Below are 42,288 nucleotides of genomic sequence, written 5' to 3' on the forward strand. Positions count from 1 at the left end.
TGAGTCGGTCCTCGCTCTCTCCGGTCCTCTTCGCCGGCGGCGCCGACGGCCGGAGCCTGCGCTCCGGGCTCACCGGCAATCATCCGTTCTCCACGAACTCCGCGTGCAGTTTGCCGCTGGCGTGCAGCTCGCGGAGGATGTGGATGACGTCGGCGGTGGGGACGCGAAGCTGGTTGAGGGCTTTGAGCAGCGATTCGAGCTGCGGCCGGGGAACGGGCTCCGGTTCGCCGAGCGGGCGGAAGCCGCCGGGACCGCCGCCCCCCGCCCCGCCGAACCCGCCGCCGGGCGGGCCGACGTCCACGGTGAGCGTTTTGTGGGAGATCGCCACGGGGCTCAGTTCGACCTCCCCCGTCACCACGATCGTGCCGGTGCGGGCGTTGACGACCACCCGCGGGCGGCTGTCCGGCCGCTCCAGCGAGACGGCCAGCAACAGCGCCGCGAATCGCACCGGGTCCGGCCGGTAGGCGGGGGGAATGCGAACCGTGATCGCCGAGGGTCCGGCGGCGAGGGCGATCTCGGCGCCGGTCTCGAAGGCGAACTCCCGGTTCACTGCCCGAGCGACCTCCGTGGCGGCGCCGAACCCGGCGTGGGAGGCGTCCAGTTGCAGGGTGACGTACGGCCCGGCGGCGTCGGCCCCGACGAAGGAGACGTCGAAGTCCTCCTCTAAAATCAGCCCGTTTGGCAGCGCCCCGACCAGCGGGGCGAGCGGGTCCTGAATCACGATCGGCCCGGCGGCGACGCCCACCGCCACGTCCGCCCCGACCTCGGCAATCCGCAGCGGGGCCGCCAGCAACCGGCCGCCGGCCAGGCTGGAGGCCCCCATCGGGCTGGAGACGAAGCAGTTCAGCCGCTGCCCCCGCCGGGCGCCGGTCGCGGGCACGGTGGCCTCGATCAGGACCACGGCGACGTTGGCGGCGTCCTTCAACTCGATCGGGTCCAGCACCGGCGCGTCGTGCAACCGCAGGGCGGCGGCGAGGGCCCGCATCGCCGGCAGGTTCTTCCCGCCGTCGCCGGTGCCGTCCAGGCCGACGACCAGCCCCAGCCCGGTCAGCCGCACTTCCTTCTGGCCCTCCAGCGTGCAGACGTGCTCCAACCGCACGCCGGCCGTCGCCGGGGCGGCGAGGGCCAGCAGCAGGGCGGCGATCGGGAGGACGCGGTGCAACGCGGGGGGTTATTGAATGAGAGAAGGGTTGGACCGAAGCGAAGGTCAGAACGGCCAGAGCATGTCGAACGCCCGCACGCCCCAGGGGCGGGCGGCGCTGCTGTAAATCTTGCCCTTGGACCGTTTCTCGATCTTGAGGGCGGCGATGTCCTCGCTGTGGGCGGTCAGATCGCGGTTCACCTTCTGGGCGGCGATCGTGCCGGTGAGGGTGTACTCCCACACGTCCCGGTTGTTCCGAATCTGTTTGCGGGCCTCCAGCACGACGTTGCCGTTGGGCAGCACGTCCACGATCTCCGCGGCGATGCGGTAGCGGACCGCCTCGGTGTCCACGCCGCTGCCGTTGGACTGCATCCGCACGCCGGCGCTGAGGTCCATCCCGGGATCGCCGGTGGCGCTGAGGACCAGTCGGCCGGTCGGGTCCAGCCGGACGAATTCGTCGATGCTGGCGTCGATCGAGGAGTTGCGGCGGCGGTCGAACCGGCTCTGCACCGCGACCTCGCTCTTTTCGTCCACCAGCACGGTGATGATGTCGTGCACCGCCAACGTGCGGGCCTCCGGCAGAGAGATGTGCGTCAGGGAAAGCGCCTGCATCGACTGCGGCGCCCTTCGGCCGCCCGGCCGCACGCCGACGGTCACCGGCGTCGCCGGGGCGACCGCCGCCGGCCGGGCCGGCGGCGCCGCCGCGGCGGGCGGTGTCGCGGAAGATGCGGCGGGCGGGTCGGTCAGTCGCGGGTCGATCGCCACCGGCGGCGGCGCCGGCACGATCTGCGGCGCCGGGGCGAGCTGCGTCGACTGCGGAAACGCGGTCGGCACGACGGCGGGCGGCCGCGGGTCGATCGCAGTCGGCGCGCGGAAGCGCTCCCCCCGCCCCAGGGCCTCTTGACCGAAAGGGGCCTGAGCGAAGGCCGACGGGCCGAGAGCCATGGCGCCCCACAACGGGGCGACCGCGAGCAGCAGCGCCGCGGCGGCGGGGGAGCGGCCGGCGGAGCGACGACCGGCGTGCGGGCGGCGGGCGAACGGGCGGCGGGCGCGGTTCATCGCGGGCCTCCGGTCGGGGCGAAGCCGGGGGTCGTGGCGTAGGCGGGACTTTCGGCGGCTTCGCCGACCAGCACCGCCCGCCGGTTGCCGACCACCCGGGCGTAGATACGGGTGCGGTCGCCGTAAGCGGGGCCGTCCGGGTCGGCCATCGGGATCGTCTGGCCCAGCAGACCGTTGCGGGTCGCCTTGAGGTCGCGGGTGACGGTGATCCCGCCGACGCGGCTCTCGACCCGCACCGTCTGGTTCGCCCGCACCAGCGGGGTCTGGCGGAGGTCGTCCGCCTCCACCACGGCGCCGGCGGGCAGATCGCGAACGGCCTCCCCGGTGGGCAACCGCCCGGCGAAGTCCGCCGCGGGCGGCGGGCCGGCGGGGCGAACGCCGCCCGCCAGCATGAGGGACGAGACGGAGGAACCGGCGGCGGAGCCGTCCACGGCGGTCTCCGGCCGCCAGGCGATGTGGTCGGCGGTGATCGGGGCGCCGCGGGGCACCGGTTCGGTCAGCACCGGCACGAGCCGGGGCGGGTTCAGCCGCACCGCGGCCTCGACCGTCACGACGTTCTCCAAGCGGTCCAGCCAGCGGAGCGTGACGGTCTGGGCGACGCCGGGGGTGGGGGCGAGGCCGGTCAGGTCGCAGCCGTCCGGGCGATGCCGGGCGAGGGTGCGGGCGGCCTCCGGCGCGAGGGCGACTTCGACCCGCATCCCCTCCGCCCCGGCCCGGGCGAGGGCCCGGGAGACCGCGGCGGTGACAAATTTCTCCCCGTAGGCCCGATCGCCCGGGCTGGCGGGGCGGCGGTCGGCGGGCTCCTCGACGGCCGTGCGCGCGGCGGACAGGACCACGGCCTTCGCCCCGTCCATCGTCACCTCAAAGCCGCCGGCCCGCGCCCGATCGCGGACCGCCGCGGCGGAGAGCGTCGCCGTGCGGCCTTTGGCGGGGGCGGGGACGAGCGGCACGCTCCGCAGGCGGGCGGCGGCGACGGCGTCCGCCGGGCCGTCCGCGGTCACCGTCGCCACGTCCCCGACGCGTACGACGCTGTCGGCCGACGCGGCGCGGGCCTTCAGCGCGACCGTCACCCCGGCGGGCGAGGAGGCGGCGCCGACGAGGGCACAGGCGACGGCGAGGGCGGTCGTCCGGTTCATGGCGGCTTGGGAAGGAGGTGAGCCCGGAGCGCAAGCTCCGGGGGTGCGTCGTCCGTCGGTCCACGTCGTCCGCCGGCGGCGCCGACGGCCGGAGCTTGCGCCCCGGGCTCACGCGCGGTTTAAGGTCGAAAACTCAATCAGAACCGCCGCAGATTGGCGATCTGTTCGAGCATGCTGTCGGCGGCCTGCACGACCTGGGTGTTCAGTTCGAAGTTTCGCTGCGTCTTGATCAGGCCGACCAGTTCGCGGACCGGTTCGACGTTGGACTGTTCGAGGTAGCTCTGCCGCAGCACGCCGCGGCCCTCCTCGCCGGGGTTCCCCTCCAGGGCCTGCCCGCTTGCGTCGGTGGCGCTGTAGAGGTTCTCCCCGCGATGGATCAGGCCCTGCGGGTTCACGAATCGGGCGAGTTGCAACTGGCCGACCTGCTGGGCCTGTTCCTGCCCCTGCTGTAAGACGCTGACGACTCCGTCCGGGGAGATGGACACCTCCACCGTGTCCGGCGGGAGGGTGATGCCCGGAACCAATCGACGGCCCTTATCGGCGCTGGCGAGGACGAGTTCGCCGTCGGCGTTTCTCGTGAAGGCCCCGTCGCGGGTGTAGAGGGTTTCGTTCTCGTCCTCCACGACGAAGAAGCCGTCGCCGCCGATGGCGACGTCCAATTCGCCGGCGGTCTCGACCATGTTGCCCTGGGTGAAGGTCCGCTGCGTGCTGGCGACCCGGGTGCCGAGACCGACCTCCACGCCCAGCGGCACCGGGTTGCCGTTGGCGTCCGGGGCGCCGGGGAGGCGCATCTGCTCGTAGAACAGGTCCTCGAAGTTGGCCCGCTCCCGCTTGAAGCCGGTGGTGCCGGCGTTGGCGAGGTTGTTGGCGACCACGTCGAGTTCGAACTCGAACGCGTGCATGCCGGTGCCGGCGGACTGGAGGGCTCTCAGAGACATTCGATCGCCTCAGCGGGGGAAAGGCGTAAGGGGCAGGGCGGAAGGCGGAGGGAACAACGTGGGGCGGCGTTGCGTTGGGCGTCGTCACTGACGCCTTACGCCTCACCCCTTCCCCCTCGCTACGACGGCCGGGCGGCGGCCAGCAGGCGGCCGAGGGTGTCGTCCTGGAGCTTGACCAGGTTCACGTTCGTCTCGAACCCGCGGCTGGCGGCGATCATGGACATCGTCTCCTTGACGCTATCCACCCCGCTGCCCTCCACGAAGCCCTGCCGCACGGCGGTCCGGCGCGGGTCGATCGGCCGGGTGGCGGCGGCGGTCAGCAGGCCGTCGCCCCGCTTCACCAGGCTGGTCGGGTCGGTCGGCGAAACCAGCCCCAGCTTGCCCAGCGGGTAGTTCGTGCCGTCGGCGAACGCCGCGGAGACGGTGCCGTCCGGCGTCACGCCGATGCGAGCGGCGTCCGGGGGGATCGTCAGCGGGTCGCCGCCCTCGTCCAGCACCGGCCGGCCGCCGTCCGCGGTGACCAGCGTGCCGTCGGCCGCCCGGGTGAACCGGCCGTCGCGGGTCAGCACCGGGCCGTCTTCGGACTGCACCTGGAAGAAGCCGGGCCCGGCGAGGGCGACGTCCAGATCGCCGCCCGTTTCGTTCAGCGGCCCCTGGGCGAGGTCGATCGCCGTCGCGGCCAGCCCGTTCCCCCCCGTCATCCGGGCGAGGGCGGAGCCGAGGTCGAACGGCCCCGCCCCCGGCAGGTCCGCCAGCGACGGCGGGCCGGAGGAGCCGCCGAAGGAGAGGCGGTTGTCCGCGTGCGGCCGGTAGTGGCCGGCGAGGGCGAGGTCCCGTTTGAAGCCGGCGGTGCCGGCGTTCGCCATGTTGTTGGCGGTGACCTCCAACTGCCGCTGGTTCGCCGCGGCGCCCTGGGCGGATTGGTACAGGCCGTACAGCACGACAGTCGCCGGTCGGGGGGAGCTCAGGGCCCAGATTCGGGGGAGCCGGCGCGACGGGGCGCCGGTGCTTCGGTCCCTATCGGCGGGGGCGCGGCGGACTCTTCGGCGGAATCCGCAGGGTCGGCGTAATCAGCGCCCCGCGACCGGAGGACCGGAGGACCGGAGGACCGGACGAACCGCGGTCCGTCAGACCGTCTTGATCGGCGGCAGCCCCGCGGCCCGGCGCCAGGCGCTCAGTTGGCCCCAGTGGACGGCGTCGTGCGTGGTGAGCGCGTGGGTGAGGAGGTCGCCGTAACGGGGGAAGCGGGCGGCCAGCCGTTCCAGGTCCGGCCCCAGCGGTTCGTCCAGCGCCGCCGCCGGGACTCGCTCCGCCGCGGCGAGCGCTCGGTCGTGGGTCTCCTTCACCGCCGCCCGCAGTTCGTCGCCGGACGGGGGGGTGAAGTCCTCGGCGTAGACCAGCGGTTCGCTGCCGATACCGAAGTTCTCCCGCCAGCCGGGCAGGTCGACCGGCATCGCGTCCACGCCCAGGCCCCGCAACACGGTCAGGGCGAAGTTGCCCACGACCGCCACGTGCCCCAGGATCCAGACCGGCGGGTTCAGCCCGGGCTGAGGGCGGAGAGCGAGTTGCTCCTCGGTCAGGTCGGTTGCCAACGCGATGCCGTAAGCGGTGTGCGTCTCGTAGCAACGCCGGGCGAACCGCAGCGGGTCGGACGGGGAGGAATCAGGCATGGGAGTCGATCTTTAGAGGGGCGGGGAGCCGGCACTCGCGGCCGGCGGTTAAGGGAAATGGCGGTCGGGTCGACGCCGGACCCGGTGCAGAGTACCGGACGCGGCTGCGCGTCCCCCGGTTCGAGGCCCGGCGTGTTTCCTCGGAGGGCTCGCCCGCCGTGGCGCGCATCCCGCGGCCTGCCGCCGGGGGAAATCCCGAGCTGCCGTTGGGCGCTCCCGCGGCTGGACACGGACCAGAGAGTCCGCCGACAGCGTGTTGACACCAATGCGGGCTCCCCTTGGGATGGTTGCGGGCTGAACCCTTCAGGAGGGCTTGACGGTTCACCCCGTTCGCTTTTCCCCTCCCTGCTGGAACCGTTCACAATGTCCCCTTTCCGCCCCTCCCTGCTGGCCGGTCTGATAGCCGCGGCGGCCGCCGGGCTCGTGTGCGTGCCGGGCGCCTTCGACGCCGCCTCCACCGCCGAGGCCGCCAACGCCAACGCCAACGCCCGCCGGCAGTACTACTCCGGGTGGCACTACTCGGCACCGTCGCGGTACCACTACCGCGTCTACTATTACAAGCCGTACCCGACCTACACGAGCTACCGCCGCCGGTACGTGGTCTATTACCCGTCGCGGCCGCGGTACGTGTATTACTACAACCCCTACAGCCACCGTTACCTCGGCCGATTCGACTTGGAGGCCGAGGGCGAGAAGAAGTACTCCAAGCTGGCCGAGAAGGACCAGAAGGAGAACCTCGAGGAGATCCCCGAGGAGGCCTTCCCGGCCCTCGACCAGATGCCGCTGATCCCCGACGCCGAGGACGGCGAGCGGATGGCCCCCCTCCCCGAGGGGCTGCCTGAGGAACCGGACGACGAGGATTAGTCCGGCCCGCCGCCGCTCCCCGTCGATCGTTCCGAGTCAGCGTCCCGGCATTAGGTCGGGGCGCTGTTTTGTTGCGCCCCGCCCCGATGCGGCGGCGGGGCGACGGCCGGCGGGCCGCGTTACGTTGGTCGGCGTTCCTCCCTCACGCTGCGCCCGCCCCCGTGAACGCGTCCCCCCGCTCCCCCGGCCCGCTGACCGCCGGCCTGCTGCTCGCCGTCGTCTCGGCGGCGTCCGCCGCCCCGGCGCCGGCCCCGGCGGTCGCCGAGCGCCCCAATATTCTCTGGATCACCATCGAGGACTGGAGCCCCGACCTGTCCTGCTACGGCACGCCGGGAATCGACACGCCGCACGTCGACGCCCTCGCGGCCCAGGGCGTCCGCTACACCCGGGCGTTCACCACGGCGCCGGTGTGCTCGCCGTCGCGGTCGGCGCTGATGACGGGGTTCCATCAGAATTGGATCGGGGCGGAGCAGCACCGCACGCAGGACAAGAAGCCCCTGCCGCACGGCGTCCGGCCGATCCCGCACCTGCTGGCGGACGCGGGATATTTCACCTGCCTGATGAGCGAAAAGGTGGACGTTAACTTTCTCCCGGACACGCGGGAGGAATTGTTCGAGGGCACGGATTGGAGCCAGCGGGCCGCCGGGCAGCCGTTCTTCGCCCGCATCAGCTACCAGGGCACCCACCGCCCCTGGAGCCGCGATCCGCAACGGCCGATCGACCCGGCGGAGGTCGAGTTGCCCTCTTACTACGCCGATACCCCCTTCGTCCGCCGGGACTGGGCGAACGGGTTGGAACAGATGCAGCTCGTCGACCGGGAGGTCGGGGCGCTGTTGAAACGGCTGGAGGACGAGGGGTTGGCGGAGAACACGCTGGTGTTCTTCACCGCCGACCACGGCCGCTGCCACATCCGCGGCAAGCAGTTTTTATACGACGGGGGCCTGCACGTCCCGCTGATCGTGCGGTGGCCGGGGCGGCTCGAACCGGGGACGGTGAACGACGATTTGGTGACGGCGATCGACCTGTGCGCCACGGCCCTCGACGCGGCCGGCGAGACGCCGCCGGTCCCGCTGCACGGGGCCAGCCTGTTCGGCCCGGAGATCGCCGCTCGAAAATACGTCTTCGCCGCCCGCGACCGGATGGGCGCCACCCACGACGCCATGCGGGCGATCCGCTCCAGGGACTACAAACTCATCCTCAACCTCATGCCGGAGCGGGCCTGGTGCCAGTACAGCTCCTATAAAGAGGGCGCCTATCCGGCCTTGGCGGAGATGAGCGTGCTCTACTTAAAAGGCGAACTCACGCCGGAGCAGGCTGCGTTCTTCGCCCCGAGCAAGCCGGAGGTGGAGCTGTTCGACCTGCGGACCGACCCGCACGAGGTGCGCAACGTCGCCGACGAACCGGCGTACGCCGAGACGAAGGCGGAACTCCTCGCTGAGTTACAACGCTGGCGGACGGAGGTGATCGAGGACCGCGGCGTCTCCGCGGCGTTCCGGGCCCGCGGCCACTTCCCCCCGGAACGGCCGACGCCGACGGTGGGGGAGTGGGTGTTCCAGCACGCCGCGGACTACGACATGCGGACCCACGGCGAGCCGCCGTGGTACCCGACGCGCACGCTGGCGGAGTGGGAAGCGGTCCGGGCCCTGTGGGAGCCGTACGTGTTCCGCGCGCCGGACGAACGCGTCCGCCGCCCGCGGATTCCCCACACCCGAAAGCCGCCGTCGCTGCGGTAGCGGTCTGGCGGCGGGAGCGCGGTTGAATACCAGCCCGATGCGCAAGCATCGGCAGTCGGCGTGCTTGCGGAGTCTGACGACGCACGGCCGGAGCTTGTGCTCCGGGCTGGTACTGCCCCGCGCAGGATTCGCTCTATCCGCCGAACTGGTGCCCCTCCGCGGGGCCGTTTTGGGTGAGGGTGAGCACGTCCGGGCCGTGATCGGTCATGAACAGGGTGTGCTCGAACTGGGCGCTGGGTTTGCGGTCCTTGGTGCGGACGCTCCAGCCGTCGCGGCGGTCCGGTTTGCCGGTGTCGTGGGTGCCGGCGTTGAGCATCGGCTCGATCGTGAAGCACATGCCCGGCTTGAGCACGACGTTCTTGGCGTGCTCCTCCGGGTAGTGCGGAATGCCGGGCTCCTGGTGAAACTCCTCGCCCAGACCGTGGCCCTGGAAATTCCGCACCACGCCGTAGCCGCGATCCCTGGCGAGGCTGAAGATCGCCCGGCCGATGTCGAACACGGTGCCCCACGGCTTGGCGGCGTGAATGCCGGCCCACAGGCTGTCGAAGGTCGCCTGCACGAGGTCGACCGTTTTCGGGTCCACCTCGCCGATGAGGAACGTCTCGCTGCTGTCGCCGTGCCAGCCGTCGACCACGGTGGTGAGGTCCACGTTGACGATGTCCCCCTCCTTGAGCACGTAGTCCGACGGGACGCCGTGGCAGACGACCTCGTTCACGCTGGTGCAGATGCTCGCCGGGTAGTCCCGGCCGCCGTGGGCGTTCTCGTAGCCCAGCGTGGCGGGGCGGTGGCCGTGCTCGCGGGTGTATTCATAGGCGATCTCGTCCAACCGGGCGGTCGTCATGCCGGGCTGAATATGCGGACGGAGGACGTCCATCAACTCCGCGTTGAACCGCCCGGCCTTCGTGAGGGCCTCGTGCTCGGCGGGGCCGTAGATCGGCGCCGGTTTGCGTTTCTGAACCGGCTTGCCGCCCTTCGATCGGCTTTTCGCCCGTCGCTTCGGGAGCGCGGGTCGCGGGGCGAGGGTGCGGAACATGCGGAACGCGGGGGGCGAACGGGACGGACGAGCGAGAGCCCGATCATCCGCGCCGGAGCCCACGCGGGCAACGCCACCTCCGCCGTCGGCCCCTCAGGTGTCCCCGCGCCACTGCCGGCCGCTGTCGCTCATCAGGTTCATCGCGGCGTCCGGGCCCCAGCTGCCGGCGTCGTAATCCTCCGGTTTGTGCTCCGGCTTGGCCCACGCCTTGAGGATCGGATCGAGGAACCGCCACGCCGCTTCCAGTTCGTCGTCCCGGGTGAACAGCGTGCGGTCCCCGCGCATGACGTCGAGCAGCAACCGTTCGTACGCCTCCGGCAGCTTGGTGGGGAAGGCCTCGCTGTAGTCGAAGTCCATGCGGACCGGGTGAATCTGATACTGCATCCCCGGCCGCTTGGAGGAGAAGCTCAGTTCGATCCCCTCGTTCGGCTGCACGCGGAACACGAGCCGGTTCGGCTGGGCGCCGATCAGGTCGCAGACGTCGCCGCTGCACTCGACCGTGCGGAACAGCTGCATCGGCGGCAATTTGAATTGCACGGCGACCTCGGTGAGCTTCTCCGGCAGGCGCTTGCCGGTGCGGAGGTAGAACGGCACCCCGCTCCAGCGCCAGTTGTCCACCCGCACCTTGAGCGCGGCGAAGGTCTCCGTCGTGCTGTTCTCTTTGATACGGTCCTCTTGGAGATACCCCTTCATGCCGTCCGCGGCGACGTACTGCCCGGCGATCGCCCAGTCGCCCAGTTTCTTGCCGCCGGGGCGGAGGGCCTCCATCACCTTGCGTTTTTCGTCGCGGATGTCGTCCGCGGCGAACTTCGCCGGCGGCTCCATCGCCACCAGGGCGAGCAATTGCAGAACGTGGTTTTGAAGCACGTCTCGCAGGGCGCCGGCGGTGTCGTAATACCCGCCGCGGGCGCCCTCGATGCCCTGCGACTCGCTCACCGTGATCTGCACGTGGTCGACGTGCTGCCGGTTGAACAGCGGCTCGAAGATGCCGTTGCCGAACCGGAACATCAACACGTTCTGGACGGTCTCCTTCCCGAGATAATGGTCGATTCGATAAAGCTGCTTTTCCCGCAGCCGGGCCCGCAGGTCGCTGTTTAATTCCTTGGCGCTGGCGAGGTCCGTGCCGAACGGCTTTTCGACAACGACCCGCAGCCAGGGCGGGTGGTCGTCCTGATCGTCTTCGGGGATGAGGCCGCCGCCGGCGAGGGCCTCCACGCAGTCGTGGAACAGGTTCGGGCCGACGGCCAGGTAGGCGATCCGCCGGTCGGTGACGCCGGCGGCCCGCTCGATCGCTTTGATCTCCTCGCCCCAGGCCGGGTACTGCTCCGGCGTGGCGATGTCGAGGCGGCGGTAGAACAACCGGGCGGCGAAGCGGTCCCAGTTCTCCGCGGAGACGGGCGCCGTGCGGGCCTCCTCGTTCACCGCGGCCCGCATTTCGTCGCGGAACTGGGCGTCGGTTTTGTCCCGCCGGGCGACGCCGATGATCGGGGCGCCGTCGGAGAGGTAGCCGTCCTGCCAGAGGTCGTACAGCGCCGGCAGCAGTTTGCGGGCGGTGAGGTCCCCGCTGGCGCCGAAGATGACGAAGGACGCGGCGCCGGCCTCGCCCTCGCTTTTGAGGATGCGGTCGGTGACCGGTTGGACGGTCGGACGGATCTCGGTGGGGGCGGCCATCAGGGCGTGACTTGAGGAGCGGGCGCGACGCCGGCGAGCGAAAGCGACGCATCGGGAAGGCGGCGGCACCTTACCAGCCCGCCGCCCCGCCGTCGGCCGTGCGGCGGGGCCGGCGCGCCGCATCGGGCCCTCTCAGGTCAGCGGCAACAACCAGGCCAGCAGCAGGCTGGTGGCGAAGGAGGTCACGCCAAGGATCGTCAGCAGCGGGGTCCAGCTTTTCAGGGTCTCGGCTTCGGTCAGGCCGCCCATCTTGGCAAAGATCCAGAACCCGCTGTCGGTCATCCAGCTGCCCACCAGGCTGCCGCCGCCGATCGCGGTGCCGAGGTACACCGGGTGGAACGGCAGCGAGGCGGCTTCGGGTCCGGTGACGAAGTCCGCGAGGATCCCGCTGGTCACGATCATCGCCGTGGTGCTCGACCCCTGGGCGCTCTTGAGCAGCACGGCGATGCCGAAGCCGAGGCCCAGCAGGCCGAAGCCCTGGGTGCTGCTTTCGCCGAAGGCGTCCGCGATCGCCTTGCCGACGCCGGCTTCCTTCAGCATCCCGCCGAAGGCGGCCCCGGCGCAGGTGATGAGAATGATCACCCCGCCGCTCATCAGGCTCGTCTCGACGAGTCGGCCGATCGCCTCGCGGCCGGGGCGGCGCTGGCGCCAGAGGAGGAACAGGCTCGCCGCCGCCGAGAGCAGCAGGGCGAGGTTCGGGTCGCCGAACACCCGGGCGTAGCCGACGGGGCCGTCCCGCCGGGCCCGGTACTCGGCGACGGCGGGGTCCTCGTTCGCCGGGTCGTCGGCGAGGGCGTCGGCGGCGTTTTCCGCGGCCCCGGGGTCGAGGTCGCGGGCCACCAGCCCCTCGTCCTTCAACACGCCGATCTGGTTCCGCAGGTAGGTGTCCCCGCTGGTCTTCACGCCGACCAACGCGACCGGCAGCAGGACGGGGACCAGCGCCAGCCAGAGCGGCAGCCGCGGCGCGCCCGGGGCGTCCGCCCCGTGGAGGTGGTCGGCGTCGATCGCGTCCGGGTTGGGGATGTCGGCCGCTTCGCCGCTGACCAGGGTCGTGCCGCTTTCCGGACCGCCGGGGAGGGCGTCGGGAATTTCGGCCTGCGACGGCCCGCCGGGGGTCACGGGCATCTTCCGGTCGACCCACGCCCCGAACAGCAGCCCCACGACCGCCGCCGGCAGGGCGATCAGGGCGCCGATGCCGATCATGATCCCCAGGTCGATGTCGAGGTTTTCCGCCAGCGTCAGCGGCCCCGGCGTCGGCGGGACGAGGGTGTGCGTGATCGCCCCGCCGGCGGCGATGGCGCACAGGCACTTCAGATAATTGCGTCGGGTGCTGGCGTAATAACTGCGGGCCAGCGGGACGAGCAGATAGAAGACCGTGTCGAAGAACACCGGCACGCTCAGCACGTAACCGCTGCCCAGCAGGGCAATTGGGCTGCGTTCCACGCCCAGCAGCCGCACGAAGGACTGCACGATGCGGTCGGCGGCGCCGCTCTCCAGCAGGCAGGCGCCCACGACCGCCGCCAGCGCGATCACCAGCCCCACGTTCTTCGCCGCACCGCCGAACTCCGCGGCCACCCGGGTGACCTTCTCCCCCACCGGCGCCGGAACGAAGTCGTCGCCGGACTGTTGCAGGGGGTTCATCAAACTCACCACCAGCGCCGCGGTCAGCAGGGCCAGGAAGGCGTTGATCTTGAACCCGAGAATCAACACCAGCACGACCGCGACCCCGACGGCGAGGATGACGAACGGGGACATGGGCGCGGCGGGTCTGAGAGCAGGCGAGCGGGGGGCGTCAGCCCCCTGAGGGGCGGGCGCGGGGCGGGAGCCCAGCGAGCGGCGGCCGATCGACTCGAACCGCATGAGCGTCGGCCGATCGGTGCGGGGGGAGAATGACAGCCCGTCGCACGACCCTCAACGCCGTTCGGCACGCCGCCCCCGGCCAAACGGCATGCCGCCCCTACGATCCGCACCCGTGCCTCGCTCCGTCCCCTCAGGGGCCTGACGCCCCCCGCCCGCCGCCCCCGTGCTGTACTACACCGACACCTTCGCCCTGCCCCTGCCCGAGGGCCACCGCTTCCCGATGGCCAAATACACGCGGCTGCGGGAGCGCGTCGCCGCCTGGCTGGAGGAGGACCGCCCGCCGGGCGCGGCCCTCAAGCGGCCCCCCGCGGCGACGGACGAGCAACTGCTCCGGGCCCACACGCCGGACTACCTGCGACGGATAACGACCGGCGACCTGACCCGGCCGGAGGTGAACCGGTTGGGCTTTCCCTGGAGCGAGGCGTTGGTGGAGCGCTCCCGCCGCAGCGTGGGGGCGACGATCGCCGCCTGCACCGACGCCCTCGCCGGCCGGGGCGCCGGTCGACCGTTCGCCGCGAACCTCGCCGGCGGCACGCATCACGCCTTCGCCGACCGGGGGGAGGGCTTCTGCCTGTTCAACGACGCCGTCGTCGCCCTGCGGGACCTGCGGGCCCGCGGCCTGATCGAGCGGGCGGCGATCGTCGATTGCGACGTGCACCAGGGCAACGGCACCGCGGCCCTGTGCGCGGACGACCCGCTCACGTTCACTCTCTCCCTGCACGGCGCCCGCAACTATCCCGGCAAGAAGGAGACGAGCGACCTGGACGTCCCCCTGCCGGACGGGACCGGCGACGACGCCTACCTGTGGGCGCTGGGCAAGGCGCTGGAAGAGCTGGATCGCCGCTTCGCCCCGCAACTGATCGTCTACGTGGCGGGCGCCGACCCGTACGAGCACGACCGCCTCGGCCGGCTGGGCCTGTCGGCCGAGGGCCTGCGGGAACGCGACCGCACGGTCTACCGCTGGGCGAAGGAACGCGGCCTGCCGGTCGCCGCCGTGATGGCGGGCGGCTACGCCCCGGACGTGGAGGCGATCGCCGGCATCCATTTCGCCACCGTTCGGTCCGGCTTTGAAACGCTGTGCGAAGCGACCGGCTCCGCGTGACGACACGGGTCCGCCGGAGGAGCCGACGCGGCATGACGGCGCCGACGTCACAGCGTCGACGTGGCGTCGCCGTTCGGAAACGCCGCGTTCCGGGCGGACGCCCGCGCCGCGGCGACTCAGCGAAGGGCGTGGGGCCGTTCGGTCCGCGTTTGCCGCTTGGGGGGGAGAGGGTTCGTCTCAGCCCCCGAACGATCGCGCCCGCCCGCGGGGGGCGGGTTCCCGCACCCCGCGGGCGGTGTGGAACGTTCGTCGCCCAGGTACGCTTTCAATTCGCGTTCTCCAGACCGTCCAGTCTCGTTATTTGATGACCCGCGACCCCGGACGCTCCCCCGAGGATTCCGAAGCGTCCCGCACACAGGCCGACTCCGGCGACACGGTCGGCGACCTGCCCGGGGACGCCCCCCCCGCGGACCCGAACGCCACTCGGCCGCACGGTGAAACAACGCGGCTCCCCCCTGCCCCGAAGGATTCCGCCGAGCGTGCGCCGTCAGAGAACGTTCCCCCGGACGGCTCGGCCGGGGGCCCGTTGGGGGGCCCGCCCGCCGCGGCGGGGCCGTTCAACGAGGGCCTGCTCGCCTTCGGCCGCTACCGGATCGAGCGGGAACTGGGCCGCGGCGGAATGGGCACGGTCTACCTCGCCCGGGACGTGCGGCTGAACCGGGAGGTTGCCCTGAAGGCGCCCTCCGAGGAGGCCGCGGCGAACCCGCAGTTGGCGCAGCGGTTCCTCACGGAGGCCCGGGCCGCCGCCGCCGTGCGGCACCCGCACCTCTGCCCGGTGTACGACGCCGGCCTGGAGGACGGACGGATGTTCCTCACGATGGCCTATGTGCCGGGCCGCACGCTGCAGGACGCGCTTCAAGGACCGCAGCCGATCGGCGCCGCGGTGCGACTGGTCGGCCGGCTGGCCGACGCGATGGCCCACGCCCACGAGCACGGCGTGATCCACCGGGACCTGAAGCCCGGCAACGTCCTGTTGGACGAGATCGGCGAGCCGGCCGTGACCGACTTCGGCCTCGCCCGCCTCGTCTCCGGCGATGACGGCGGCAGCCGCATTACGAAAACCGGCAGCACACTGGGGACCCCGGCCTACATGAGCCCGGAGCAGATCGTCGGCGATCAGGACGCGATCGGTCCGCAGACGGACATCTATGCGCTCGGGGTGATCCTCTACGGCCTGCTGAGCGGGCGCCCCCCCTTCGAGGGCACGCCCTCCGCGGTGATCGCGAAGGCCTACAGCGAAGACCCCCGCCCCCCCGGCGCGGTGCGGGCCGAGGAGAACCCGGATCTGCCCCCCGTTCCCGAGGCGTTGGAGGCCGTCTGGCGCCGCATGGTGGCCCGGGATCGGTCGGTCCGCTTCCAAAGTATGCGCGAGGTGCAGGCCGCCCTGGCCGGCTTCGCCGAGACCGGCGGGATTGAAACGCGGGTCGGGGGGCGTCCGCCGGAGGACCTTCCCCCCGCTCCGCGCGACGAGCCGGAGCCGGCCGCCTCCGCGCTGCGGGGGCGGAGCGCCGCCGGCGGGCGGTCCCGGGGGCGCCGCCTGTTCTGGGGGTCGGCGGCGGTCGCGGCGCTGGCGCTGGCGGGGGCCGCGACGGTCTGGCTTCCCGGGCTGGCGGGCGGCGCCCCGGCGCCGGGCGACGACGCAGAGGGCGGCGGGCCCGTCTCCCTCGCCGCCGTGTCGGGCCCCGAAGCCGCCGCTCCCGAAGCAGCCGCCGCAGCCGCCGCAGCCGCCGCAGCCGCTGCCGAGCGGGCGGCGTCGAGCGACGCTCCGACCGGACCGGACGAGGGGTGGATCGACCTGTTCGACGGCGAGAGCCTCGACGGCTGGATCGGCGAGGAGGCGGTCTGGGCGGTGGAGGACGGCGTCCTGACGGGCCGTCCGGGCCAGGAGGGCGGGGACCGCGAAAGCTTTCTGCGGCACGAGGGGCTGTTCGGGAGCGCTTTGATCCGCGTGGTGCACCAATCCGAGGCCTGGTACTTCGCCGGCGTCCTCTGTCGGTCGAGGCCCGAGGACGGGGACCGCGGCGTCATGGCCCACACCTTCAACGGTTACCGCACCAGCATGGCCGGGAAGCTCCGGCGGATGGACGGCCGCCCCGGCCCCTCCTCCACCTCCGCGGCGAACGCGATCCGCGCCTACGAGGCCATGGCCGACAACGGCGAGCCGGAGGGGTGGGACGTGCTGGAGATTCGCGCGGTCGGCGACGACGTCTCCTCCTTCCGCAACGGCGTGCCGATCGATCGACAGATCGACCCCACGCTCCCCCGCGTCGGGCACGTCGCGCTGCGCGTCGTCTCGAGGTCCAGCCAACCGACCGCCATGAAAGTGCGGTCGATCCGCCTGCTCCCCCTCGACGAACAGGGCCGGCCGGGCGGGGAGAGAGCCCCCCGATGAGCCCGACGCCCCACGATCCGCCCGGCGGCCCGGGGACTGAACGGGGTCTGCCCGGGGCGGTATGCTTCGGTTCGCGTCGCCTGCCCCGTCGTTCCCGCCGCGTCATGACCCGCCGCCGTCTCGAAGCCGCTGCGCGTCCGGACCGAGCGGCCGGCGCTCTCACCGAACCGGGCGCCCGGGACACGACGGTCGCGAACCCCGGGCCGGTCGCCGGCCCGCCGGGGGACGCCCGGGAAACCATTCCGCTGGAACGGGACGCCACGCTCGCCGGCGACGGCGACCGGCCCGCCGGGGCGCCGCGGTCGCTCCCCGCGGCGACCGACTTCTTCCCGCCCCCGCCCGCCGACGATCCCGACCGCCGTCCGCTGGCGTTCGGCCGCTACCGGATTGAACGCCCCCTCGGCCGGGGCGGAATGGGAGCGGTCTTCCTCGCCTGGGATTGCAAGCTGGAACGCCGCGTGGCCCTGAAGGCGCCCGTCGCCGTCGGGACGCGCCAGGCGACGCGATTCCTCCGCGAAGCCCGCGCCGCCGCCGCCCTGGATCACCCCGCGATCTGCCCGATTTACGACGTCGGGGAAGCGGCCGGCCGGCAGTACCTCACGATGCCCCACCTCGCCGGCGGCAGTCTGCGGGACCTGATCGACGGCCCCCGCCCCGTGCGGGAGGCGACCGAGTTGGTCCTCGAACTGGCCGACGCCATGGCCCACGCCCACGACCGCGGCGTGATTCACCGCGATCTGAAGCCGGCGAACGTGATGCGGAACGACCGCGGCCGCCTGCTGATCACGGACTTCGGCCTCGCCTGCCGCGAGGGCGCCGACGCCCGGGTCACCCGGGAGGGCGAGGCGCTCGGCACCCCGGCCTACATGAGCCCGGAGCAGATGCTCGGGGATCAGGAGCACGTCGGCGCCCGGTCGGACGTCTACGCCCTCGGCGTGATGTTCTACGAACTGCTCACCGGCCGCCTGCCCTTCCAAGGCTCCGCCGTCGAGGTGATCAGCCAGACCCTCATCCGCGAACCGCCCCCGCCCCGGGAGCTGCGGCCCGAGCTGCCCCCGGAGCTGGACGCGATCTGGCGCCGCATGACCGCCCGCGACCCCGCGGCACGCTACGGCTCCATGCACGAGGTGCGGGAGGCGTTGGCGACCCACCTCTCGGGCGCCGCGGCGGCCCGAAGGTCCCGTTCCCCCCGCCGCACGCTTGCGGCGGTCGCGGCGGTCGCTCTTCTGGCCGCGGCGGCGTTCGTGCTCCGTCCCCCGGGCGGGCCCACGCCCGCGGAAACGACGAAGCTGCCCCCCGTCTCCCTGCCCGCCCCCGATCCGCCGGAGGAACCGATCCTCGACGCGGTCGACGCGGTCGACGCGGACGGTTGGATTTCCCTGTTCAACGGCCGCGACCTCGCCGACTGGAAGGGGCACCGGGAGAACTTTGCCGTCGTGGACGGCGTGCTCGTCGGCGCGATCCGCCCGGACGACGCCGGCGAAGCCCCCTGGCGGCGGCTGCGGTTCGCCGCGTCGTTCAGCGATCACGAGCTGCGGCTCGTCGCCCGCACGGCCGGGCCGGGACGGAAGAGCCTCAACGTGCGGCGGTCGCCCACGCGCGAGGCCAAGGCGACCGTTCAACTCGACGGCTCCTACGCGCCGCTCGGCTCGATCGAATACTGGCGCCAGTCCGGCGAGCAGATCCGACGCCACGTGGACGAGCCGACGCTCGCCCGCGCCCGCGCCGCCCGATCCGGGAACGGCGAGCCGGCGGGCTGGGACGTGATGACCATCCGCGTCGTCGGGTCGGACGTCGCCGTCCGCGTCAACGGCGTGCCGGTCGCGGAGGCGACGCTTCCCCAACTGACGCCCGCGGGCGGCGTGACGCTGGAATTCGACCGCTCCCCCAACGGGACGAACCGGATCGAGCTCCGCTCCCTCCGCGTCCGCCCCCTCCGCTCCGACGCCGCCTTCGGGAGCGACGCCGCGGCCGGGGGCGCAGACCCGGGCGACGAGAATTCGGCCCCTTCGATCCTGGCGGGGGATGCCTGACGAAACGGTCTGCCCCGAGGCGTTCGCCGTGCGATCCGGGGCGTCCGCCGCGGTGCGCGGGGCGTTATGCTGGCAGGCGTCTCCGCTCATCTCCGCCCCCGCCCCGTGAGTTTCGCCCACCCGGCGTTGTTGTCCCTGTTGGCGCTCGCGGCGGCGCCGGCGGCGATTCATTGGCTCGTCGGGCGGTGGGCGCCGGTGGAGCCGTGGGCGGCGATGCGTTTCCTCACCGCCGTCACCCCGGCCCGACGGCGGTCGGAACTGCGGGACCGGCTCGTGCTGGCGGTCCGCACGCTGGCGTTGGCGCTGGCGGCGCTCGCGGCGGCGGGGCCGCGGGCGGTCGGCTGGGGGAACGGCGCCGTAGGCCCCGCCGCCGACGATCCGCCGGCGTTGCACGTCGTGGTGCTGGACGACTCCCTCTCCACGGCCCGGCCCCGCGGCGACGGAACGGCCTTCGCCGCACTGCGGCGGGCGGCGTTCGCCCTCGCCGAGGCCGCCGCGCCGGCGGACCGGTTCGTCCTGGCGAGAACGGCGCAGGCCGATCCGTTGACCGGGCCGCCGCGGACGCTGGGGCCGGTCGGGGCGGCGGAGTTTCGCCGGAGCGTCGCCGCCGCGGAATCGCGGCCCGCCGCGGGGGACGCCCCCGCCGCCCTCGCCGCCGCCGCGGCGGCGCTGGACGCCCAGGCCGACCGCTTCCCCGCCGCCGACGTCGCCCTCCTGACGGACCGGGCCGCCGCGGACTGGGACGGTCCGGCGGTCGCGGCGGCGGTCGAACGCCTGCGGGCCGCCGGACGGGGGGCGAACCCGGTGCGGTGGCTCGGCCCGTCCGGCGCCGGGCCGCCGGGCCGGGCGATCGTCCTCCTGGCCGCGAGCGCCGGCGACCCGGACCCGCGGCTGGACGCCCGCCCCCGCGTCGGGGCGCCGGCGGAACTGACCGCGACCGTACGCTCCTTCGGCTCGCGGCCGGCGGGGGCGATCGCCTTCTTCGTCAACGAGCAGTTCGTCGGCCGGGCCCCGCTGCCGGCGACCGCGGCGGAGGACCTCGCCCCGGTCGAGACGACGGCGACGCTGCCGGTGAGATTCGAAGCCGCCGGGCCGGCCCGGGTGGAGGCCCGGCTGGAGGGCGAACCGGGGCCGCCGGCGTTGGCGTCGCGGTTCGCCGTGATCCCGGTGCGGGACCGGCTGCGGGTGGCGGTCGCGGCGGACCCGGCCCTGGGCGCCGCGGGGCCGGCGGGCGACCCGGGGTTCTATTTGGAGCAGGCGCTCGCCGCGGACGCGGAGACGTTTGCGGTGGAGCGCATCCCCTTCGACGCCCTGCCGACGCGGGACCTGACGGGGTTCGACGCCGTCGCCCTCGCCGGCGCCCCGCCGCCGGACGCCGCCGCGGCGGTGCGGGCGTTTCTGGCGGGCGGCGGCGGGGCGTTCGTCGCCCTCCGCCCGACCGACGACCCGGCCGACCTGCGGGCGCTGTTCGCCGGCCCGTTGGGCGGCGTGACCGTCGGACAGACCGTCGGGGCGGACGACCCGACCGACGCCGACGCGACCGGATACACGTTCGAGTTCGAACCGAACGCCGGGGACGGGGCGGGCGCCGAACTGGCGGCCCGGCTCAGCGAGGTGAGCGGGGTGCGGGGCGGGCTGATCGTCGGCTTTCGTCGGCTGGAGCGAGAGTCGACGCCGCCGGCGGGGGCGTGGTCGCTGCGGGTTCTCGCCCGGTTCGCCGACGAGAGCGGGAACCTCGTCGCCCCGGCGGTCCTGACGGCGACCGGTCCGGCGGGCGGGCGGGCGGCGGTGTTGGCGACCTCCGCCGATGCCGCCTGGGGCGGGCCGTGGCCGGTCGCGGGGGCGAGCTTCGTCCCGCTGGTCCGCGGCCTGACGGCCTTCGCGGCGCTCCCCCCGGTCCCGGCGGCCGTGACGACGGGCGCCCCGCTGACGGCGGCCTTCCCCGCCGGGCGCTTCGCCCAGGCGGTCCGCGTACAGCGGCCGGACGGGGAGGAACGACTGGCCGCCGTGGTCGACGGCGTCGCCCGCTTCACCCAAACCGGCGAACCGGGGTTCTATCGAATCGGTCCCGAGTCCGAGGAGGCGCCGGGCGCGGCCGACGCCCCCGGCCGCTGGGTCGCGGTGAACGCCCCGCCGGCGGAGGCCGACCCGCGGCCGGCCCTGCTGCCCGAAACGGCCGCCCCGCAAACGAACACGCCGACGGCGATCGCGGAACCGCAATCGCTGTCGGCGTGGATGTGGGCGGCGGCGCTCGCCGCCCTGCTGCTCGAACCGGCCCTCGCCCGGGGTCGCCGGCCGGCCCGGCCGACGACGACCGCAGCGCCCGCCGCCCGACCGACCGGGTGACGGAACCGGCCGTCGGACTTACTCCTCGTCGGCCGCTTCGTCCTCGGAGCCGTCGTCCTCCGCGGCGTCCTCTTCTTCCGCGTCCTCTTTCGCGGCGTCCGCGTCCTCGGCGTCCTCAGCCGGCGTCTCCTCGGCGGCCTTCTCGTCGGCCTGCTCGGCGGCCTGCTCGGCGGCCGGGGGAGCGTCTTCGGCCTCGGCTTGCGGCGGCTCGGGGGTCTCCTCCTCGGCCATCTGCGGCTCGGCCTCGGCGTCCGCCTTTTCCGCAGCGGCCTTCTCGGCGGCGGCCTTGGCTTCGGCTTCCTGCTTGGCCTTTTCGGCGGCCTTCTGCTCCGCCATCGCCTGCTCCTTGGCGGCCTGCTCCGCCTCGGCTTTCCGCTTGGCTTCGTCTTCGGCCTTCTTGCGGGCCTCGGCCTCCTCCTTGGCCTTCTCGGCGGCCTTTTTCTCCGCCATCGCCTTTTGCTTGGCGGCTTCGGCCGCCTTGGCCCGCTCGGCCTCCTCCCTGGCCTTGGCCTCGGCGGCCATCGCGGCGGCCCGGGCCTGCTCGGCCTGCTCGGCCTCGGCCTGCGCCTTGGCGGCGGCGGCCTCCGCGGCCTGCTCCGTTTCGGCCTGCTCCGCTTCGGCCGTGGCGGCGGTCATCGCGGGGGCGGCGACGGCTTCCGGTTTGACGGAGGGTTCGGCGTCGGCGACGGGGGCTTCCTCCTCGGCCGGGGCGCCCGGCTGGGGGTAGGCGACGCGGCTCCACTTGCCGGCGGCGGCGGAGAAGGCCGCGAAGCCCCGCTCCGACCGCACCGTCAGGTACCGGGAGGCGACGGACAGAGCGGCGTCCGCGTCGGCCTCCTCCAGCGGGAGGAAGCCGCCGGTCCCGGCGGCGGCGCTGTAGGCGTACACGCCGCCGTCCACGCGGATCGCGGCGAGGTCGCCGTGGACCACCGGCCGGGAGGACTTGCCGCGTTCGCCCAGTTCGTGGGAGCCCCACTCGCCGGAGTCCCCGCCGTAGGCGTACACGCGGCCGCCGACTTTCAGCATCATCACGCCGGAGCCCACCGTGGGGTTCACGCGGCCGCGTTCCTCCTCCGGCACGTCGACCGGCAGCGGCGTCAGTTCGCCCCGCGACGGGCTATAGCCCCACACTTTGGAGCCGTCCGGGGAGACCAGCGCCGCCGGGCCCTCCGAGGACTCGACAAACGTGCCCGTCGGCGACGCCGGACGGGCCGGGGCGGCGGGGCGAACGGCCGGCGCCGCGGAGCGCACCGGCTGCGCGGCGACCGGGGCGGAACCGATCGGCCCGGACAGCACGCGGACGGAGCCGGGGACGATCCGCTCGGACGTGCCGGGAGTCCGGTACGCGGGGGCGCCGTACGCCGGGGCGCCGTAGGGCCGGGCGTAGGACCGGATCGGGACGCCGGGCGGGCTTGCAAATTGGGCGGCGGCGGGAAGAGCGCCGCCGGCGAGCAACGCGGCGGCGAGGACGGGGCGAAGCATGAGCGTCGAAGCGAGGCGGGGGACGAAGCGGCGTCGGATTGAGGCGTCGGCAGCGGCACTGCCGCGACCAAGATTGCCCATCCTGCCTAGACCCCCATCCTCCCGTCTATCGGGGAACGCCGTAGCCTGAGCCGGGCGGTTGTGGAAAACGCCCCGGAGACCGGGCTGTAAGGCCGCGATCGTGCGGCGTCGGAGGAGCCGTTGCGGACGGTTGGGGGAACCGAAACGGGCCGAACCGGGTCCGGGGGGCGTCGGTCGGGTACAGGAGGTCCCGGCGGGGTGGTACACTGCAGGATCGTCCGACGGTCGCACCGCCCCGGCCTCGCCCCGACGTTCCCCCGCCCGCCGTCTCGCCCGCCGGTTCCCCCCGCGCGCCGCGATCCGTCGGCCGGCGTCCGCGTTTCTCCCCGCCCCGAGTTTTCCCTTGTCCACCGCCGCCCCCGCCGCGCCCCCCGCCTCGCACGCGGCCGGCGTCGCCGTCGAATCCGGCAAGCCCGCCGCCAAGAAGTCCCTCAACGGGGCCGAGATCCTCGTCGCCGGGCTGGTCAAACAGGGCGTCAAGAACATCTTCGCCTACCCCGGCGGGGCGAGCATGCCCCTGCACCAGGCGTTGCTGGCGGCCCAGGACGAACTTCGCACGATCCTGCCCCGGCACGAGCAGGGCGGCGGGTTCGCGGCCCAGGGCGTGGCCCGGGTGACCGGCGAAGTCGGCGTGTGCATGGCGACCAGCGGCCCGGGGGCGACGAACCTCGTCACCGCTCTGGCCGACGCCAAGTTGGACAGCGTGCCGATGGTCGCGATCACCGGGCAGGTGCCGCAGGCCGTGATCGGCAGCGACGCCTTCCAAGAGACTCCCATGGTGGAGATCTCGCGGGCGATCACCAAGCACGCCTACATGCTGACCGACGTGCGGGACGTGGCCCGCGTCGTCAAAGAAGCCTTCCACATCGCCCGCACCGGCCGGCCCGGCCCGGTGCTGATCGACTTCCCGAAGGACGTGCAGCTGGCCGCCCTCGACGCCGAGGAGGTCGATCACGATCCGGCCCTGGACCTGCCCGGCTACAATCCGGTCGTCAACGAGCCGAAACCGGCCCAGGTCAAACAGATCCTCGCCGCGATCAAACGCAGCAAGAAGCCGGTCATTTACGTCGGCGGCGGCTGCGTGACCAGCGGCTCCAGCGAGGCCCTGACCAGCTTCGCCCTGAAGACCGGCATCCCCGTGACCACCACGGTCATGGGCATCGGCAGCTTCCCCGGGGAGCACGAGCAGAACCTGCACATGCTCGGGATGCACGGGACCGTCCCGGCCAACTACGCCGTCAACGAGGCCGACCTGCTGCTCGCCTTCGGCGTGCGGTTCGACGACCGCGTGACCGGCAAGCTGGAGGAGTTCGCCCGCCACGGCAAGATCGTCCACGTCGACATCGACCCGGCGGAGATTCATAAAAATAAAGAGGCCCACATCCCGGTCCACGCGGACCTGGGCAAAACGCTGGACGCCCTCAACGCCGCCTTCGACCCCGCCGACGCCCCGGACGTGGCCGCCTGGCGGGAGCAGATCGCCGAGTGGAAGCGCGAGCACCCGCTGACCTACGCCGAATCCGGCCCCGGCGGCGACACCGAGGCGATCCTCCAGCAGCACGCTATCAAGACGCTCTACGAGCGGACCAAGAAGCTGAACCCCTACGTCGCCGTCGGCGTGGGCCAGCATCAGATGTGGAGCGCCCAGTTCTTCAAGTTCGCCAAGCCGCGGCACTGGCTCAGCAGCTCCGGCCTGGGCACGATGGGCTTCGGCCTGCCCGCCGCGATGGGCGCCGCCGCCGCGCTGCCGGACGAACTCGTCATCGACATCGACGGCGACGGCAGCTTCCTAATGAACGTCCAGGAGTTGGCGACCCTCACCTGCGAGAAGCTGCCGGTCAAAATCCTGCTGCTCAACAACCAGCACCTCGGCATGGTGGTGCAGTGGGAGGACCGCTTCATGGAGGGCCGTCGGGCCCACACCTACCTCGGCCCGATCGACAACCCGGAGTGGTTCGGCAAGGGCACCGGCGACACCCAGGGCGAGACCTATCCCAACTTCGTGCAGATCGCCCGCGGCTTCGGCGTGGAGGCCGCCCAGGTCCGCAAGAAGAGCGAATTGCCCGCCGCCCTCGACAAAATGCTTGAGGCGAAGGGCCCGTACCTGCTGGACGTGATCTGCCCCTACCAGGAGCACGTGCTCCCGATGATCCCCAGCGGCGCCACCGTGAAGCAGATCATCACCGAGTAGTCTTGAATTCGACCGACGCCGTTTCGGCCTCCCCGAGAGCCGGAGCGGCGTCGTCGTTTGCGCCGTTCTCTTTTTCAATTCGAATCGATGTCTGAAACGTCCGCTCAAAAAATCCGCTGGGGCATTCTCGGCGCCGCCCGCATCGCCGTGAATAAAGTGATCCCGGCGACGAAGCGGGCGGCGAACGCGGAGGTCGTCGCGATCGCCAGCCGCCGGCGGGACGCCGCCGAACGGGCCGCCGCCGACCTCGGCATCGCCCGCGTCCACGGCAGCTACGAGGAGCTCTTGGCGGACGAGAACGTCGACGCGGTCTATATCCCCCTGCCGAACGACGCTCACGTGCCTTGGTCGCTCAAGGCGCTGGAGGCCGGCAAGCACGTGCTCTGCGAGAAACCGCTGGCGTTGTCGGCGGACGAGGCCCAAACCCTCGTCGACGCCGCCGCGGCGTATCCGGAATTGAAGGTGATGGAAGCCTTCATGTACCGCCTCCACCCCCAGTGGGTGCGATTCAAGGAGCTGATCGACGGCGGGGCGATCGGCGAATTGAAGTCGATCCAGTCGTTCTTCAGTTATTACAACCGGAACGCCGACGATATCCGCAACGACCCGGCCAAGGGCGGCGGGGCGTTGATGGACATCGGCTGCTACCAGATTTCCCTCTCCCGCTGGCTGTTCGGGGCGGAGCCGGACCGCGTGCTCGGCCGCATCGAATCCGACCCCGACTATAAGACCGACCGCCGCGCCGACGGCGTCCTGGACTTCGGCCGCGGCACCTCGAGCTTCACCTGTTCGACGCAACTCGTGCCGTACCAGCGGGTCAACGCCTTCGGCACGGAGGGCCGGGTCGAACTCGAGATCCCCTTCAACGCCCCGCCGGACTGCCCCTGCATCCTGCATCTCCAATCCGGCCAGGGCGGCGAGTACGGAGAGCCGACCCGGGAGGACCTGCCCGTCGCCGATCAATACACCCTCCAGGCGGAGGCCTTCGGCCGGGCAATTTTAGAGGACGCGCCCGTCCCCACCCCGCTGACGGACGCCGTCGCCAACCTGCGGGTGATCGAAGCCCTGCGGACCAGCGACGAGACCGGGGCCTGGGCGACACCGTAGCGGCAATAGAGGGCGAATTGACCGCTTGGAGGGTTCGCTGCTAAGGCGGACCGATGTTCGCCCTCGCCCTGCTGCTCGTCGTCGATCCGCCGCCTGCCAGTTTTTGATGGGAAGTCCGGGAGACGGTCACCGTCGGGGACGCCGCCCCGACGGTGACGACTGAATCACTGGAGGCCGCCGTCGCCGCCGACGGGACGTTCTCCACCCGCGTCGTCGATGGCGCCCGGACCCGCACCCTCTCGGGGAAGGTTTGGAGGAGGAGAGACCACTGGTTCTTCCAAGTCGGCTACAGCGAAGTCGTCATTGACGGCTGGGTCGCCGCCCCCGGCGGGCGGGAACCGGTCGAGAACGTCACACAACATGACACGTTTCTCTCGATCGACGCCGTCGGTAAGCCGCTCGTTATCGACGGAATCACCACCTCGTCGCAGCCGGCGGACGGCCCGGGGGAGTGTCGCGTCCGTTCATATGCGAGCACGCTGCTCCCCGCCTTCGGGGCGCCGGCGACTCACGAGGCGGCCGTGGTTCACGGGCTCTTTAACACGGTCGATCCCGCCCCCTGAACTAGCAGGAACCGCCCGCCGGCCGTCACGCCGGCGAATCGCTCCGTCGCCCCGCCCGGCCAGCGGACGGTGACTTCTAATGGAGCGCCCGGCAAGGTGGCGCCGAGGCCGAACGTGAGGCGCTTCTCGTCGCCGCTCAGATAGCCGTCGCCGGCGGTGATCCACTGGGTGCGGGGACCGCTCGGCATCCCGTCAGAGGTCGGGGCCGTCACGGTCACGGCGGCGCCGACGGCGTCGCGGTCGCCCGTCGTGCCGACCAGTCGCAGCGAGACCGTTGTGCCGGTGGTCGTATCGTTTTTCAAAAGAACCGCGTGGCCGTTCAATTGCGTGACGACGCACTCCGCGCGGCCGTCGCCGTTCCAGTCCAGGCGGGCCAGACCGCGGCCGAGGGCGGGCGTGTCGAAAAACGTCCCGGCGGCCGCGGAGGGGACCGGGCCGAACCGGCCGTTACCGACGTTCTGCATGAGCGCCGGCCGCATGAACAGCGGAGAGCCGCGGTGCGTGAAGTCATCGATGTGGCCGTTGACGTAAATTAGATCTTCGTCGCCGTCGGCGTCGTGATCGAGGAATGCCGCCCCGAAGCCGAGCGTTTCGTAACCCGGCTCGAACAGCCCCGCCCGGCGGGTGACGTCTTCATAAAGCAGCGACCCGGCGCCGGAGAGGGATTGATACAGCGTGTTCGACTCCCCCTCGAAGTTCGTCACGAACAGATCCGGGCGGCCGTCGGCGTTGAGGTCGGCGGCGGCGAGGCCCATGCCGGCTTCGCTCTCCCCCGCCCCGCTGGTTGCCACGCCGGCGGTCACGGCGACCTCTCGGAACCGCGGAGCCCCGCCGGGGGCGGGGTTCTCGCGGACGTAGAGGTGATTGGGCCGCTGATCGTTGGCGACGTAAATCTCGTTGCCGGGGCGGCCGTCAAGGTCGGAGACCAGCACGCCCAGTCCCGGGCCGACGGCGAGGCCGGCGACATCAGTAACCTCGGCGAAGCGACCGGTCCCGAGATTGAGCCACAGCCGGTCCGCCGCGGCGGGAAAGCCGTTCGGGCTGCACGTCCGCGGCGGGTCGTCGCCGGTTCGGCAGACCTTCGTATAGACGTCCCGGCCGGTGAGGTAATTCGCCTCGTAAATGTCCGGCAGGCCGTCGCCGTTGAGGTCGGCGATCGCGGCGGAGACGGTCCAGTCCGTGCCGTCCGGGTGCGGGGTGAGACCGGCGGAGGTCGTCACGTCGGTGAAGGTCCCGTCGCCCTCGTTCCGCAGCAGACGGTTCGCTCCGACGTGGCAGACGAACAGGTCCGGGAAGCCGTCGCCGTCGTAATCGCCCGCCGCGGCGCCCTGCCCGTAGCCGGTGAGGACCAACCCGGCGGCGTCGGTGACGTCCTCGAACCGCTCGCCGTCCACGTTGCGGAACAGCCGGCCGCGGCGGTCAGCGGGGGCGGCGGGGTTCGGCTCGCTGCTCGGCGGGACGTTTCCGCCGTTCCATTCGCAGCCCTGGGGGAAGAATAGATCGGGCCGGCCGTCGAGGTCGTAGTCGAACGCCACGACCCCGCCGCCGGTCCATTCGAACATCCGCCGCCCGCCGGCGATCCGGCCGTCGGCGTCGGGCGTGCGGCCGTCGAAGCGGGTGAAGCGCAGGCCGGCGGCGTCCGTCGCGTCCGAGAACGCCGGCGGGCCGGGCCGCGTTCTCGCCCCCTCGGGGGTCGGCCGCGGCGATGCGGAGCGGGTCGGCGGGACCGATTCGTCACGCCGCTCCGCCGGTTTCTCGCCGCACCCGAGCGTCGCGCAGGCGGCGCACAGCCCGAGCGTCAGGATCACGGCCGGGCAGCGGGGAAACGACGCCTTCACCGCGTCATCTTTTCGCGACCGCCGCGGATTGAACAGTCGCCGTTGGACAGCCCGGCCCGGCTCCGGCACCGTGCGGCGGTGACCGCCCCGCCCCGCCGCCGACCGTTCTTTCCCGCCCTCGCACTGGGGGGCGCCGGGCTGCTGATCGTCGTCGGGGGCGTCGCGGTCGTCTGGCTGTTCGGCGGGCCGCGAACTCCGGAGCCGGCGGAGGCCGCCCGGCTGGTGCAGGTTCATAACGCCGCGGTCGCCGCCCTGGAGGCCGGCGATCCGGCCGCGGCGGGGGCGTTGCTGGACGAATTGCTCGACGAACCGCTGCCGACGGGGGCGACCGCCGCGGCGGTCCGCAACCGGGCGGTCGGCGCCGTGCTGGCGGTCGATGCGGAATCCGGCAGCGCCGTCCCGCCGGACGACCGGGCGGCTTGGTTCTCCCGGGCGGAGACGGCGGTCGCGGCGCTCAAGGAACAGGCCCCCGGAGCCCCGGCGGGGTTCTATCTGGCGAGCCGACTCGCGGCGGCCGCGGGGAACGACGCCGCCTGGTTCGAGGCCCTGCAGGGAACCGCCGGCCGGGCCGACGGGGGCTGGGGACCGTTTCTGCTCTACGAAGCCTTCGGCGACAGCCGGGACGCCGACCGTAAGGCGGCCGCGATCGCGGCGCTGGGGGACGCGCGGCGGCTGGAACCGGACAACGTCTGGATCCTGCTCAACGCCGTCCGCGTTGCCGCGGAGGCGGAAAGCCCGATCGCCCCGGAGGCGTTCGCCGCCCTCCGACAGCAGGTCGCCCCCTACGCCAACGGCTTCGCCCTGCGGCAGAACGGGGACGTGCTGCCGCTGATCGACGCCGGCCGGACCGCCGCGGAGGCCGGCGATTGGGAGGCCGCCCGCCGCAACGCGACGTTGCTCTTCAACATATTGCGGGCGGAAGAGATCGTGCGGAGCGACCGCCTCGCCGTGCAGCGGCACCCGCTGGACTTTTTGATCGCGGACCTCCCGGCGAGCTTCTACGACGCCGCCGGCCTGTCCCGCACGCCGGACGCCGCGGCGATCCCGGTGCGATACGCCCCCTTCGCCGGTCCGGCCGCGGCGCCGGAGGTGAAGGACGTGCGGGCCGTCACGGCGGCGAACCTCGACCTGCTCGGCCAGGACGAACTGATCGTGCTCACCGCGGACGCCGTGCTCGCGTTCTCCCGAACCGACGGCGGCCCGTGGGCGGAGACGCTGCGGTACGACCTGCCGACCGAGCGCGTCGGCCGGTACGTTGGGCTCCTCGCCGCAGATCTCGACCTCGACAGCGACGCCGCCCCGGCCGCCGCCGCCGGGCGGGACGGCCCGGCGGTCGCCTGTCATACGGCGGACCCGGATCTCGTCCTCTGGGGCCCCGGCGGCGTGCTGGTGTTGGAGAACCGCCTGCCGCCGGACGGCGTCCGCACGCTCGCGCCCGTCGCGGATCAGGCCGTGTTGAATGCGCTTTCGGACGTCGCCCATGTCGCGGCGGCGGACCTCGATCAGGAGGGGGACCTCGATCTGGCCGTGTTAAGCGAGGCGGGGCCGTCGCTCTGGTTCAACCGCGGGAACCTCACGTTCGAGGACCGCACCGGCCGCTCCGACCTCGGCGGCGGGGCCTTCGCGGCGGCGGACGTGCTGGCCGTGGATCTCGACCGCGACGTGGACCTTGATCTGCTCTGGGGCGCGGCCGGCGAGGGGGCGCCGGTCGGGATGTGGGAGAACCTGCGGCACGGGGAGTTTCGGGCCCGCATCGCCCCCGCCGGCGGCCCGCTGGGGTTGGAATTATTGGACGTCGACGGCAACGCCAGTTGGGACCTCGCCGTCGCGGACGGGAAGCGCGTGCGGCTGCATCCCTCCGTCACCCCCGCCCCCGGCCGGGTGACGTGGGGCGAACCGCGGACGATCGCGGAGCTTCCGGCGACCCGCCTCCGGGCGGTCGATCACGACAACGACGGCCGCGTGGACCTGCTCGCCTGGGGGCCGGACGGCGTGTGGCTGCTGAGAAATACGCCCGGCGGCTGGGAGAACGTCTCCGACCGCCTGCCGTCGGCGAAGGGACCGATGGACGAGGCCCTGCCCCGCGATCTGGACGGGGACGGGGACCTCGATCTCGTCGTCCTGACCGGCGGCCGGCTCGCCCTGTGGGAGAACAGCGGCGGGGACACGAACGCCTCCCTGCAAGTCGCCCTGCTGGCGGAGTTCGACAACGACGGCACCGCCCCGAAACGCGTGAACCACGTCGGCCTGGGCAGCCTCTTGGAACTGCGGCGGGGGCCGGTTTATCAACCGGCGGTTGTGCGGGACGCCGTCACCCATTTCGGATTGGGGCCGAAAGGGAACAGACCGAACGACGCCGTGCCGGCCGGGGAGGCGCTGCGGGTGCTCTGGACCAACGGCATCCCGGAGGTCGTCCGCGAGCCGACCGGCGGGCCGCTCTGCCACCCGCAGAAGCTCGGCGGTTCCTGCCCGTACCTGTATACCTGGAACGGGAAGCGGTTCGTCTTCGCCACGGACCTCTGCTGGGCAGCCCCGATCGGGCTGCAGCTCGCCGAGGGGGTGTTCGCCCCCACCCGGGCCTGGGAACACGTCAAAATCGACGGCGCCGCCCTCCAGCCCCGCGACGGCCGTTATGAATTGCGGGTGACCTGCGAGTTGTGGGAGGCGGATTATTTCGACCAAATTGAACTCACCTGCGTCGATCACCCGCCGGGCACGCACGTGTTCACCAACGAGAAGGTCGGCCCGTCGGAGTTGGTCGAGCCGCGGATCTACGCCGCCGAGACGCTCCACGAACCCGCTGCCGCCCGGGTGCGATCCGGCGAGGAACCGGGCACCTGGCGGGACGTGCTGGAAACGATCCGCACCCGGGACGAGGACTACCTGCGTCCGTTTCGGGCGAAGCGAACGCAGGGCTATACGGAGCCGTGGACCTTAGAGCTGGACCTCGCCGGGGCGCCGCGGGTGGGGGCGGTGTTGTTGCTGACCGGCTGGACGTTCCCCACGGACACCGGGCTCAACGTCGCCCTGTCGCAGAACCCGGACCTCGCCGGCCCGCGGCCGCCGACGCTGGCGCTGGAGACGGCCGACGGCTGGGAGACGGTCCTGCCGAACGCCGGGTTCCCGGGGGGGAAGACGAAGACGATCGCCCTGCCCCTGCCGGCGTTTCCGACTGACAGCCGCCGCGTGCGGCTGAGCGGGACGCAGGAACTTTACTGGGACCGGGCCGCCTGGTGCGCGCCGGGGAACGTGGAGGTGCGGACGACGACGGCCGAACTCACCTCCGCGGACCTGCGATATCGCGGCTTCTCCGCGCGGCGTTGGCCGGCAAGCGGACACGGGCCGGATCAATTCGATTATCAAGGCGTCACCCGCACGCCGCTGTGGCCGCCGATGGCGGGGCCGTTCACCCGCTTCGGCGACGTGCGGGAGTTATTGACCGCGGCGGACGACCGGCAGGCGGTGCTTGCCAGCGGGGACGAAATCGCCCTCTCCTTCACGGCCCCGTCGTTGCCGAAGGGTTGGACGCGGGACTTCGTGATCAGCTCGATCGGCTACGACAAAGACGCCAACCTGCACACGGTCCACGGCCAAACGGTCGAACCGCTGCCGCACGCCGCGATGACCCGCTACCCGCCCCCGCCGGACGAAGCGTTCCCCGACACGCCGGAACTGCGGAACTATTTGCAGGAGTATCAAACCCGCCCGGCGGACGCCCGCGGCTTCTGGCGGGCGATGCGGGACGGCGTTTCCGGTCGTGAGCAAGCCGGGGCGAGGCGGTGACGTTCGCCCTCCTCAGCCTCGTGCTGCTCGTTCCGGCGGCGGATGGGGGGGACGTTCGACTGCAATCCCCGCTGGCCTGCGCGGTCGCGGACGACGGAACCGTTTATCTCGCCGACCGCCGATTGCCGGGGGTGTGGCGGGTGACGACGGCCGACAGCGGACCGGTTCGAACGACGGTGTTCAAGACGGGCGGCCGGACCTTCCGCACGGGGTTGAACGCCCCGCGGTGCGTGGCGTTCGCGCCGCCGTCGCGGGCGTTTCCGGGCGGGGCCGTGCTGGTCGGGGACTCGGCGACGCGGACGATTTATCGGCTCGACCCGACCGCCCACGCACCGGCGGCGGAACCGCTGATCTCCGGGGAGGACGTCGGCCGGATCGGCGTGCCGTCGGCCCTCGTCGCGGCGGCGGACGGGACGGTGTTCGCCGCGGACCTGGAATCGCAGCGGGTCTATCGCATCCCGCCCGGGGGACCGGCGACGGCGATCGCCCGGCTCCCCGGCATACGGGGGCTGTGCCTCACGGCGGACGGCGGCCTGCTGGCGGTCACCTCCGAGACGAAGCCCGTCCGCCGCCTCGCCCCCGCCGCGGACGGGTCGTGGACGCACACCGTCGCCGTGAGCGGGCGGCCGTTCCGGTCGCCGCAGGGGGCGGCGCTGGGGCCGGACGGAGCGCTGTACGTTGCGGACAACGCCGCCGGCTGCGTCTGGCGGCTGGCGCCGACGGAGGACGGCGGATTCGCGGCGCCGACGCAGCTCGCCGCCGGGGCGCCGCTGGTCGGGCCGACGGACGTCTGCTTCGACGGAACCGCGGACCCGCCCCGGCTGCTTGTCGTCGATCCGAAGGCGCGGGCGCTGTTCGCCGTCGACCTGGCCGACGGCGTGATCACCACGCTGGTCGACTGAGCCGGCCGCAGTCCGTTCAGTTTAAATACTTCGTCACGTCCGCCGAATAGGCCCGGGAGGCGGGCAGCAGACCGGCGAGGGCGGCGAGGACCGCGAGGCCGGGCAGGAGCCAGAGTTCCTCCCACCGCACCGCCCACGGGTCGATCGTCAGGCCGGGCGGCAGGAAGGGCAGCACGGCGAACGTCAGGGCGTGGCCGAGCAGGAAGCCGAGCAGGCCGCCCAGCAGGGTGACGACGGCCGCCTCCAACAGCACGACGGCGAAGACGGTGGACCGCTGGGCCCCCAGCGCCCGCAGCACGGCGACCTCCGTGAGCCGCTCCGACAGCGTGGTGTAGAGGCTGACGAAGATGCCCACCCCCGCGACGACCACCACCAAGGCGCTGAGGGCCACCAGCACGGCCTGGGCCGGGGCGAGGAAGGTCTGCCGCAGCCGGGCGACCGGGCCGGCGGGGTTCACGGCGGCGGCCTGGAAGCCCTCGTTGACGTCCGCGGCGAACACCGGGACCATCATGTTCGCCTCCCGGTCGCCCTTCACGTTGACGAAGATCGCGGAGACCTCCTTCTGCAAATCGGGCGTGCCGCCGACGCCGGGGACGTTCGCCTCCCGGACGGCCTCTTTGAGTTCCTCGCCCTCCAACTCCGGCAGGCCCCGCAGGGCTCGCCAGCGGTTCACGCCTTCGCTGAGGGGCTTGTCGTGCCCGCTGACGGCGTAGAACCCGTTGAGCTGCACGAAGGCCGTCTGATCGTTCGCCGTGCCGGTCGGCAATAAGACGCCGACGATCTCGAACAATTCATGATGAACGTGGGCGTTGGGATCGTCCGCCCCGCCGTGGACCAGTTTAAAAGTATCGCCCACGTCCCAGTTGTTGGCCCGGGCGACCTCGGAGCCGATGATCGCCTCGAAGCCGCTCTCCCCGCCGAACCCGCGGCTGCCCTCGGTCAGGCGGAAGGGTTCGTCGCGGTTCACCCCCGCCTGAAAGAACCGGCCGATGGTGGCGACGATCGGGAACCCGCCCTTTTGGGTGGTGTCGCCGAAGGCGATCGGGACCGCCTCGGCCACCCGCGGGTCCTCTTTGAGTTGTTGGTAATACGGGTAGGGCAGCGGCTCGATCGGGGCCGGCATGCGGTACAGCGTGGTCAGGACCAGTTGCAGATCGCTGCCCTTCGGACCGAGGATCAGGTCGAAGGGGGTCGCCGGTTTGGAGAGCGCTTTATCGACCACCGCGGAGGTGCTCAGCACCGCGACGACCAGCATCGTGCCCAGCGCGACGGACAGCGCCGTCAGCCCCGTGACCAGGGCGCGGTCTTTCACGCTCTTAAAGGCAATAGCGAAGGGAGACATAACGCAGGGAGGTGTGATGAGGAAGGAGGGAGGGGGCCGGCGGCGGACCTTTAGGAAACGGGCGGGCTCTCCCCCTCATCCCTCCTTCCTCCTCCCCCCTGCCTCGCCACCACCTGATTAATAGACGCCAGCTCCTCCACGCGGTCGAAGCGGGCGGCGGCCTCGCGGTCGTGGGTGACCAGCAGCAGGGCGACGCCGCGTTCGGAGCAGGTTTCGCGGATCAGGTCGAGTACGGCGTCGCGGTGGGCGACGTCCACGTTGGCGGTCGGTTCGTCCGCGAGCATCAGCATCGGCTCGCCGGCCAGCGCCCGGGCCACGGCGACTCGCTGGCGTTCGCCCACCGACAGCTGCGACGGCTTGTTGCCCGCCCGGTGGGAGAGGCCGACCCGCTCCAGCAGCGCCGCGGCGGCGTGCCGGTCGGCGGTCTGGCCGGTGAAGCTCATGCCCAGCAGCACGTTCTCCAGCGCCGTGAAGGCCGAGAGCAGGTGGAACGTCTGGAAGACGTAGCCGATCCGCTGGGCCCGGAAGCGGTCGCGGGAGGCCTCCGGCAGCGCCGTGAGGTTCACCCCGCCGATCTCCACCCGGCCGGAGTCCGGGGCGGTCAGGCCGGCGATCACGTTCAGCAGCGTGGTCTTCCCGCCGCCGCTGGCGCCCAGCAGCACGGCCTGTTCGGCCTTCGCCAACTGGTAGCGGGGCACGTCCAGGATCCGCGTCGGCGGTCCGCCGGCGGGGTCCGGGTAGGACTTCGTCACCTCTTCAACCAACAGCGTCACGGGCGGCGGGGCGGGTCGGCGGAGCGGAGAGAATCGGGGACGGACGGGGGCCGGGACGGTAGCATGAGAGCCGCCCGCCCCGCACCCGCTCCGGCGCATCGCGCCGGCCGGACCGCCCGCCCAGGCACGTTACGAACGAGGAACGTCCCGGATGTCGCTGACTGCTACGCCGCTGCTGGCCCTCCTGTTGGCCGTTTCTCCCCAAACCGGCGACCCGCCGGCGACCGGGTCCTCGCAAACGCCGCTCGCCCCGCCGGCGGACTTCGGGGACGGTTCGTTGGAGAACCTGACGCCGGCGGAGGCCGCGCCCGCGGACGCCGGGGACCAAGTCGACGCCCTGCTGAAGGATCACTGGGCGTGGACGCTGGAAAACCATCCGGAGTTGGCCAGCTATCTCGGGCTGCCCGGGTACGACGACCGCTGGAACGACGACTCCCTCACGGCCCTCGCCGCCCGGCACGCCGACCGCCTGAAGTTCGCCGAGCGGGCCGCGGCGATCGACCCCTCCGGTCTGAACGACGCCGAGGCTCTCAACCTGCGGCTGTTCCGGCGGGAGCTGGCCGTGCAGATCGCGGAATGGAAGACCGGCTGGCACCTGTTGCCGGTCTCCGCCCGGGAGGGGATTCAGGACGTCAGCCTGATCACCGACGGCCTGCCGTTCGAAACGGTTCAGCACTACGACGACTGGCTGACGCGGATCAACTCGTTCGACGCCAAAATGGACGACACCCTCGCCCTGCTGGCGGAGGGCGTGAAGACCGGCCGGATGCACCCCCGGGTCGTGATGAACCGCCTGCCCCGGCAGATCCGGGCGCAGATCGTGGAGAACCCCGCCGACAGCCTGTTCTATAAACCGTTCCGGGATATGCCCGGCGTCCCGGAGGAGGAGGCCGAACGGCTGCGGGCCGCCGCGAAGATCGGCATCGAACAGACCGTCGTGCCGGCCTACGAACGGATGCTCGCGTTCTTCGAGACCGTCTACCTGCCCGCCTGTTACGAACGCGTCGGCTGCTGGCAGTGGCCGGAAGTGAGGCATGAGGACGGCAGCGTCCGCTTCTGGGCGGGGCCGCGGTGCTACGAGCACTTCTGCGGCAAGTTCACCACCACCGACGCCAGCCCGGACGCGATCCACGCTGTCGGCCTCGCCGAGGTCGCCCGCATCCGGGCGGAGATGGAGGCGATCAAGGAGGAGGTCGGCTTCGAGGGCGATCTGCAGGCCTTCTTCGACCACCTGCGGACCGACCCGCAATTCTTCTACGGCTCCGCCCAGGAGCTCCTGGACGGCTACCGGCAGCTGATCCGCACCGTCGATCCGGAGCTGCCGAAGCTGTTCGGCACGCTGCCCCGCACGCCTTACGACGTGCAGGCGATCCCCGCCCACATCGCCCCGGACACGACGACCGCCTACTACCGGGAGCCCAGCGCCGACTTCACCCGGCCGGGCACCTTCTTTGTGAACCTCTACAAACCGGAGAGCCGCCCGAAGTGGGAGATGGCCGCCCTCAGCCTGCACGAGGCGGTTCCCGGCCACCATCTGCAGATCGCCCGCAGCATCGAACTGGCCGACCTGCCCGCCTTCCGCAAGTACGGCGGCTACACGGCGTTCATCGAGGGCTGGGCCCTGTACGCCGAACAGATGGGCGACGAACTGGGCGTCTACGACGACCCGTACGCCCGCTTCGGCCAGCTCACCTACGAGATGTGGCGGGCCGTCCGGCTGGTGGTCGACACCGGCATGCACGACAAACAGTGGACCCGCGACGAGGCGATCGAGTTTTTCCTCGCCAACGCCCCCAAAACGCGGCTGGACGTGGTCAACGAGGTCGACCGCTACATCGCCTGGCCCGGGCAAGCCCTCGCCTATAAGACCGGCGAACTCAAGATCAACGAACTGCGGAATTACGCCGAGCAGGAGTTGGGCGAGGAGTTCGACGTGCGGGCCTTCCACGACTTCGTCCTCGGCGCCGGCGCGGTGCCGCTGGACGTGTTGGAGGAGCGGGTGAAAGACTGGGTCGCGGAGCAGAAACCGTAGGGTCCGCTCCGCGGACCGCATCCGGAAAGGCGCCGCCGGCGGGGGCGGTCCGCAGAGCGGACCCTACGCCCATGCCGCCGCGGGCAACTTCAAAAAGTTCTCCAACAACTCCACGCCGGCCTCGGTGAGGAAGCTTTCCGGGTGGAACTGCACGCCGTGGACGGGGAACTGTTTGTGCTGCAAACCCATGATCTCCCGGCCGAACTCCTCGCTGTCAACCCAGGCGGTGACTTCGAGGCAGTCCGGCAGGGAGTCCGCCGGCACGTCGAGGCTGTGGTAGCGGGTCGCGGCGAACGGGTTCGGCAGGTTGGCGAAGACGCCGCGGCCGGTGTGGTGCACTTCGCTGACCTTGCCGTGCATCAGCCGTTTGGCCCGGCCGACCGTGCCGCCGTAGACCTCCGCGAGGCTCTGGTGGCCCAGGCAGACGCCCAGGATGGGCACGTCCGGGCCGAAGCGTTCGATGATCGCCTTGCTCAGCCCCGCTTCGGCCGGCGTGCAGGGACCGGGGGAGACGACGATCCGCTCCGGCTTCAGGCGCTCCACGTCCTCCAGCGAGACGGCGTCGTTCCGCTCCACGACGACCTCCAGCGTCGGGTCGATCTCCCCGAACCGCTGCACGAGGTTGAAGGTGAACGAGTCGTAGTTGTCGAGGACGAACAGCATGAGCGACGGGCGGACGGGGCGCGGCGCCGGCATCCTACCCGCGAACGCCGCCGACGCCCCGGGCGAACGGCCCATGAACAGTCCGCCCCCGCGGCGTTCCGTCTCGGGTATCCTGCGGAATCGGTTCGTTCGGACCGCCTCCCGCCCCGCTCACAATCCCCCTGCCCCAGCAACGCCGATGAACGCCCACCTGACCGAAATCGTCGTCGTCCTGGACCGCAGCGGGTCGATGCAGGCGATGAAGACCGAGGCGGAGGGCGGCCTGGCGACGTTCGTCGCCGAGCAGAAGGCCCAGGAGGGCGACGCCCGGTTCACGCTGGCGATCTTCGACGACCGCTACGACGTGGTTCTCGACCGCGTCGATCTGCGGGAGGCCCCGGACCGCTTCACGCTGGAGCCCCGCGGGATGACGGCCCTGCTGGACGCCGTCGGCCGCACGATCGACAACGTCGGCCGGGCGCTGGCGGAGACGCCGGAGCCGGAACGCCCCGGGGCGGTGCTGTTCTGCGTCGTCACCGACGGCGGCGAGAACGCCAGCCAGGACTACACCGGCGACCGCATCAAACAGATGGTCGAGGAACAGACGAACAAATACAGCTGGCAGTTCACCTTCCTCGGCGCCGGACCGGACGTCTTCGCCCAGGGGCAGCAGATGGGAATCGACGCCTCCTCCGGGGCGGCCTTTCAGAACCTCCACGCGGCGTTGGGCGCCACCTCGGCGAAGATGTCGCGGATGCGCAAGGCCGTCCGCGCCGGAGCCCGCGGGACCACCCTGTTCGAAGCGAACGCCCTGACTCCCGAGGAACGGGCCCAGGCCGAGGGGAAGTGAACCGCCCGCCGGCTGTAACGGCGCCTACCGGATCGACTCCTCCGGCAGTTCGCCTTTGATGCCCTGATCGAGGGGCATCACGTCCTGCCCGTCCGGGTGGGCCTCGGCGATGCGGCGCTCCAGTTCGGTTCGCAGCTCCGCGACGAGCGGCTGCAGGTCCGGCCGGGCGATCAGGTTCGTCGTCTCCCCCGGATCGTTCTTGAGGTCGTACAACTCCGCCATGTGGCGGTCGGGGGAGCCGTCGCCGTGCGGGTAGCGAATATATTTCCAGCGGTCGGTCCGCAGGGCCCGCACGTTCGGCGTGTAGGGGAATTGCTCCTCGTAGTTGTATTCGTAGTACCAGCTCGTGCGCCAATCGGGATCGCCCTCGGCCAGCAGCGTCTTCCAGGAGCGGCCCTGGACGTTGGGCAGCGGGTCGACGCCGCAGATCTCCAGGATGGAGGGGGCGAAGTCGAGCGTCAGCGTCTGGGCTTCGATCGTCTTGGGATACTTCGGCGAAACCAGCGCCGGATAGCGGACGACCAGCGGGATGCGGATCGACGGCTCGTGGGCGGTGCGTTTGTCGACCATCCCGTGCTCCCCCTCCAGCAGGCCGTTGTCGCTGGTGAAGATGAACAGCGTATTGTCCAGCTCCCCCGTGCGGGCGAGGTGGTCGTAAAGGCGGCCGACGGAGTCGTCCACGGACAAAATCGTCCCCCAATAAGCCCGCACCATCCGCTCGAAATCGAGCATCGCGGCGGCGGAGTCGTCGGGAAACTCCTTGCGCCAGTCGAACAGCGGGCCGTAGATGCCGTGCCAGGTGTTGAGCCGCTGCGTGATCCAGTCCGGCTTGTCCGCCAGATCGAACGCCGTCCGCGGATAGGGAATCCGCACGTCGTCGAAGACCCCGGCGTATTTCCGCTCCGGGAAATAGAAGCTGTGCGGGGCCTTATGGCCGACCATCAACAGAAACGGCCGGTCGGCGGTCTCCTCGTCCTCTTTCAAGCCCTCCAGCCAGTCGATCGCCATGTCGGTGACGACCGTCGTGTAATACCCCGGCACGACTTCCCGGGGGCCGTCGTTGGCCCGAAACTCCGTATCGAAGTATTGCCCCTGCCCGCGGTGGGTGACGAAGTGATCGAACCCGGGGCGTTTGCTGTCGTCGTCCTCCCCCATGTGCCATTTGCCGATGTAGGCGGTGGCGTAGCCGGCGTTTTGCAACGCCCGCGGGAAGGTGGGCAGGTCGCGGGGGTAGTCGGTGAAGTTGTTGGTGACGCCGTGGGCGTGGGCGTAGAGCCCGCCGAGGATCGACGCCCGGCTGGGCGAGCACAGCGAAGTCGTGCAGAAATGGTTCTGAAACAGCGCCCCCTCCGCTGCGAGCTGGTCGATCCGCGGCGTTTTGAGGTGCGGGTGCCCCATGCAGCCGAGCGCCTCCGCCCGTTGGTCGTCCGTGAGGATAAAGACGACGTTCGGCCGCTCCGCCGCGACCGCCGGCGTGCCGAGGGCGAACAGAAGCAATAGGGAGCGGAAACCGGGCATGAGCGCAACAGGCGTGTCGGGAGGAAGGCGAGCGCGACGACGGCGTTAGTCCGCGGCGGCGGGGGCGTTGAGGTATTCCAAGCGCCGGGCGACGCCGTCCCCGCGGCCCTGCGGCCGCAGGGCGGACGGGTCGACCGGATCCGTCCCGTCGACGTGGTCCGCAAACCAGACGATCGAGTTCAAGACCTCCGCGGCGAAGATCGGGGAATCCGTCTCGTTGAGCAGCGTCGCCAGGATCGGCTGCGGCTCGACCGCCCCGATCCGGCCGAGGAACTCCGTCGCCCGCAGCCGCACGACCGGGGCGTCGTCCCCCAACAGCGGCCGCACGAGCGGCGCCAAAGGAGCGGCCCGTTCCCCGAAGGCGGTGCAGACCATCGCCGCCCAATACCGCATCATCGGGTTTTCGTCGGTCAACGCGGCCCGCAACGCCGGTTCCGCCTCGACGAAGGGCGACAGAGCCAGATCGGCGACCGCCGCCAGCCGGGCGATCTCGTCTTTGTGAGCCCGACCAAACGCCGCCGGATTGTCCGCGGCTCGCTCCGCGAGCACGCTTTCCGGATAAAAGCTGAGGTCCGGCAGGCCGAGCATCGTCTCTCGCAACGCGGCCCGCAGGTCAGTCAGGGTCTCCGCGTGGGCCGGATCGCCGGCGAGGTTCGTGACCTCGTGCGGGTCCGCTTCGCAGTCGTACAGGGCCTCGAGCGGTTTCGGTTCGAAGAACGCGGCCCGCGTCGGATTCAACTCGCCCTTTTCATGCAGATCCCGCCAATGCCGATAGGCGAGCATGTTATAGCGATAATTGTTCTGCAGCCCGTCCGGCAGCCAGGGCTGGAAGGCCCGGACGAGGCGGTAGCGCCCCCGCCGCAGGGTGCGGACGAAGTCGTATTTCTCGTCCATCCGGTCGGCGTAGCCGAAGCTGGTCCGGCGGGCCGCGACCGCCTGCGGCGTCACGCCGGGGCCGAGGAACGCCTCGCCGTCGATCGTTCCCTCCGGCTCGACGCCCGCCAGCCGCAGCACGGTGGGGCCGAAATCAACGAAGCTGACGAACCCGTCCACCCGCGTACCGCGTTCGAAACCTCGCGCGAGGTGGGCGAAGTTCTTCGGCACGCGGATCACCAGCGGGACGTGCAGGCCGGAGTCGTACGCGTACCCCTTGCCCCGCGGCAGCACGCCGCCGTGGTCGCCGAAATAAAAGACGAACGTGTCCTCCAGCACGCCGGCCGCCTCCAGATCGGCGACGGTTCGAGCGACGATCGCGTCGATCGCGGCGTGGTTGTCCAGGTAGCGGGCCTGCGTGGCCCGGACCAGCGGCGTGTCCGGCAGATAGGGCGGCGGCGAGAGGGCGTCCAGGTCGCGGTCGGAGGGCTTTCGCTCCAAAGTCTCTTTCGTGAAGTGCAGCGAGCTTTCGTGCGTTTGGCCGTGCGACTGCATATGGAAGAACGGCTGGGCCGGATCCGGCCGCTTCTTCCAACTCGCCTGGCGGGAGGACTCGTCCCACGTGCCTTCGGGCACGACGAAATTAAAGTCCGTCTTGCTGTTGTTCGTCACGTAATATCCGGCCTGCCGCAACGTCCCGTAGACGGTCGAATTGCCGTCCGGCAGCGGCGGGCGGAAGTACTGACGGTGGAACTGCGTGCCGATCCGTGGGCCGTAGCACATCGTGGCCAGCGTCGTGCGGGCCACGGAGCAGACCGGGGCGTTGGAGAAAGCGTGGTTGAACGTCAGCCCGTCGGCGGCGAGAGCTTCGATCGCCGGGGCCTCGGCGCCGCCCTCGAAGAAGTGGCGGAGGTAGTGGATCGAATTGTCCTCCGACACGATCCAGACGAAGTTCGGCCGCTCCGCCGCCCTCGCCGGCCCCCCGGGCAGGGCGACGAAGGCGAGGAGCAGCGCCGCGAGGGCTCGGAGGCAACGGGGCATTCGCAAATCCAGCTTTCGGTTCCGTCCGCCGAATCCGCCCGTCGGGGGCGTCGGCGGACGGCGTGACGTTCGTGCACCGATTCGACGGGGTTGATACGTCGGCCGTCAAGCGAGCCCGCGGCGGGCCTCCCGGAGAATTGGGACCAAGTCTTGAGTCGAACCCGGCCGATACCGACGGGGCGGGTCCCGCCGGTTGCGCCGGCGGCGACCGCCGCTCGTTCCCGTCGCCCCCGGCTCCCCCGTCATGTCCCGACGCTGCGATCGCTCCCGCGTGCCCGCCGACGGCGGGGCG

General features: G+C 71.8%; 29 protein-coding genes. 13 read left to right on the forward strand and 16 right to left on the reverse strand.

Translation table 11 applies throughout. The features are described from left to right. Window positions 1-79: 79 nt before the first annotated feature. From ACG2DA_RS06970 to ACG2DA_RS06995, 6 genes are all read right to left on the reverse strand, one after another. Window positions 80-1,162 (reverse strand): flagellar basal body P-ring protein FlgI, encoded by a 1,083-nt coding sequence (locus ACG2DA_RS06970; RefSeq protein WP_395254778.1) that lies wholly within the window; start codon window positions 1,160-1,162, stop codon window positions 80-82. Between the two features lie 45 nt (window positions 1,163-1,207). Next, window positions 1,208-2,200, reverse strand: coding sequence for a flagellar basal body L-ring protein FlgH (locus tag ACG2DA_RS06975; protein ID WP_395254779.1), 993 nt, complete (start codon window positions 2,198-2,200; stop codon window positions 1,208-1,210). Next, window positions 2,197-3,336 (reverse strand): flagella basal body P-ring formation protein FlgA, encoded by a 1,140-nt coding sequence (locus ACG2DA_RS06980; protein ID WP_395254780.1) that lies wholly within the window; start codon window positions 3,334-3,336, stop codon window positions 2,197-2,199. The genes ACG2DA_RS06975 and ACG2DA_RS06980 overlap by 4 nt, the downstream gene beginning before the upstream one ends. Before the next feature lie 137 nt (window positions 3,337-3,473). Beyond that, on the reverse strand, window positions 3,474-4,274 hold the full coding sequence (gene flgG / locus ACG2DA_RS06985) for a flagellar basal-body rod protein FlgG (protein ID WP_395254781.1): 801 nt from the start codon (window positions 4,272-4,274) through the stop codon (window positions 3,474-3,476). A gap of 119 nt (window positions 4,275-4,393) precedes the next feature. Beyond that, entirely contained in the window at window positions 4,394-5,215 is an 822-nt protein-coding gene (locus ACG2DA_RS06990; RefSeq protein ID WP_395254782.1) for a flagellar hook-basal body protein, read from the reverse strand. A 186-nt stretch (window positions 5,216-5,401) separates the two neighbouring features. Then, window positions 5,402-5,944: a DinB family protein gene (locus tag ACG2DA_RS06995; RefSeq protein ID WP_395254783.1), complete on the reverse strand. Its 543-nt coding sequence runs from the start codon at window positions 5,942-5,944 to the stop codon at window positions 5,402-5,404. Window positions 5,945-6,307: 363 nt separating this feature from the next. On the opposite strand from ACG2DA_RS06995, the gene ACG2DA_RS07000 reads away from it, so the two are divergent. After that, window positions 6,308-6,808 (forward strand): hypothetical protein, encoded by a 501-nt coding sequence (locus ACG2DA_RS07000; protein WP_395254785.1) that lies wholly within the window; start codon window positions 6,308-6,310, stop codon window positions 6,806-6,808. Window positions 6,809-6,969: 161 nt separating this feature from the next. Then, window positions 6,970-8,541 carry a sulfatase gene (locus ACG2DA_RS07005; protein WP_395254786.1) on the forward strand — a complete coding sequence of 524 codons (1,572 nt, stop codon included), beginning with the start codon at window positions 6,970-6,972 and terminating at the stop codon, window positions 8,539-8,541. A 133-nt stretch (window positions 8,542-8,674) separates the two neighbouring features. Here ACG2DA_RS07005 and map read toward each other — a convergent pair whose 3' ends face one another. From map to ACG2DA_RS07020, 3 genes are all read right to left on the reverse strand, one after another. Further along, on the reverse strand, window positions 8,675-9,574 hold the full coding sequence (gene map, locus ACG2DA_RS07010) for a type I methionyl aminopeptidase (RefSeq protein ID WP_395254787.1): 900 nt from the start codon (window positions 9,572-9,574) through the stop codon (window positions 8,675-8,677). Window positions 9,575-9,667: 93 nt separating this feature from the next. Then, window positions 9,668-11,245 (reverse strand): glucose-6-phosphate dehydrogenase, encoded by a 1,578-nt coding sequence (gene zwf, locus ACG2DA_RS07015; RefSeq protein WP_395254788.1) that lies wholly within the window; start codon window positions 11,243-11,245, stop codon window positions 9,668-9,670. A 132-nt stretch (window positions 11,246-11,377) separates the two neighbouring features. Further along, window positions 11,378-13,000, reverse strand: a complete 1,623-nt coding sequence (locus ACG2DA_RS07020) for a GntP family permease (RefSeq protein WP_395254789.1) — start codon at window positions 12,998-13,000, stop codon at window positions 11,378-11,380. A gap of 325 nt (window positions 13,001-13,325) precedes the next feature. On the opposite strand from ACG2DA_RS07020, the gene ACG2DA_RS07025 reads away from it, so the two are divergent. The 4 genes from ACG2DA_RS07025 (at window position 13,326) to ACG2DA_RS07040 (ending at window position 20,978) form a co-directional block, all read left to right on the forward strand. Continuing rightward, complete coding sequence (locus ACG2DA_RS07025; protein WP_395254811.1) at window positions 13,326-14,207, forward strand: histone deacetylase; 882 nt, start codon at window positions 13,326-13,328, stop codon at window positions 14,205-14,207. Between the two features lie 526 nt (window positions 14,208-14,733). Next, window positions 14,734-16,599, forward strand: coding sequence for a protein kinase (locus ACG2DA_RS07030; protein WP_395254791.1), 1,866 nt, complete (start codon window positions 14,734-14,736; stop codon window positions 16,597-16,599). Between the two features lie 104 nt (window positions 16,600-16,703). Continuing rightward, entirely contained in the window at window positions 16,704-18,632 is a 1,929-nt protein-coding gene (locus ACG2DA_RS07035; protein WP_395254792.1) for a protein kinase, read from the forward strand. 105 nt (window positions 18,633-18,737) lie between these two features. After that, window positions 18,738-20,978 (forward strand): BatA domain-containing protein, encoded by a 2,241-nt coding sequence (locus tag ACG2DA_RS07040; protein ID WP_395254793.1) that lies wholly within the window; start codon window positions 18,738-18,740, stop codon window positions 20,976-20,978. 18 nt (window positions 20,979-20,996) lie between these two features. On the opposite strand, the gene ACG2DA_RS07045 is transcribed toward ACG2DA_RS07040, so the two are convergent. Next, complete coding sequence (locus ACG2DA_RS07045; RefSeq protein ID WP_395254794.1) at window positions 20,997-22,460, reverse strand: hypothetical protein; 1,464 nt, start codon at window positions 22,458-22,460, stop codon at window positions 20,997-20,999. A gap of 424 nt (window positions 22,461-22,884) precedes the next feature. On the opposite strand from ACG2DA_RS07045, the gene ilvB reads away from it, so the two are divergent. The 3 genes from ilvB (at window position 22,885) to ACG2DA_RS07060 (ending at window position 26,402) form a co-directional block, all read left to right on the forward strand. Further along, window positions 22,885-24,732 carry a biosynthetic-type acetolactate synthase large subunit gene (gene ilvB / locus ACG2DA_RS07050; RefSeq protein WP_395254795.1) on the forward strand — a complete coding sequence of 616 codons (1,848 nt, stop codon included), beginning with the start codon at window positions 22,885-22,887 and terminating at the stop codon, window positions 24,730-24,732. Between the two features lie 87 nt (window positions 24,733-24,819). After that, window positions 24,820-25,839: a Gfo/Idh/MocA family protein gene (locus tag ACG2DA_RS07055; RefSeq protein ID WP_395254796.1), complete on the forward strand. Its 1,020-nt coding sequence runs from the start codon at window positions 24,820-24,822 to the stop codon at window positions 25,837-25,839. 152 nt (window positions 25,840-25,991) lie between these two features. After that, window positions 25,992-26,402, forward strand: a complete 411-nt coding sequence (locus ACG2DA_RS07060; protein WP_395254797.1) for a hypothetical protein — start codon at window positions 25,992-25,994, stop codon at window positions 26,400-26,402. Here the strand turns inward: ACG2DA_RS07060 and ACG2DA_RS07065 are convergent. Then, window positions 26,366-28,240, reverse strand: coding sequence for a CRTAC1 family protein (locus tag ACG2DA_RS07065; RefSeq protein ID WP_395254798.1), 1,875 nt, complete (start codon window positions 28,238-28,240; stop codon window positions 26,366-26,368). The two genes, ACG2DA_RS07060 and ACG2DA_RS07065, sit on opposite strands and share 37 nt — an antisense overlap. Window positions 28,241-28,318: 78 nt before the next feature. Here ACG2DA_RS07065 and ACG2DA_RS07070 point away from each other — a divergent pair, with 78 nt between their 5' ends. Together ACG2DA_RS07070 and ACG2DA_RS07075 are read left to right on the forward strand one after the other, a co-directional pair. After that, window positions 28,319-32,023 (forward strand): FG-GAP repeat domain-containing protein, encoded by a 3,705-nt coding sequence (locus ACG2DA_RS07070; RefSeq protein WP_395254799.1) that lies wholly within the window; start codon window positions 28,319-28,321, stop codon window positions 32,021-32,023. Next, complete coding sequence (locus ACG2DA_RS07075) at window positions 32,020-32,925, forward strand: hypothetical protein (protein ID WP_395254800.1); 906 nt, start codon at window positions 32,020-32,022, stop codon at window positions 32,923-32,925. Before ACG2DA_RS07070 ends, ACG2DA_RS07075 begins: the two co-directional genes overlap by 4 nt. Before the next feature lie 16 nt (window positions 32,926-32,941). On the opposite strand, the gene ACG2DA_RS07080 is transcribed toward ACG2DA_RS07075, so the two are convergent. Together ACG2DA_RS07080 and ACG2DA_RS07085 are read right to left on the reverse strand one after the other, a co-directional pair. After that, window positions 32,942-34,237 (reverse strand): FtsX-like permease family protein, encoded by a 1,296-nt coding sequence (locus ACG2DA_RS07080; RefSeq protein WP_395254802.1) that lies wholly within the window; start codon window positions 34,235-34,237, stop codon window positions 32,942-32,944. Between the two features lie 80 nt (window positions 34,238-34,317). After that, window positions 34,318-35,040 carry an ABC transporter ATP-binding protein gene (locus tag ACG2DA_RS07085; RefSeq protein WP_395254803.1) on the reverse strand — a complete coding sequence of 241 codons (723 nt, stop codon included), beginning with the start codon at window positions 35,038-35,040 and terminating at the stop codon, window positions 34,318-34,320. A gap of 151 nt (window positions 35,041-35,191) precedes the next feature. Between ACG2DA_RS07085 and ACG2DA_RS07090 the strand changes: the two genes are divergently transcribed. After that, window positions 35,192-37,072 (forward strand): DUF885 domain-containing protein, encoded by a 1,881-nt coding sequence (locus ACG2DA_RS07090; protein WP_395254804.1) that lies wholly within the window; start codon window positions 35,192-35,194, stop codon window positions 37,070-37,072. Between the two features lie 63 nt (window positions 37,073-37,135). On the opposite strand, the gene ACG2DA_RS07095 is transcribed toward ACG2DA_RS07090, so the two are convergent. After that, window positions 37,136-37,735, reverse strand: a complete 600-nt coding sequence (locus tag ACG2DA_RS07095; protein ID WP_395254805.1) for an anthranilate synthase component II — start codon at window positions 37,733-37,735, stop codon at window positions 37,136-37,138. 178 nt (window positions 37,736-37,913) lie between these two features. On the opposite strand from ACG2DA_RS07095, the gene ACG2DA_RS07100 reads away from it, so the two are divergent. Continuing rightward, window positions 37,914-38,564, forward strand: coding sequence for a VWA domain-containing protein (locus tag ACG2DA_RS07100; RefSeq protein ID WP_395254807.1), 651 nt, complete (start codon window positions 37,914-37,916; stop codon window positions 38,562-38,564). A 24-nt stretch (window positions 38,565-38,588) separates the two neighbouring features. Here the strand turns inward: ACG2DA_RS07100 and ACG2DA_RS07105 are convergent, their stop codons facing one another. Together ACG2DA_RS07105 and ACG2DA_RS07110 are read right to left on the reverse strand one after the other, a co-directional pair. Beyond that, a complete protein-coding gene (locus ACG2DA_RS07105) occupies window positions 38,589-40,061 on the reverse strand; it encodes a sulfatase (RefSeq protein WP_395254808.1) in 1,473 nt (490 codons plus the stop codon). Window positions 40,062-40,127: 66 nt separating this feature from the next. Next, the gene (locus tag ACG2DA_RS07110) at window positions 40,128-41,996 is read right to left on the reverse strand and encodes a sulfatase-like hydrolase/transferase (protein ID WP_395254809.1); all 1,869 of its coding nucleotides are present in this window, start codon (window positions 41,994-41,996) and stop codon (window positions 40,128-40,130) included. Window positions 41,997-42,288 lie beyond the last annotated feature (292 nt).

The sequence above is a fragment of the Alienimonas sp. DA493 genome, assembly GCF_043951915.1.
Lineage (GTDB): Bacteria > Planctomycetota > Planctomycetia > Planctomycetales > Planctomycetaceae > Alienimonas.

What these genes read in the sequence shown, in the direction of transcription:
- ACG2DA_RS07090 (WP_395254804.1), top strand. Translation starts at nt 35,192, where the DNA reads ATGTCGCTGACTGCTACGCCGCTGCTGGCCCTCCTGTTGGCCGTTTCT.
- ACG2DA_RS07055 (WP_395254796.1), top strand. Translation starts at nt 24,820, where the DNA reads ATGTCTGAAACGTCCGCTCAAAAAATCCGCTGGGGCATTCTCGGCGCC.
- ACG2DA_RS07020 (WP_395254789.1), bottom strand. Translation starts at nt 13,000, where the DNA reads ATGTCCCCGTTCGTCATCCTCGCCGTCGGGGTCGCGGTCGTGCTGGTG.
- zwf (WP_395254788.1), bottom strand. Translation starts at nt 11,245, where the DNA reads ATGGCCGCCCCCACCGAGATCCGTCCGACCGTCCAACCGGTCACCGAC.
- ACG2DA_RS07035 (WP_395254792.1), top strand. Translation starts at nt 16,704, where the DNA reads ATGACCCGCCGCCGTCTCGAAGCCGCTGCGCGTCCGGACCGAGCGGCC.
- ACG2DA_RS07110 (WP_395254809.1), bottom strand. Translation starts at nt 41,996, where the DNA reads ATGCCCCGTTGCCTCCGAGCCCTCGCGGCGCTGCTCCTCGCCTTCGTC.
- ACG2DA_RS07100 (WP_395254807.1), top strand. Translation starts at nt 37,914, where the DNA reads ATGAACGCCCACCTGACCGAAATCGTCGTCGTCCTGGACCGCAGCGGG.
- ACG2DA_RS06980 (WP_395254780.1), bottom strand. Translation starts at nt 3,336, where the DNA reads ATGAACCGGACGACCGCCCTCGCCGTCGCCTGTGCCCTCGTCGGCGCC.
- map (WP_395254787.1), bottom strand. Translation starts at nt 9,574, where the DNA reads ATGTTCCGCACCCTCGCCCCGCGACCCGCGCTCCCGAAGCGACGGGCG.
- ACG2DA_RS06995 (WP_395254783.1), bottom strand. Translation starts at nt 5,944, where the DNA reads ATGCCTGATTCCTCCCCGTCCGACCCGCTGCGGTTCGCCCGGCGTTGC.
- flgG (WP_395254781.1), bottom strand. Translation starts at nt 4,274, where the DNA reads ATGTCTCTGAGAGCCCTCCAGTCCGCCGGCACCGGCATGCACGCGTTC.
- ACG2DA_RS07000 (WP_395254785.1), top strand. Translation starts at nt 6,308, where the DNA reads ATGTCCCCTTTCCGCCCCTCCCTGCTGGCCGGTCTGATAGCCGCGGCG.
- ACG2DA_RS07025 (WP_395254811.1), top strand. Translation starts at nt 13,326, where the DNA reads ATGGCCAAATACACGCGGCTGCGGGAGCGCGTCGCCGCCTGGCTGGAG.
- ACG2DA_RS07045 (WP_395254794.1), bottom strand. Translation starts at nt 22,460, where the DNA reads ATGCTTCGCCCCGTCCTCGCCGCCGCGTTGCTCGCCGGCGGCGCTCTT.
- ACG2DA_RS07095 (WP_395254805.1), bottom strand. Translation starts at nt 37,735, where the DNA reads ATGCTGTTCGTCCTCGACAACTACGACTCGTTCACCTTCAACCTCGTG.
- ACG2DA_RS06975 (WP_395254779.1), bottom strand. Translation starts at nt 2,200, where the DNA reads ATGAACCGCGCCCGCCGCCCGTTCGCCCGCCGCCCGCACGCCGGTCGT.